The sequence below is a fragment of the Agromyces sp. NPDC058104 genome (genome assembly GCF_042884835.1).
GTDB lineage: Bacteria > Actinomycetota > Actinomycetes > Actinomycetales > Microbacteriaceae > Agromyces.
In genome coordinates, this window is the sequence record NZ_JBHVTD010000001.1 from 365,242 (window position 1) to 420,549 (window position 55,308).

Consider the following 55,308-nt stretch of genomic DNA (forward strand, 5'->3'; position numbering starts at 1 on the left):
ACCGTGGCGTAACCCGACAGCGCGCCCTTGACCGCGACCGTGATCGCCTTGCCCGCCTGCGCGCTCGTGAGCTTGAAGGTCGACGCCGTCGCCCCGGCGATCGCGGTGCCCGAGGCGTACCACTGGTAGGTGAACGCGGTGCCCGTCGTCCACGTGCCGGTCTTCGCCGTCAGGGTCGAGCCGACTGCCGCCGTGCCCGAGATCGTCGGCGTCCCGGTCGTCGCGACCTTCGCCGTCGCCGCCGACGTCTTCGACACCGTGGCGTAGCCCGACAGCGTGCCCTTCACCGCGACCGTGATCGCCTTGCCCGCCTGCGCGCTCGTGAGCTTGAAGGTCGACGCCGTCGCCCCCGTGATCGCCGCACCCGACGCGTACCACTGGTAGGTGAACGCAGTGCCCGTCGTCCAGGTGCCGGTGTTCGCGGTCAGGGTGGAGCCGACCGCCGCCGTGCCCGAGATCGTCGGCGTCCCGGTCGTCGCGACCTTCGCCGTCGCCGCCGACGACTTGACCGCACGGGTGTTGCCGCCGACCTTGCCCGTGACGAGCACGGTGACGGTCTTGCCCGCCTGCGCGCTCGTGAGCTTGAAGGTCGACGCGGTCGCCCCCGTGATCGCGGTGCCCGACGCGTACCACTGGTACGTGAACGCCGTACCGGTCGTCCACGTGCCGGGCTTCGCCGTCAGGGTCGAGCCCACCGCAGCCGTGCCCGAGATCGTCGGCGTCGCCGCCGCGTAGCCGTCGGTCTGCACGAGGATGCCGGCGCTGCGGGCCGAGCTCGGGTGGTAGCCGGGCAGCGTGGCCGTGACCAGGACGGCGACGAGCCGGCCCTGCTGCGCCGACGTCAGCGTGAGCGTCTTGCCGGTCGCGCCGGAGATGTTCCCCGACGAGTTGTACCACTGGTAGGCGAACTGCGTTCCCGGCGCCCATGCCCCGGGCGACGCCGTCAGCGTCGCGCCGACGACACCGGTGCCCGTGACCAGCGCGGTGCCCGGCGTGAGCGTTCCCTTGTCGACCGTGCCGATGACCGCGGTGTCCCACGTCGGCACGAAGCCGGCCTTGCGCCCCTCGACCCGCACGCTGAGCTGCTTGCCGAGCACGTCGGCCGTCGGCGTGTACGTCGCCGTGGTCGCACCGGCGATCGCCGTCTCGCCCGCGTACCACTGGTACGACACGGTGTCGGGCTGGGTCTGCCAGCTCGCCGTGACCTTGACCGGCGTGCCGACCACGCGGGGGTAGCTGACCGAGAGGTCGGGCATCCACAGCGCCGCCGACACGTCGGCGTCGAAGCCGCTCAGCGCGGCGCCCGCACCGAGTTCGACGGGCGTCGCCGTGTCGACCGTGCGCTGGAGCTTCCAGTACTGGTCGGGGTAGGTCCCGGTGTTGAACTGGAGCGCGTAGGTTCCGGCGGCGAGGCCCTCGAGGGCGTACGGGCCGTCGGCGTCGACGTGCACGTACGCGGCCGACGACCATGCGCCCGCCGCGTCCTGCTGCAGCGCGATGACGTTCGCTCCGCCGGCCGGAACGCCCGTGAGCGTCCCAGAGATCGTGGACTCCTCGACGAGCGTGTCCGCGCCGGCGGGTTGCGCCGAGAAGCCGATGGCGGAGAGCACGAGCGCGATCACCGCGCCGATGACGATCGCGGCGCGCGGACGCGCCGACACCTGAGCATTCAAGCGATGCCTCCCAGCATGCAGGCCGCGACCGGCCCGGCACGGTCGCGAAGCGGGCGGTCAGCTCAGCCGGGTCGGCCCATTCTCACACAAGCGGAGGAAGCCCTCCGCTCGTCGACCGGCGATCATGGCCGCTCGTCGACCACCGGCACGAGCAGCCCGCCGACCACGAGCTCGCGCAGCTGCGGTGCGAGCTCGCGCCACAGCTCGGCGGGATCGACCTCGAGGAGCTGCGCGATCGCATCCGAGATCACGCCGGCGGGCAGCTCGCCGTCGGCCGCCCCCGCGAACGCGGCGAGCGCGGTGCCCGCATCGACCGCCCGACCGAAGCCGCCGCCCTGGCGCAGCAGGATGACCGTGGGCTGCTCGGCGCCGGGCCAGTGGTGACGCTCCTCGGTGACGTCGGCGGCGACGGCGAGCATGAGCGCCCGCAGGGCCCCGTCGTCGAGGTGGGCCAGCAGGTCGTGGGCGGCGAGCGACTTCGCGAGATGGCCGCCGAGACCGGCCGGGTTCGACCCGATGGCCCCGTGCCGGCGCTCGACGCGGGCGAGCGGCGCCGACCCGGCCGTCGGGTTCGCCGACGAGGCGTCCCCGTCGTCCGGCCGGCGCAGCAGCACGTAGCCGAACCCGACGTGATCGACGCCGCGGGCCTCGAAATCGTCGAGCCAGGCGTCGTACAGACGGTCGAACTCGGGCGTGCCCTGACGGGTGCCGCCGTCGCGGATCCACGTCTCGGCGTACTCGGCGACGGCCTGGACCTCGCGCTCGACGAACCAGTGCTCGAGGCCGTCGGCCCATGCGGCGGCGCGCTCGAGCCCGTCGGCATCGCCGCGATACTCCCAGTTCGCGAGCAGCTGGGCGACGCCACCCGGTTCGAGGTGCTCGGCCGCACCGCGCACCACGGCCTCGACGAGCGCGTCGCCGACCATTCCCCCGTCGCGGTAGTCGTACTCGGGCACGCCCTCGGTGCGCGGCGTGATCACGAACGGCGGATTCGACACGATGCGGTCGAAGCGCTCCCCCGCGACGGGCTCGAAGAGGCTGCCGAGGCGCAGCTCGACGCCCTCGACGCCGTTCAGCCGGAGATTCAGCCCGGCGAGGACGAGGGCGCGCTCGGAGATGTCGGTCGCGACGACCTCGTCGGCGAACCGCGACGCGTGCATGGCCTGGATCCCGCAGCCGGTGCCGAGGTCGAGGACCCGTCGTGCGGGCGTCGGCAGCATGAGTCCCGAGAGCGTCGTCGAGGCGCCGCCGACGCCGAGCACGTGGTGCTCGCCGAGGGCGTGCCCGAGGGCGAGCTCGCCGAGGTCCGAGAGGATCCACCATTCGACCGCACCACGCTCGTCGACGAAGGCGTAGGGGCGCAGGTCGAGGGCGGCGGAGACGCGACCGTCCGACTCGCGCACGAGGCCGAGCTCGGCGGCGCCGTCGACGCCGAGCGTCGCGAGCGCCTCCGCGACCTCGGGGACGGGCACCGGGAGTCCGAGCACGAACAGCTCGGCGAGCGCGGCGAGCGGTGCGGATGCCCCGTGCTCGCCCCGGCGGGCGTCGAGCACCCGCCGGGCGGGCACGCGCTCGCCCCGATGCAGGGCCTCGGCCGCCTCCCCGCCCCAGAGCCGCTCGAGGGCGTCGACGGTGTACCCGGCCCGCCGGAGGTCGTCGGCGAGGCGGGCCAGGAGTTCGGTGCTGCGCGCGGGATCCACCCGACCATTCAAGCGCAGCCCGCCGGCGGGCGCGGTCAGCGGGCGGCGGGCGCCGCCTGGAGGAGCTCGAGGAGCAGCGGGAACGGCCCGAAGCCGTCGTCGATCGTGAGATGCCCGCCGCCCTCGACGACGATCCGGTCGAGCCCGAACCGGGCCGCCAGGCCTTCGGCCTCGACCGGCGAGTACTCGTCATCGTCGCCGGCCACCACCACGGGGGGCTCGAGGCTCGCCGCGGCGAGCGCGGCGCGCAGTCCGGGTTCGACCGCGGCTGCGGCGTCCGCCGTGCGGCCCTCGCCCGCGCCCGACACGGCCGGATTCGTGACGGCGAACGACGCGATCTCGGGGATCGTGGCGAGCACCGCATCCGACGGCGGTGCGACCAGCACCACGCGCCGCGCGGTGGGGACGTCCCGTCCGGCGGCGGCGCGCGCGGTCGCGTGCGCGACCCAGAGCAGGCAGCCGAGGCTGTGCGCGACGACCGTGAGCTGCTCGGGGTCGGTTCCGCGCAGTTCCGCCTCGAGCGCCGCGAGCCAGTCGGCCCTGAGCGGCGCGTCGGGTTCGGGCAGCTGCGGATACCGCACCTCGTGGCCGAGCCCGCGCAGCTCGGCGGCGAGCCAGCGCTGCCAATGCCCCTCGGGCCGGCGATTCTGCCAGCCGTGCAGGATGAGCACCTCGGCCATGGCATCCCTCCGTCCGCGGGCGCGACTCGCCCACGACGCCCATTCAAACCCGCGGCGACACCTGGGCGCACGGAGCGCGTCATACGCGCGTCATCTGCGCGACATCCCGGATTGCGCCCCGTAACCCGAGCGTCACACGGTGCGCGTAGCGTAGGCGTACGATCGTGGCAGCGAGGGGAGGGCGCACAATGGCAGAGTCACCGGCACCGGCACTCGAACGCCTGCGCCAGGACGCACGCGACGAGCTCGCCGCGCTCATCGAACTGCGCTGCCGGCTCGGCGAAGACCCGTGGGAGTTCCTGCCCGAGCTGCCCTCGGTCGACGAGCAGGTCGTGGCCACCCTCCGCGAGGACCGCCTGCGGTCGGAGGAGTGGGGTCCTGCCCGTTCGCGGGCCTACCACCCCGCCGCACGACAGGGCGAGGCCGCCCGCTTCGAGTTCGACCTCCTGCGCGGCATCGCGCTGGAGCATCCCGAATTGAGCACCGCCGTGTGGTCGGTGCTCGACCGCGTGCCCGCCGGCTGGTGAGCGCCCGGCCGGGCCGCGCCGTCGCTCAGGCCGGGTCGGCGAGCGATTGGGCGCGGCGCCGTTGCACGCGCATCCACGTGAAGAAGCCGAGCAGCGTGAACGCGCCGTAGAACACGTACATCAGCGCCGAGGCGTAGTACCCCGCCGAGACGAGCAACGGCACGCCGACGATGTCGACGGCCACCCAGATGAGCCAGAACTCCGTCCAGCCCTTCGCCATGCCCCAAGTCGCGAGGAGCGAGCCCATGAAGATCCAGGCGTCGGCCCACACCGGCTCGAACGAGCCGAGGGCGCGGAAGATCGGGGTCAGCACGAGCGTGCCGCCGACGAGGAGCCCGACGAGCAGCAGCCGCTCGCGCCCGCTCGCCCATCGCGGGTCGACCGCCGATGCCCCCACCGCGGCATTGCGGTGCCTGGACCACTGCACCCAGCCGTAGATCGAGACGCAGATGAACATCACCTGGCGCGCCGCCTGGCCCAGCAGGTTGACCGGATTGGGAGTGTCGAAGACCGCGCCGAGGAACACCGTGAAGAGCAGCGCGTTGCCGATGATGCCGACCGGCCACGCCCACACCTTGCGCCGCAGCCCGCCGAGCGCGCTCGCGAGGCCGAACAGGTTGCCGACGATCTCGCGCCAGAGGATCACCTGGTCGCCGATGACGAGCTGGGCGTCGAAGAGCCACTCGATCGGGTTCACGGCGCGGCCGACGTGCCGTTCGCCTCGGCCTCGGCGTCGGCCGCGGCCGCTCGTGCGCGACGGCGACGCGCGCGGAGTGCTTCGATCGCACGCCAGCCGAGGAGGAAGACCGCGAGCGTCACCGTCGCGACGACGATGAATGCCGGGTCGGTTCCCTGACCCGAGGCCGCGCGGAGGGCCATGCCGCCCGCGACGGTCACCACCCACACCACGACGCCGGTGGGCCAGAGCGCGAGCGGCCGGCGCCAGGCGAGCGAGACGAGCCAGCCGGCGGCGAGCGCGGCGAGGAACGGCCACCCCGTCTGCCAGACGCCGGAGAGGTCGACGCCCTCGGCGTGGCTGCGGCGCCCGATCACCACGAAGAGGAGGACGAGAACGGCGTCGACGAGGAACGCGGCGACGGCGCCCGATGCGGTCGGTCGGGCCGAGGCGGACGAGCCCGCGGCCTGCGGGGCGCTCTGGCGATTCACCCCTCAATCGTAGAGCCCGGTGGGGCCGGCGCGATCGCCTGCCCCACCGGACTCGTCCGAGTGCGCCCCGGGGTCAGAGCACCTTCGAGAGGAAGGCGCGGGTGCGCTGGTGCTGCGGGTTCGAGAGCACCTCGCGCGGGTCGCCCGACTCGACGACCACGCCGCCGTCCATGAAGACCAGCGTGTCGGCGACCTCGCGGGCGAAGCCCATCTCGTGCGTCACGACGATCATCGTCATGCCGCTCTTCGCGAGCTCCTTCATGACCTCGAGCACCTCGCCGACGAGCTCGGGGTCGAGTGCCGAGGTGGGCTCGTCGAAGAGCATCAGCTTGGGCTCCATCGCGAGCGCCCGGGCGATCGCGACGCGCTGCTGCTGGCCGCCCGACAACTGCGACGGGTAGTAGTCGCTGCGCTCGGCGAGGCCCACGCGAGCGAGCAGTTCGAGCGCGCGCGCCTTCAACTGCGCCTTCGGCAACTGCTTCTTCAGCAGCGTCGGCGCCAGCATCACGTTCTCGACCGCCGTCATGTGCGGGAAGAGGTTGAAGCGCTGGAACACCATGCCGATGTCGCGACGCTGCTTCGCGGCGTCCTTCGGGTGCAGCTCGTAGATCTTGTCGCCGTGCTGACGGTAGCCCACGAGCTGGCCGTCGACCGACAGGCGGCCGGCGCTCACGGTCTCGAGGTGGTTGATGCACCGGAGGAAGGTCGACTTGCCCGAGCCCGAGGGGCCGACGAGGCAGAGCACCTCGCCGCGCTTGACCTCGAGCGAGATCGAGCGCAGCACGGTGTTCGAGCCGTACGCCTTCGACACCGCCTCCGCCTTCACCATGGGGGTCTCCGCGGCGTTCATGCGCCACCTCCTGGACGGTTCGAGGGCGGGACGACGCCCGGCAGCTCGCCGGGTTCGACGGCGGTGACCGCGCTGGTCTCGACCGTCGGCTTCTGCGGGGCCGGGCGCTGGTCGACGCCCTTCGCGTAGTGCTTCTCGAGGTAGTACTGGCCGACCATGAGCACCGAGGTGATGGCGAGGTACCAGATCGAGGCGACGATGAGCATCGGCACGGGCTGGTAGGTCTTGGCCGCGATGTCCTGCGTGCGGGTGAACAGCTCGAGCGTGAACGGCACCGCGATGACGAGCGAGGTCGTCTTCAGCATCGAGATCACCTCGTTGCCCGTCGGCGGGATGATCACGCGCATCGCCTGCGGCAGGATGACGCGGCTCATCGTGTGCCACCAGCCCAGGCCGAGCGCGGTGGCGGCCTCCTCCTGGCCGCGGTCGACGGCGAGCAGGCCGGCGCGCACGATCTCCGCCATGTAGGCGGCCTCGTTGAGCGCGAGGCCGATGATCGCGAGCGCGAAGTAGCTCAGCAGGTCGCTCGTGACGATGGAGATCCACGGCTCGTTGCCGGGGATGCCGACGTCGATCGACTTGTAGATGACGCCGACGAGACCCCAGAACACGAGCTGGACGTACACCGGGGTGCCGCGGAACAGCCAGAGGTACACCCACGCCACCGACTTGACGACGGGGTTCGGCGAGAGCCGCATGACGGCCAGCACGATGCCCAGGATGATCGCGATGACCATCGAGTACACGGTGAGCTGGAGGGTGTACCCGGCGGCTTCGACGACGCGCGTGTCGAAGAGGTACTTGCCGACCTCGGGCCAGTTGTACACCGGCCGGTTGACGGCTGCGTCGACCACGAAGAGGACGACGAGCAGGACGAGCACGACGGCGAGCACGATGCGCCAGGGGTGGCGCAGCTTGATGGCCTTGATCGCCTCGGGCGGCGTGTCGCTTCCGGTGCCGGCCGGCGGGGTCTCGGACCCCGCCGGCCGGGACTGCATGTCGGACATGACTGCGGTCGATTCCCGGATCAGTTGGTGGCGCCGTTGACGACCGCCTCGTCGACGGCCCCCGACTCGATGCCCGCGGCCGTCAGGATCTCGAGGTAGGTGCCGTCGTCGATGAGCGACTGCAGCGCGGCCTGCACGGCCTTCGTCATCTCGCCGCCCTTCTGCGTGGCGAAGCCGTAGGGCGCGGCGTCGAACATCTCGCCGACGGCCTCGAGCTGGCCGTCGAGCTTCGCGACCGCGTCGCCGGTGACCGGCAGGTCTGCCGAGAAGGCGTCGGCCTTGCCGTTGACGACGGCGTTGGTCACCTCGGGCTGGCCCTCGAACGGCAGGATCTCGATGGCGGGCTTGCCCGCGTCGACGCACTCCTGGCTGCGGGCGGGCAGCTCGTCGGTGTGCTGGATGGTGCCCGACTGCACGGCGACGGTCTTGCCGCACGCGTCGTCGGGGGTGATGTCGCTGCCGGCAGGAGCGGCCCACAGGCTGCCCGCGTTCAGGAAGTCGACGAAGTCGACCGATGCCTGGCGCTCGACGGTGTCGGTGAACGACGACGAGCCCATGTCGAGCGCCCCCTCCTGGATGCGGGGGATGATGCTGTCGAAGCTCAGGATCTCCCACTCGGGCTCGAGGCCGAGCTTGGCCGAGACGGCCTCGGCGAGCGTGACGCCCCAGCCGGTCGGGTTGCCGGCGTCGTCCTTGTACTCGTTCGGCGGGTACTCGGCGTCGGTGCCGATGCGCAGCACGCCCGAGTCCTTGACTTCGGCGGGCAGCAGGGCGACCGCGGCGTCGTCGGCCGTGATGGTGGTCGCGGGGGCGTCGCCTCCGGTGGAGCCGCCCTCGCTCTCGGAGTTGTTGACGCAACCCGTGAAGAGCAGTGCCGCAGCGGATGCGACGGCGACCGGCAGGAGAAGTCGGCGGATGTTCATGTTGGTACCTCTGTCGTCACGCGATCATTTGGGACAGGACGGCTGAGCGCAATCGCAGGGCTCCGTCGCCGTACGGAGAGAGCCTAGACCAACGCGAGGCGCACGCATGCATCTCTGCGGATCACGATTCGGCGGCGATTGGAAACGCGCGTTCTGCGCTGGTGAGACGCAAGATTCCGTACTTTCAGCGCGCGCCGCCGCACGGTCGCACGCATCAGCGCAGCGCGGCGGACGATCGATAGGCTTGGCGCACCGTGGGAAGCTACTCCGAACTGCTGAAGACCTCGGGCGTCGCACGCATCATCGCCGCCCAGCTGACGGCGCGCTTCCCGTTCGGGATGCTGTCGCTCGCCTTCCTCCTCCACGTCGAGCAGCAGACGGGCTCGTACGGCGCGGCCGGCCTCGTGCTCGCCGCGACGTCGATCGGGCAGGCCATCGCCGGCCCCTTCACGAGCCGGCTGATGGGGCGCTTCGGCATGCGCCCCGTGCTCATCATCACCCTCGTGGTCTGCGTGGCGGGCGTGGTCGCGATCGGGGTGCTGCCGCTGACCGTGCCCCTCTACATGGCGGTCGGCTTCATCGCGGGGCTCGCGACGCCGCCGGTGCAGCCCGCCGTGCGCACGATCTACCCCAAGATGGTGAACTCGCGCCAGCTCACGCCCCTCTTCTCGCTCGACGCGTCCGCGCAGGAGATCATCTGGGTGGTCGGCCCGGTCGTGACGACCTTCGTCTCCACCCAGATCGGCACCGTCTGGGGCATCCTGCTCGCCGCCGTCATGATGGTCGTCGGGGGCGCCTGGTTCATCTCCTCGCCCGAGCTCGGGCGGGTCCGGATCCCACGCTCGAAGCGCCGCCTCGGCGTCGTGCTGACCCGGCCGCCGGTGCTCCTCGCGACGGTCGTCGGCTTCCTGCTCATCGGCGCCTGCGCCGCGATCGAGGCCGGGGTGGTCGCGGTGTTCGGGCACGGCGGCGCCGAGGCGGGCATCGTGCTCGCCATCTTCTCGATCGGCTCGCTCGCCGGCGGGCTCTTCCTGGGCCACGTGCCGATCGGCCCGTGGTCGACGGCCCGCCGCATGTTCATCGTGTTCGCGGGTACCGCCCTCGCCGCGTTCGTCATGGACTTCTGGTGGCTCTCGATCACCCTCTTCATCGCCGGGATCGGCATCGCCCCGGCGCTCGCGGTGCTCTTCGCCATCGTCTCGGCGAGCGTGAAGTTCTCCGACACGGCCGAGGCGTACGGCTGGGTCGGCACGGGCCAGCTCATCGGCGCGGCGCTCGGCTCGGCGCTCGCCGGATTCCTCATCGACGGCTACGGCGCCCAGGGCGCGTTCTGGGCGGCGACCGGGCTCGCCTTCCTGGGCTTCCTGGTGCCGGCCCTCGCGCGGCGATGGCATCCCGACCTCCGCGGCCGCGACGCGAGCCCGATCCCCGACACCGAACCGGTGCCGCTGCAACCGAGTTAGAGACGGCACGATGACACGGAACCTCGACCCCGCACCGCTGCTGCCCCTCGCCGACGGCGCGGTCATCCCCCAGCTCGGCTACGGCCTCTACAAGGTGCCGGCCGCCGACGCGACGAGGCTCAGCCTCGAGGCGATCGACGCCGGGTACCGCCACCTCGACACCGCCGCCTTCTACGGCAACGAGCGCGAGGTGGGCGAGGCGGTGCGCGCGGCGCCGGTGCCCCGCGACGAGCTCTTCGTCACGAGCAAGGTGTGGAAGGACGACAACGGCTACGACGAGGCGCTGCACGCGTTCGACGCGTCGATGTCCCGGCTGGGGCTCGAGCAGCTGGACCTCCTCCTCATCCACTGGCCGGTGCCGTCGACCGGCCGCTACGTCGACACGTGGCGCGCATTCGTGCGACTGCAGGAGGAGGGGCGGGTGCGCTCCATCGGCGTCGCGAACTTCCACGCCCACCACCTCGAGCGGATCATCGGCGAGACGGGCGTCGCCCCCGTCGTGAACCAGGTGGAGCTGCACCCGTGGCTGCCGCAGACCGGGCTGCGGGCGTTCGACCTCGCCCACGGCATCCTGACCGAGGCCTGGTCGCCGCTCGCACGCGGGCGGGTGCTCGACGACCCGGTGCTCGCCGAGCTCGCCGCTCGACACGGCCGCACGCCCGCGCAGATCGTGCTGCGCTGGCACGTGCAGCTCGGCAACGTCGTCATCCCGAAGGCGTCCTCGCCCGAGCGGATCCGCGAGAACCTCGACGTCTTCGACTTCGAGCTGCGGCTCGGCGACCTCGCCGAGATCGCCGCGCTCGAGAGCGGCGAGCGGACCGGGCGCGACCCCGACGACGACTGAACGCAGCCGGTCGGTCACGGCGCGGTCACGGGACGGTCACGGCCTGATCACGGCCGAAATCCGATCGTGACCCGACTCCCAGCGGGCATTCAGACATCGCCTCCGCGGCCGGTCGTAGCCTGACCGCATGAGACGACTCGCTCCCGTGGCCGCGGCATCCGCGCTCACCGTTCTGCTCCTCGCCGGGTGCTCGATGGGTTCGGGCAGCGAGGATTCCGCCGTCCCCGAACCCGCGATGCCGATGCCCGCGGAGGGCGGCGGAGCCGAACAGCCCGCCGAGGAGGCGAACCCCGACGGCGACGGCGCGACGGCGACCCAGAGCGTCGTCACGACCGGACGGATGTCGATCACCGTCGACGATCCCCTCGCCGCCGCGGAGGACGCCGCCGAGCTGACCGGCGATGCGGGCGGGCGCGTCGAGAGCCGCAGCGAGCAGCCGGGCTCGGGTTCGGTGTCGCCCCGGGCCGAGCTCGTGCTCCGGGTGCCGGCCGACGAGCTCGACGCGGTCGTCGACGAGCTCCGCGAGTTCGGCGACGTCAACGGGGTCACGATGAACGAGTCGGATGTCACCGCGGAGCGGAAGGACCTCGACGCGCGGATCGAGGCGCTCGGCGCCTCCGTCGACCGTCTCGAGCAGCTGCTCGCCGAGGCGGTGTCGATCAGCGACCTCATCGCGATCGAGTCGGAGCTGACCACCCGCCAGGCCGAGCTCGACAGCCTCACGCAGCAACGCGACTGGCTCGCCGACCAGGTCGACTACTCGACGCTGAAGGTCGAGCTGATCACCGTCGAGACGGCGCCCGACACCGCCCCCGACGACTTCTGGAGCGGGCTCGCCGCAGGCTGGACGGCGCTCGTCGGGTTCGCCTCGGCCCTCGGCGTCGCCATCGGCGTGCTGCTGCCGTGGATCGCCGTGCTGCTCGTGCTCGCGGCGATCGTCGTCCTCGTGGTCGTGCTCGCGACCCGCGGTCGCCGCCGGGCCGGGGCCGCGGTCGCGCCGACGCCCGCAGCGCCATCGGCGCAGGCCGCCCCGGCGACGCCGTCGGCCCCGGAGCCCGCCGCTCCGGCGTCCTCCCCCGATGGCGATCGCCGGGCGTAGTCTGGCGACGTGAGCGCGACGACCGAGAATACGACGCCCCGATCCACGACGACGTCCCCGACGCCCGAGACGCTGCTCGGCGACGAGCTCCTCGAACGGTTCAGGACGAGGGCCGCCGAGTCCGACCGCGACAACGCCTTCTTCGACGACGACCTCGCCGAGCTCCGCGCGGCCGGCTACCTGACGGCGCTCGTGCCGGCCGAGTTCGGCGGGCTCGGCTGGTCGACGCTCGACGTCGTGCGGTCCCAGCAGCGGCTCGCGGGCGCGGCGCCCGCGACGGCGCTCGCGGTGAACATGCACCTCGTGTGGACAGGCGTGGCGAAGGTGCTCCGCGACCGCGGCGACGACACGCTCGAGTTCGTGCTGCGCGAGGCGGGTGCGGGCGAGATCTTCGGCTTCGGCATCAGCGAGGCCGGCAACGACCTCATGCTCTTCGGCTCGCGCTCCTCGGCCGAGCCCCAGCCCGACGGCGGCTACCGCTATTCGGGACGCAAGATCTTCACTTCGCTCTCGCCGGCATGGACGCGGCTCGGCACGATGGGGCTCGACAGCACCTCCCCCGACGCCCCGAAGCTCGTCTACGGCTTCATCGACCGCGAGGATCCCGATGTCAGGGTCCTCGACGACTGGGACACGATGGGCATGCGCGCCAGCCAGAGCCGGACGACGGTGCTGGACGGCGCGTACGCCCCGGCCGACCGCATCGTCCGCCGGCTCGACCCCGGTCCGAACGCCGACCCGCTCGTCTTCGGCATCTTCGCGAACTTCGAGCTGCTGCTCGCCTCGGTCTACACCGGCATCGGCGCCCGCGCCCTCGAGCTCGCCGTCGCCGCCGCGCACCGGCGCACCTCGATGAAGCACGAAGGCCGGCCGCTCGCGCACGACCCCGACATCCGCTGGCGCATCGCCGACGCGGCGCTCGCGTACGACGCCGTGCCACCCCAGCTCGAGTCCGTCGCGCGCGACCTCGACGGGCTCGTCGACCACGGCGCCGCCTGGTTCCCGAAGCTCGTCGGGGTGAAGGTGCGCGCGACCGAGACCGCGAAGCACGTCGTCGACCAGGCGGTGAGGGTGGCGGGCGGGTCCAGCTACTTCACCGGATCCGAGCTCGGTCGGCTCTACCGCGACGTGCTCGCGGGCGTCTTCCACCCCTCCGACGACGAGTCCGCCCACGCGACGGTGGCCAACGCGTGGCTCGGGCCCCTGCCCGAGTGAGCGCGCACGGCACCGGGCGCTCGGGGCACTGCCGCCCGGCTGGCTAGACTGGGGCAGGCGGCGAACGTCGCCAGCGCACACTGGAGGTCGTTGTGAACGTCGTCGCCACCATCATCGCCCTGGGACTCTTCGTCTTCGGCATGTGGGTCATGAGCATCGCTCCCGAGGTGGCGGGCTTCCAGGCCGCGACCTTCTTCTCCGGCATCCTCGCCGTCTCGCTCGCCCTCGCGATCCCGTTCCATGTCCTCGGCCGCGCCGACGACTGAGCGCGCCGCGATGACGCTTCCGGCGCACGACACCCGCGTCACCTACCCCGCAGGCGCCCTCGTCGAGCGCGCGACGGTGCTCCACGTCGAGCCGGCCGGTGACGGACTGCTCGCCGTCGTCACCGACGTCACGGGCTTCCACCCGGTCGACGCAGCCTGGCCCGACCAGCCCGCCGACGCGGGCACCATCACCGTCCTCGCCGACGGTGCGCCCCTGCCCGTGCGCGACGCGGTCGTCGCCGCGAGCGACGGCGAGGCGCTGCACCTCGGCGCCGACATCCCGGTGCGCAAGGGCACCGAGGGCTGGGCCTTCCTCGTCGCGCACCTCGTCGACGCGGGCTCGGCGATCGCCGAGGGCGACGACGTCGAGATCGCGGCGGAGGCCACGGTGCGCCGCGCCCTCTCCGCCGGGCACACGGCCTGCCACGCGGCATCCCTCGCACTGAACCTCGCGCTCGAGGGCCGCTGGTCCAAGCCGGCGCGCACCGACGCGCTCGGCCGCCCCGACTTCGACGGCATCGCGATCGCCTCGAGCACGATCGAGCCGCACGGCTCGCTCGACCGGTACCGGCTGAACAAGTCGCTGCGCCGCGCCGGATTCGACGTCGCCGGCCTCGCCGACGAGCTCGACGCCCTCGGCGCGGCCGTCACGGCCACGGTCGGCGAATGGGTCGCGGCGGGCTCCCCCGTGCGCATCGACCGCGACGGCGAGGGGCTCACCGACCGCAGGCGCTGGGTCGCCGAGCTGCCCGGCGGCACGGCCACGATCGCCTGCGGCGGCACCCACGTGGGCTCGCTGGCCGAGCTCGGCTCCGTCTCGGTCGCACTCAGCCTCGTCGACGACGCCGGCACGCCGGTGCTCGAGATGCGCACGCGCACCGGCGCCTGACGCGCACCCGCCCGGGCATCCAGCGCACCGGCGCCGCGCGGCCGAAGCACCGCCGAACGGGGTTACGATTACCGACGTGGGTATTCGCATCGAGAAGGTCGATCTGCCCGGGATCGGCGTGCGTCACGACCTCGTGACCGAAGCCGGGCGCCGCATCAGCGTGGTCTCGCATCGCGACGGCGAGCGCGACCTCGGCGTCTTCGACATCGACGACCCCGACGCGTGCCGCGATTCCGTCGCGCTGAACGACGACGAAGCCGCCGCGCTCGCCGACGTGCTCGGCGCCTCGGTGATGCTGAGCCGGCTGACGAGCCTCTCCGACGAGACGGCGGGCCTCTACACCGAGCAGATCGCGCTGCCCACCGACTCCCCCTACCTCAACGCCACGCTGGGCGACACGAAGGCCCGCACCCGCACGCACGCGTCGATCGTGGCGATCGTGCGCGACGGCGGCGTGATCCCCTCTCCGACGCCCTCCGAGTCCCTGCGCGCGGGCGACGTCATCGTCGTCGTGGGCACCCGCGAGGGGCTCGACGGCGTCTCGCGCCTGCTCGCCAACGGACCCGACTGACGCCGGGCCCGGTATGCATGAGACGACGCTCCTCCTCATCGAAGTCGGCGCGCTGCTTCTCGGCATGAGCCTGCTGGGGCGCCTCGCGCTCCTGATCGGCCTGTCGCCGATCCCCTTCTACCTCCTACTCGGCCTCGCGTTCGGCGACGGCGGATTCATCCCGTTCGACGCGAGCATCGAGTTCCTGCAGACGGGCTCCGAGATCGGCGTCATCCTGCTGCTCGCGCTCCTCGGGCTCGAGTACACGGCGAGCGAGCTCTTCGACAGCCTGAAGTCGGCGCGCAAGCCGGGCATCGTCGACGGGCTGCTGAACGCGCTGCCCGGAGCCGCGCTCGCGCTGCTCCTCGGCTGGGGGCCGGTCGCCGCGGTGGCGCTCGCCGGCGTCACCTGGGTCTCGTCGTCGGGCGTGATCGCGAAGCTCCTCCGCGACCTCGGGCGCCTCTCGAACCGCGAGACCCCGGCGATCCTGGGCGTGCTCGTCATCGAAGACCTGGCGATGGCGTTCTACCTGCCGGTGCTCTCGGCGATCGTCGTCGGCGTGAGCCTCTGGCAGGGCGCGGTCGCGGTCGCGATCGCCGTCGCAGTCGTCACGGTGATCCTCTACATCGCGCTCCGGCACGGGCACCTCGTGTCACGGCTCTTCCCGGCCGACCACGCCGAGCCGCTGCTGCTCGGCGTGCTCGGGCTCACGATGCTCGTCGCGGGCCTCGCGCAGGAGGTCTCGGTGTCGGCCGCGGTCGGTGCGTTCCTCGTCGGCATCGCCCTCTCGGGCCGGGTCGCGGCGAACGCCAGCCAGGTGCTCACCCCGCTCCGCGACCTCTTCGCGGCGACCTTCTTCGTCTTCTTCGGGCTCACGACCGACTCGTCGGCGCTCCTGTCGATGCTGCTGCCCGCCCTCCTGCTCGCCGCGATCACCATCGTGACGAAGCTGCTGACGGGCGCCTACGCCGCGAGGCGCGCCGGGGTGGGCACGCTCGGCCAGTGGCGCGCGGGCTTCTCGCTCGCCCCGCGCGGCGAGTTCTCGATCGTGATCGCCGGGCTCGCGGTGAGCGCCGGCGTCGAGCCGGCCATCGCCCCGCTCGCGACGGCGTACGTGCTCATCACGATCATCGCCGGCACCTTCCTGGCCCGGCTCCCGGATGCCCCGTGGTTCCGCGCCGCCGTGCGCGCCCGTCAGCAGCGCGCACGGCTGTCGGCCTGACGGCCGACGACCCGGCTACTCCCCCGGCTCGGCGTTCGCCACGGCGTCGGCGCGGTCGGCGCGCGCGAGCGCGGCGGCGGCATCGAGCTCTGCGTCGGCCGCGTCGGCCTCGGCGAGCAACTCGCGCACGCGCGGCACGACCTCGCTGCCGTATCGCTCGATGCTGCCCATCATCGCCTCGTGCGGCAGCGTGCCGTTCGAGTACTTGAGGTCGAAGCGCACGGCGCCGATGGTGCGCATCGCGGCGGCGATCTTGCGGGCGACCGTCTCGGGCGAGCCCGCGTAGAGCGCGCCGTGCGACGACGCCTCGGCCTCGAAGTGCTCACGGGTCACGGCGCCCCAGCCGCGCTCGCGTCCGATGCGGTCGATGATCACCTGGTAGTGGGGCCACAGCGTGTCGAGCGCGGCCTCGTCGGTGTCGGCGATGAAGCCCGGCGAGTGGATGGCGACCGGCTGCGCCGGCTTGCCGAACTGCGCGAGCGCCTTGCGGTAGAGCTCGGCGAGCGGCGCGAAGCGGGCCGGGCTGCCGCCGATGATGGCGAGCACGAGGGGCAGCCCGTAGTGGGCGGCGCGCACGACCGACTCGGGGCTGCCGCCGACGCCGACCCAGGTCTTCAGGTGTCCGTGCTCGACGGGCGGGTAGACGAGCTGGTTCTCGAGGGGCGGGCGCAGCGCGCCGGTCCACGTCACCGGCTCCTGTTCGAGCAGTGCGGCGAAGAGATTCAGCTTCTCCTCGAACAGCTCCTGATACTGGCTCAGCTCGAAGCCGAAGAGCGGGAAGGACTCGATGAACGAGCCGCGCCCGAGGATGACCTCCGCGCGCCCTCCGGAGAGGCCGTCGAGCGTCGCGAAGCGCTGGAACACCCGTACGGGGTCGTCGGAGCTCAGCACCGTCACGGCGGAGCCGAGGTGGATGCGCTCCGTGCGGCCGGCGATCGCGCCGAGCACGACCTCGGGTGCCGAGACCGCGAACTCGTGCCGGTGATGCTCGCCGATGCCGAAGAAGTCGAGGCCGAGCCGGTCCGCGAGCACCGCCTCCTCGACGACGTTCCGCAGCACCTGGGCGTGCGGCAGCGCGGCGCCGTCGGGGCCCGCCGTGACATCCCCGAAGGTGTCGAGTCCGAATTCGTAGCGCTCGGTCATGCCGGCCCTTCTCTCCGCGTCTGCATGCGTATGCATGCTTCTTTGCGAAACCCGTGACGCCACGAGACTATTCCCCGCTCCCCCGGGCGGCCAGCGCCCGGGCGGGAATGCCGGCCGCGCGGAGTGCGTTGACTTCCATGTCGACGCATCCATCTCGTGATCGTGCGTCGGGAATGGGAGCATGGAACGGTGACGGAACGTCCGGTGATCGGCATCTTCGGAGCGGGCAAGGTGGGCACCGCGCTCGCGAGGCTGCTCGTCGACGCCGGCTACCGCGTGCTGATGTCGGGCTCGCCCCGGCAGACCGCGCTCGAGCTCCTCGTCGGCGTCGTCGCCCCCGGTGCCGAAGTGGTGGCGCCCGAGGTGCTCGCCGCCGAAGCGCGCATCATCATCGTCGCCGTGCCGTTCGGCAAGGCGGGCACTGTGCCGTGGCCCGCGTTCGACGGCCGCATCGTCGTCGACGCCATGAACTACTGGCCCCCGGTCGACGGCAACATCGCCGAGGTCGACGCCGACCCCCGCACGACGAGCGAGCAGAACGCCGCCCGCAACCCGAGCGCCCGCGTCGTGAAGTCCCTCAACCATCTCGGCTACCACGAGATGGAGGACGACAGCCTCCCCGCCGGCGATCCGCTCCGCCGCGCGCTCGCGGTCGTCGGCGACGACGACGAGGCGCGCGCCGAGGTCGCCGCGCTCATCGATGCCATCGGCTTCGACCCCGTCGACGGCGGTGCGCTCGCGCACGGCGTCGCCCTCGAGCCCGGCCACCCGGCCTTCGGCCGCGAGCTCTCCGCCGCCGAGCTCGCCGCGCTCCTCACGCCCGTCGCACACCTCGCCGCCTGACCGAACCCCTACGCTGGTCCCGACGGCTGCCGCGAAGGGGGCTCAGGGTGGATGCTGCGGGGTTGATCGCTCGACTCGAAGGGCTGGCGAGCGAGGACGAGCGGGTGAAGTACCGGCGCTACTTCCCCGATGACGCGTCCGCGCCGTTCATCGGCGTGCGCATGGGCGCCGTCTTCGACCTCGCGAAGTCGGCGATCGACCTCCCGGCCGACCAGCTCGAGACACTGCTCGAACAGCCGACGCACGAGGTGCGCGCCCTCGCCTGCAGCATCATGGGCAAGTCCGCTGCGCACCGCGCGAGCGACGAGGCCCGGCGCACCGAGCTGTACGAGCTCTACCTCCGCCGCCATGACCGCATCGACCAGTGGGACCTCGTCGACCTCGCCGCTCGCGACGTCATCGGCGTCCATCTCCTCGAACGCGACCGAGCGCCGCTCGACCGGCTCGCGGCATCCGGCTTCTGGCCCGAACGCCGCACCGCGCTCGTCGCGACCTTCGCCTTCCTGAGGCGCGGGCAGACCGACGACGCCTTCGCCCTCGCCGATCGCCTCGCCCTCGACGAGGCGCCGTTCGTCCAGAAGGCCGTCGGCTGGGTGCTGCGGACCGCCGGCGACCTCGACGAGGCGCGCCTCGTCACGCTCGTCGAGCGCCGGGCCGCGACGATGCCCCGTGTCGCCCTCCGGGCCGCGATCGAGCACCTGCCGAAGGAGGAGCGGGCGCGCGTGCTCGCGATCCGCTGAGCGCCGCGCGTGCTCGCGCTCAGCCGAGCGCGGTCAGTCGGCGGTGTCGGATCCCTCTCCGCCGATCGGGCGCCGCTCCCGCCGCCGCGCCCCGAGGTCGGCGACGCCGATCGCGAAGGCGATCGCGACGAACACCGCGACCGCGAGCATCCCGACCCCGTACGCGTCGTGGTAGACGACGAGATCGGGTTCGCCCTCGGACTCGCGGAAGATGGTCGAGTAGAAGAGGGAGAGCGTCACCGCCGTGCCGATCGCGGTGCCGATGCGCTGCCCGAGCTGGCCGACCGAGCCCGCGAGCCCGCCCTGCTTCACCGGGATGTCCATGAGCGTGAGCGTCTGGTTCGGCGAGACGACCAGTCCGCCGCCCGCGCCGCCGATCACCATCGCGCCGGCCATCGCCCACGGCGTGACCTCGGGCGGCGTCACGATCGCGAGGAGCACGAGCAGGCCGATGCCGACGAGCAGCAGCACGAGCCCCCAGACGACGAGCGGGCGGCCGATGCGGTTGACGAGGTTGCCGCCGACCCAGGAGCCCACTGCGCTCATGAGCGCGAAGCCGATGCCGACCATGCCCGCGAAGACCGCCGCGAGGCCGAGGCCGTGCTGCAGGTAGAGCGTCGTCAGGAGGAACATCGACGGCATGGCCGCGAAGTACACGGCGGCGAGCGCGGTGCCGTTGCGGAATGAGCTCACGGCGAAGAGGTTGAGCGGCACGAGCGGATGACGGCCGGAGGCCGCGTAGTGGCGCTCCCACGCGATGAACGCCGTCGCGGCGAACACGAACACGACGAGCACCCACCATCGCGCCGGATCGTCGTCGGGCGAGCCGGTCGTGAAGAGGAACGGCCACATCAGCGAGAGCACCGTGATCGCGAACAGGGTGAGGCCGACGGGGTCGAGCGAGAGCGGCTTGCCGGAGGGATGCCGCGTCTGCGGCAGCAGCCAGATCGCCAGCGCGATGGCGGCGAGCGCGAGCGGGACGTTGATCCAGAAGATGCCGCGCCAGCCGTCCTCGGGGCCGCCGATCGCGATCATGAGCCCGCCGAGGGTCGGCCCGAAGGCGGTCGCGAGCCCGATCGTCGCGCCGAACAGCCCGAAGGCCTTGCCGCGCTCCTTGCCGTGGAAGAGCTCCTGGATGATGCCGAGGACCTGGGGCATCTGGATGCCGGCGGCGACGCCCTGGAGGAGCCGCGCGACGAGCAGCACGGTCGCGTTCGGCGCGAGCGCCGCGACGAGGCTCGTGAGCGTGAAGAGGCTCAGGCCGATGACGAACAGCGTCTTGCGCGAGCGCTGGTCGCCGATGCGCCCCGCAGGCACGAGCGTGAGGCCGAACGTCAGGACGTACCCCGCGACGATGAGCTGCAGCTCGGTCGATCCCGCGTCGAAGGCGTCCTCGATGGCCGGCAGGCCGACGTTCACCTTCGAGAGGTCGAGGATCGTGAGCGCCGCGACCGCGACGCACACCCAGAACGCGCGCCAGCGGTGCTGCTCGGAGAGCGGGATCGAACGGGTGACGGGAGGCACAGACATCCGTTCCAGCCTATGCCCGGGCCGCCGCTCAGTCGTGCAGCGGGCCGCCGCGCTCCTGACGGCGAGCGATCATCGGCAGGATGATCATGGCGATCACGACGACGGTCTGCACGCTGAGGCAGATGCGCATCGCGGCGGCCGGCCCGTCGAGGTTCGCGAGGATCACCGCGAACTGGACGACGGGCGTGACAGCAGCCGCCACGACGACCCACACGAGCGCACGGGAGCTCAGCCGGCCGCGGCGCGACGGGGCGAGCGAGTCGGCTCGGCCGGCGGTCGCCCCGAGGACGATCGCGCCCGCGACGAGCAGGGCCGTCGCACTCCAGGCGCCGGGCACCGCGGGCAACGCGGTGAACAGGCTCGCCGCGGCCACGAGCGGCGCGACGATGACGAGCGCGAGGCCGAGGAACGCTCCGACGTCGACCCGCACGGGATCGCCCCGCTCGACCCGGGCATCGGCGGAGCGGCCTCCGCGCGCGCGCCAGTCCTGCGTACGCGCGATCTCCGAGAACGCGACGAGGCCGAGCACCATCATCCACTGCACGCCGTAGAACCATCCGACGTACTCGGAGGCGGCGCTCGGATTGGCGATCGCGGTCGCGAACACCAGCACGGGCGAGAGGGCTCCGAGGGCCGCGATCCAGCGCAGCGCGACCGGGCTCAGCCGCCCGATCCGCCGTGGTGCGTTCGGGAGGCCGCGCCCCGCGGTGACGGCGAGCACGAGCTCGCCGGCGAGCAGCAGGGCCGTCGACGCCGCGTCGCCGGCGAGACGGTCGAGTCCGAACAACGGGGCGACGACGACCGAGACGGGAGCGAGCGCGACGAGCGCGACCCCGACGACCGCCCCGGGGTCGGTCGGCCGATCCTCGACGATGCGGGTCGGCAGGGCCGTCGGACGCGCGCGCCCGCGCGGGCGCGACGCCGTCGCAGCGGACTCGCCCATGGGCGCCGCGGCGGCGGCCTCGGCGACCTGCGCCGTGAGCACGCCGCGACGGACGAGCACGTCGAGTGCGGTGCGCCGGTCTTCGGCGACGCCGGCCACCGTGCCCGCCGCCCGAGCACGCCCCCCGCGCCCGGCCGGCCCGGCGCCCTGCGCGGCGTCGCGCTGGATCGCGTCGAGCTCGACGAGGACGTCGTACGGGTCGCGCCCGCGCGGCGTCTGCTTCGCCCACTGCTGCAGGTCGATCACGGCGTTCGCCCGCCCGGTGCCCACGCGAAGGTGCTCACGATGGCGTCGCTCAGGACGAGGCACGACTCGAGCAACGCCTCATCGACGGGCTCGGTGCCGTCGCGCAGCACGGCGGTCGAGATGAGCACCGCATCGCGGCGCGAGGTGCCCGGAACCGGAACGAGGTAGTTGACCTGCTCGTTGACCGCGCCCTCGAGCCCCTCGAGCCTGGCGATCGTGCGGCGCCAGCGCACGATCGTGCGGTCGTCGCCGAGGAAGTCGGCCTCGTGGTTCCGGAACAGGTCGGTGACGCGGCCGTCGAGCGACGCACCGCTCGGCTCCGTGAAGCGCGTCGCCGTGATCGACATGGGCACGAGCGCGGTGCCCTCGGCGCCGGTCGGCAGGTAGATCGCGATGCCCGAGCGCTCGCGCAGCTCGCGGAACGCGGACTTGACGGTCATGGTGAGCTCGAACTCGAGGTCGGGTCGCGCGTACGCCCGCATCTTCGCCCGCATCTGGTCGAGGAGCTCGCGCTCGGACTCCGTCGACGGGTCGTGCCGCACCCAGCCGGGCGGGAAGAGCATGCGGAAGTCCGGGACGGCCGGTGTGACGGGGCTCATGCGCGCTCCAGGACGATCGAGTCGACGAGTGCCCACAGCTCGGGCGCCATCAGCCCGATCGATTCGGCGTCGCCGCTGCGCGCGATGATCGCCACGCGGGCCCCCGGCGGGGTGAAGACGTAGCCGAGCTCGGCGACCGTCGGGCCGCCCTCCTCGTCGCCGACGATGCGCGAGTACCCCACGCCGGCGCCGAGGCCGGCGGCGCGCACCTCGAGCGGGCGCACCGCGACGAAGCTCGGAAGCGCCGCGATCTCATCGGCGGGGCTCAGCAGGTCGTCATCGGCCCGCTCGGAGATGAACAGCTGAGCGACCCCGGCCGCCGGCAGACCGTACGGGCAGTACCACAGCGCCGCCGAACGACCCGGGTCGAGGCCGTAGACCTGCGCGGCGAGCAGCTCGGGCAACTGGGAGGTGAGGGGCGAGTCGATCCACGCCGCCGAGATGTTCGAGGAGGCCGCGGTGGCCCGCGCCCACTCATCGAGCTCCTGGCCCTCGGGCGTCGGGAACGCCGCCGGCACCGGCAGCCACCACTTGCTTTCGTAGTCGAGCGAGTAGTTCAGCACCGTTCCAGCATAGGGATGCCCCGCGCCCGTCACCGGGCGGACCGAGCCAGCTCGCCCGACCAGCGATCGACATCGGCGGCGTCGCCGGCGTCGCCGATCATGCCGTCGATGTCGTTGTAGGCGCCGTAACCCGGCTTGGGAACGCTGTCGATGACGTTGAGCGCGATGTCGAGCGCGCCGTTGCCGTGCTGCGCGCCGTCGAGCACCGTGCCCGCGAGCGCCCCGTTGATGCGGTTGGTGACCGCGGGCCCCGCGCCGGCGAAGACGTCGCTGAGGACGTTCGAGATCGGCGCGGCCGAGCCGCCGGTGATGCGCGACCAGCCGGCGAGGCCTCTGTACGAGATGCCGTCGACCGCGTTGCGCACGGTGGCGATCTGGTCGAGGATGCCACGGCTCTGCGTCAGGTTGCCCGCCGAGTTGGTGACCGGCCCGCGCAGGAAGCCCTGGAGCCCCCGCAGTGCGCGCAGCTCGCGGAACGCCGAGATGCCCACGAGGTCGCTGCCGAACCCCTTCGCGAAGGTGCCGAGGCGCGACGCGAACGTGCCCGCACCCTTGAAGAGGGTGCCGAGCTTGGCCAATCGACCGAACGGGAACACGCCGATCGCGGCGATCAGGATGTCCTGCCAGCCGCCGCGCCCGGCCGCGACCTTCCAGACGGTCAGGGCGAGTGCGGCGATGCCGACGAGCGCCGCCGCGAGCAGGATGAAGGGACCGCCGATCACGATCGCGGCGATCGCGAGGGCGACGCCCACGAAGGTGAGCACGGTGAGGATCACCTCGATCGCCGGGAGCGCGTTGTCCCAGAAGCTGTCGGAGACGCCGCGCTCGTTCGCGTCCTCCAGCCCGGTGAGGGCGTCGTCGTACGCCTTGTCCCAGGTCTCGTACGGGAGGTCGTACTTCGCCGCCTCGAGCTCCCACAGCTCGTACGCCGCATCGCGGTCGCCCCGCAGGTCGTCGAGCCCCTGCTCGCGCAGGGCGGCCTCGGCGGCGGTCTCGTCGGTCGGCGGGATCCGGCGACCCGCGTCGCCGTAGGCACCGCTCGCGGACTGGTACTTCGCCCAGAGCTCGACGCAGTTCTCGACGATCGTGTCGATCGTCGGCTGGACTTCCACGAGCGCCTCGCCGTACTCGCGGATGACCTTGCCGCTCGGCTCGTAGCGCTCGCCCGCCTTCGCGAGGTCGGAGTGCACCTCGCCCGCCGTCTCCTTCAGGCTGTCGATCGAGTAGCCCTTGCCCTTTGCCCCGTCGACGATGGACCTCAGCAGTGCCGCCGACTCGCGCATCTGCACGCCGAGCGACTGCATGTCGCCGCCGCGCGAGGCGATCGCCGCGCCGTCGCCGGAGATCTTGCGGATCTCGCGGCCCTTGGGCGAACCGTCCATGGTCAGGCCTCCTCGGGGTAGTTGCCGGTCTCGTGGTCGAGCGACAGCGACGCCGCAGCCTCGCTGTCCCAGTCCTTCCAGCCCTGGCCGACGTCTTCGACGTGCTTCTGGAGCTCGGCGATGTCCTGCTTGAGGGTCTCGCGCTTGTCGTTCCATGCGCCCTCGAACTTGTCGACCTGCGCGCGCAGCCCGCCGCGCCCGAGCGGGCGGCCGATGTCGGACTCGAGCGAGTTCGACCGCGAACCGGCGCGATCGAACTCGACGATGATCTGCTTCAACGAACCGTTGAGCTCGTTGAGCACCTCGTACGGGATCTCGACGTCGGCACTCATACCACTCCTTCTCGCAGGTCCACAGGCCCAACCCTCGGGCTCGCTTCAGACTAGAGGCGTCGGCGCACCGTCGGAATGGGGAGAACTCACCATGTCGCGGACGGCCGCCGATGACCGCCGGAGATGCACGAAGGGCTCCCGCAGTGCGGGAGCCCTTCGACTCGGTGGACCCAGGGGGATTCGAACCCCCGACCTTCTCATTGCGAACGAGACGCGCTACCAACTGCGCCATGGGCCCGAGCGAGAACGAGCCTATCACCCTTCCAGGGGTGACTCTGACCACCTGCGGGTCAGCCCGCTGCCCGGCGGCGGCGCAGCACCGCGTCGAGGTCGTCGAAGCCCGGTCGCGAGTCGTCGACGATGCCCATGCGCGCATACGGGTTCGCCGCGGGCGCGGGCTCGGCGGCCCGGCGCGTCTCCGCGGCCGGCGCGGGTGCCGCGGGGCTGATCGACGGCACGGGCGGCGCGAGCCGCTCGGCGCGGCGGGCGAGCGCGGCCTCGGACTCGGCGCGCTTGAGCTCCGCTGCGGCCTCGATCGACGCCATCGCCGTCGCGGCGATGGTGCCGCGCGAGAGGTGCAGCGGGCGCGGCAACGGCTGCGGCGTCCACCCTGCGGGTTCGACGGGCGTGTCGGGCAGTTCGATCGGCTCGAAGTCGACGGCGGTGCGCTCAGGGGCGGCGACGCTCGACGTCGGTCGCTGCGGGCGCACCCGTGCCAGCGCCATGAGGCCGCCGACGGCGGCGAGGAGCACGAGCCCCGCGACGCCGGCGATGAGCAGCGACGCGCCGAATGCGGCGGCCACGAGGCCGCCGATGACGGTGAGGAGCGCCGCGAACGCGGTGAGCGAGCAGAGGGCGCGCCTGCGGCGCAGCGCGAGGCGCGCGGAACGCCCCGTGGCCCCGGGCGGGCTCGTCGGCAGCGCGATCGGCTCGGTGACGGGAGCACGTGCGGCCAGCGCGGCCTCGGCGCGTGCGCGCGCGGCATCCGCGATCTCCTCGGCCTCGCGCCGCTCGGCGATCGCGATCTGCTCGGCCGCCTGGGCGGCGAGTCGAGCGGTCTCCTCGTGCTCGTGCAGGATCCGCTGCTGGGTGGCGACCTCGCGGGCCGTCGCCTCGACGACGACCGGCTCGGGCGTCTCGGCGGTCTCGGCGAGGATGCGGAGCGTCTGCTGGAGGCGGACCGCGTTGCGCTCCGTCGCGAGGTACTGCCGGCGGCGCAGCCAGTTCGGCAGCAGGTACGCGATCCACAGGGCGGCGGCCACCGCCACCAGGACCCCCCCGCCGATCACATCCATGGCGACAACATTAAGTCACCGGGCGTCCCTGCTCCGACTGGACTCGGGCGTGTTCAGCGATCTGTCAGGGGAAGAGGTCGTTCGCTCGCCGCCAGGTCGCCCGCGGAGACGCGTGCCGCATCTCGCGGCACCCGTCCTTCGCGCCACCTGCGGAGCACCCCGCGGGGCACCTCCTCGCTGACGAGGGCGAAGGAGAAGTGGTCGCACCAGTGCCCGTCGATGTGGATGAACCGGCGACGGAGCCCCTCGTAGCGGAAGCCGAGCTTCTCGACGACGCGCAGCGACGGACCGTTCTCGGGCCGGATGCAGATCTCCATGCGGTGCAGCCGCAGGACGCCGAAGCAGTAGTCGGTCGCGAGCGCGACCGCCGTGGGGGTGATGCCCCGGCCTGCGACCTCCTCGGAGACCCAGTACCCGATCGTCGCCGACGACAGCGAGCCGTAGCTGATCGAGGAGACGTTCAGCTGGCCGACGAGCTGCCCGTCGACCTCGATCACGAACGGCAGCCCGTGGCCGCTCCGCGCGTGCGCGAGGAGATTGCGGATCGACGCGCGCGCGTCGATGAACGAGCCGCCGCCCGGGTAGGTCGCCTCCCACTGGCGGAGCCAGCCGCGGTTGGCGAGGAGCACCCGTTCCAGCGCCTTCGCATCGCGGACGCGGATGGGCCGGAGCGTGACCTCGCCGTCACGGAGCGTGGGCAGGGCGACCGCGGCCATCGTCAGTCGGTTTCGAGGTGTGCGGTGTAGTCGACGAGCCAGCTCTTCAGCTCCGCACCGAGGTCGTCGCGATCGACCGCGAGCTGGATCACGGCCTTGATGTAGTCCAGCTTGTCGCCCGTGTCGTACCGGCGACCCCGGAACACGACCCCGTACACCCCGCCCGTGCCCGCCACGTCCTCCGCCATCGTCATCAACGCGTCGGTCAACTGGATCTCACCGCCCTTGCCCGGCGCCGTCTCCGCCAGCACGTCGAACACCTGCGGCTTCAGCACATACCGGCCGATCACCGCATAGTTCGACGGCGCGACCTCCTTCGCGGGCTTCTCCACCAGCCCCGTGATCCGCACCACATCCGGGTCCTCCGTCGCCTCGACCTGCGCCGCCCCGTACAGGTGGATCTGATCCGGATCCACCTCCAACAACGCCACGATCGACGCATCCCGCTTCTGCTGCTCGTCCAGCATCCGCGTCAGCAACTCGTCACGTGCGTCGATGATGTCATCACCCAGCAGCACCGCGAACGGCTCATCACCCACATGCATGTGCGCCCGATGCACCGCATGCCCGAGCCCCAACGGGTCGCCCTGCCGCACGTAATGCATATCGGCCAGCTCGGTCGACTCGTTCACCTTCTCGAGCTTGGCCGTATCGCCCTTCCGCTCCAGGGTCGCCTCCAACTCGGCCACCCGGTCGAAGTGATTCTCCAACGCGTTCTTGTTCCGACCCGTGATCATCAACACGTCCGTCAGGCCCGCATTCACCGCCTCCTCGACCACGTACTGGATCGCCGGCTTGTCGACCACCGGCAGCATCTCCTTCGGCATCGCCTTCGTCGCCGGCAGGAACCGCGTCCCCAACCCCGCCGCAGGAATGACCGCCTTCGTGATCCGTTGAGTCATGGGCTCCAGCGTAGCCGTTCGGCCCCCGCCGACCGGCCCCGGGCGGCCCGCTTCCCGGGGCCTCGGCCTAGGATGTGTGCCATGCCCGAGGATCCGGACGTCCAGAAGCGCATCCTGCGCGCCGAGCTCCGCGAACGCCGCCAGAACATGCCGGCGCACGAGCGCGAGCTCGCGACCGAGGGCTTCACCGCGCGGCTCGAGGAGCTCATCGGGTCGACGGAGGCGGAGTCGATCTCGTGCTACCTGTCCATGCCGTCCGAGCCCGACACGAGGCCCTTCGTGAACTGGGCCGAGGCACGGGGCATCCGCGTGCTCTTCCCGATCACCCGTGAGGACGGCCTGCTCGACTGGACCGTCGGCGAGGAGGCGAGCGAGACGGTCGGCCTCCACGGCACGCCCGAGGCCGTCGGCGAGCTCCTCGGGCCGATGGCGATCAACGACGTCGACCTCATCGTCATCCCCGCCGCGGCGATCGACGCGAGCGGCATGCGGCTCGGCTGGGGCAGGGGCTATTTCGACAAGACCCTCGGTTCGATGGGAAAATGTCCTCCGGTGTACGCCGTGGTCTTCGACAGCGAGTTCGTCGAGCACGTGCCGCGCGAGGTGCACGACCAGCCCGTGAACGGCGTCGTGACCCCCACCCGAATCATCGCCTTCTGACCGGATCGGCCGGTCTCCACGACCGGAGAGTTCCATGCCCACCTATTCCTACCGCTGCACCGAGTGCGACAACGCCTTCGACATCCACCAGGCGTTCACCGACGACACGCTGACGGTGTGCGAGGTCTGCGGAGGCAAGCTGCGCAAGCTCTTCAACACGATCGGCGTCACCTTCAACGGCTCGGGCTTCTACCGCACCGACTCGCGTGCGGGCGGCGGGTCGTCGACGGGCGGCTCGACCGGCTCGGGCTCGGGCTCCGGCTCGGGCTCGGCCTCCGGCTCGTCGACGTCCTCCTCCACGAGTGGCGGAAGCGCCGGGAGCGGCTCCACCGCCGCCTCCTGACGTTCGGCTAGCGTGGTGCCCGTCTCACAAGCGACCCGAGGGGGAAGAAGCGTGATCAAGGGCTTCAAGGAATTCATCATGCGCGGCAACGTCATCGACCTCGCCGTGGCCGTCGTCATCGGTGCGGCGTTCACCGCGGTGGTGAACTCGATCGTGGCGAACCTCATCAACCCGCTGATCGGGCTCCTGTTCAAAGCCGAGAGCCTCGACGAGGCGCTCGTCGTCACCATCGGCGACGCGGAGTTCCGGTTCGGCGCGATCATCGGCGCGGTCATCTCGTTCCTCGCCGTCGCGGCCGTGGTCTACTTCGTCTTCGTCATGCCGATGAACCACTTCAAGGAGCGCGCCGAGGCCAAGCGCAAGGCCGGCCAGCCCGACCCCGAGGAGCCCGAGACCGAGCTCGCCGTGCTCGCGCAGATCCGAGACCTGCTCGCCGAGCAGGGGCCGGCAGCCGGCGGCGCCTCGGCGGGGCGCCACACCGAACAGTAGCGATCCGCTCCGACAGGATGAGCCGGTCGGCCGTCGCCCGGAGGGCGGTGCCGGCCGGCTCATCCTGTTCCGGCGTCGGGTCGTGCGCTCGCGCTCAGTCGCGCTGCCAGTGCGGCGGACGATCGCGGGTCAGCCGTTCGTCGTCGGGCGACGGCGCGCGCGGCGCTCCGCCGGGCGCGGTGCCGGGATCGGCGCGCGGCGCCTCGCGCTCGACGGGAGCCTCGGGCGAGGGATCGGACCCGGGTGCAGGCGTGAGCCGCGCCCGTCGCGCCCGACCCGGCGCGCGTTCGACCCGCTGACGGGGCGGCTTCGGCGTCGTCGGCTCGGATTCGTCGCTCACGGTGCGCGCGGCGGCTCGTCGCCCTCGGCCGCGGGGTCGGGCTTCCCGAGGAGCGTGGCGACGCGCGCCGCGACGGCGTCGGGGTTGCCGAAGAGTTCGAAGCTGTGCACCCGCAGGTAGTGCCAGCCGAGGCGGCGCAGCACGTCGGGGCGGAGCCGCAGCGACTCGCGCAGGCTCTGGCCCGCGAAGGCGTCGTCGGTCTCGACGACCACGGCCTTGCCCGCGTGCGCCGCCGCGAGCGCGAGCCGCCCCCGGTGGCCGACGCTCACGCGGATGCCGCGCCGCTCGAGCCGCGCGCCGAGGTCGCGCAGCATCGGCCCGGGCGGGTTCGCCTCGCCGCGGTCGGCCGCGCGCTCCTCGGTCTGCGTGAGCACGTTGGCGAGGGCCAGCACACCGTGGCTCTGGCGCGACTCGTCGATGTCCTCGGGCCGGAATGCCGAGACGAGGTCCATCGACCGCCGTGCGCGGGTCATGCCGACGGCGAGCAGCCGGTCGCCGCCGGGCTCGCCGAGCGAGCCGAAGTTCGAGAGCAGCCGCCCATGCGGCGTGCGGCCGTAGCCGATGGAGAAGATCACGCGGTCGCGGCTCTGCGCGACGGCCTGCTCGAGCGTGAGCACGGTGAAGGGCTCGGCGCGGTCCTTGAGGATGAAGGCGCTGAGGTCGGTGCGCTTCGCGAACGCGGCGAGCACCGCCTGGTGCACCCGCGCGGCGTGGCGGGTGCTCGCCGTGATCACCATGAGCGACTCGCGCGGCCGCTTCACGGCGTGCTCCATGACGAGCTCGACGACCTTCGCGACCTCGGAGTCGATCGACTCCACCGTGCCGGTCACGGCGTCGGGAAGCCCGTTGCCCGAGACGTAGTGGAGGCCGAGGCTGCCGTGCCCGAGGAAGCTGCCGGCCCACGGCATGGACACGATCCGCCCCGCGTAGAAGCGGCGGTTGACGAGCTCGGCGAGGTCCTCGCCGCCCGCACGATAGCTGCGGGTGAGGGTGAGCGTCGGCAGGAGCTCGCCGAGACGCGCGAGCGCCGAGTCGGCGTGCAGGGCGTCGACGCCGTGGTCGGCCTCGGCCGGCTGGTCGCCGTCGTCGATGCCGGTCTCGAAGAGGGTCGGCGTCTGGGTCACCGGGTCGCCGAACGCGACGACCTGCCTGGCCCGGCGGATGGCTCCGAGGTTCTCGGCGATCGTCGTGGCACCGGCGTCGACGAGGAGCACCGTGTCGAACGGGATCCGGTCGTCGATGGCGGCGACCTCGTAGGGCGAGGCGAGCCAGACGGGCGCGAGCACGCGGAAGAGGTCGGGGACCTCGCTCTGCAGGGCGCTCACGCGGACCCGGTCGCCGCGGAGCATCCGCTTGAGCGTCCCGGCCTGCTCGGGGTGGTCGACGAGCGCGACCTTCCAGTTCTCGGCCAGCCGCCACGCCAGCAGCGGCCCCGCGGCCGAGGCATGCGCCTCGTCGACGAGCCGGAAGTCGCCCTCGAGGCGGTCGAGCACCGTCGTGTTCGCGCCGAGCAGCGCCTTCTCGCTCGCGAGCACCTGCTCGAGCACCGACTGCCACCACGCGAGCTCGAGTTCGCCCGCGACCGCGGGCTCGGGCACGTGGCGCCGGGCGAGGTCGAGGAGGAGCGGGTCGAGGCCGAGGTCGCGCAGGCGCCCGAGGATCGCGGTGCGCTCCTGCAGGTTCGCGAGCACCTCGGAGTCGGCGGCGAGCCCGGCGAGGGTCGCGACGAGCTCGCGGATGGGGCGCGCGGCGAGCTGGCGCGGGGTGCCGACGATGTCGAGCGGCGCGTCGAGGGTGGCGAGGTCGGTCGCGACGTGCTGGAACGCGACGTGCACGTCGTCGAGCCCGACCGGCACGCCGGGGATCGCACCGGCGTCCGAGTAGCGCTGCCACAGGGTGCGCTGCTGCTGGATGCCGCGGAGCGCCGCGTTGAGGTCGGTGACGTGCACCCCGGGGCGCACGTACTCGAGGGCGTGCCTGCGCAGCCGGCGCCGGTTGGCGCCCGACATGCCGGGCGACTCGCGCCGGGGCGCCGTCGCGGTGATCAGCTCGCCGAGCGGGCGGTCGTAGACCGACGGCTGGAACCGGTCGAGCGTCTCGCGCACATCGAGGAGGAGCCGCAGGAACACCCCGAGCTCGGCGATCGACTCGAACTCGCGGAGCCTGGTCTGGGCGATGAGCGCGCGACCGCGCTCGAGCAGCCGCGGCACCTCGACCGAGCTCAGGCGCTTCGCGAGCTCGTGGGCGTTCGTCGCCTCGGCCGAGCTGGCGAACGCGGCGCCGTACCAGGGCGAGTCGCCCGGGCCGTAGCGGAACTCGCCGAGCTCGGCGGCGCGGGCGAGCTCGCGTGCGACCTCGCCGCGACCGCTCGCGAGGGCGACGAGTGCGGCGTGGTCGAGCCTCGCCGTCGTCGAGGGCGGCGTGGGCAGGAGCGCGAGGCGGGCGAGCTCGCCGAGGGCGTCGAGCACCGAGACCTCGAGCTCGGGGTCGCGCCGCGTGAGCGCGGTGCGGTAGTCGAGCAGCACCTTGCGCAGTCGCACGAGCGCGTCGTCGACGTCGGCCACCCGCGGCCGCTCGGCCTTCTCGTTGCGCGAGATCGACTGGATGAGCTCGCGCCGCAGGCCGGCCGTGGTCACGGCGGCGCCGCCGAGGCCGATCTGGCCGAGCCGGTGCGCGATGCCGTCGAGGCTCGCCCGGCGCGAGCCGACGACGAGCACCCGCTTGTCCTTCGCGACGAGCGCGCCGATGGCGTTGACGACGGTCTGCGTGCCGCCGGTGCCGGGCAGTGTCTTCACCACGACCGAGGAGCCCGCCTCGATCTCGGCGATCACCTGCTCCTGCTCGGGATCGGCGTCGAGGAGCAGCGTGTCGGTCGACGGCGGCCGCTCGTCCTGCGAGACGGGGCGCACCGGCTCGTCGCGGGCGGCGGCGACCGCCGCCTTGGCCGCCGGGTTGCCCGCGAGGGCGTCGATCACGGGGTGCTCGAGCCGCGAGGCATCCGCCGCCATCTCGGGGCCGACCTCGGCGAAGGAGGAGACGACGAGCCGCGGAGCGACCTGGAACCACGGGAGGTGGCTGGTGAGGCCGCGCAGGCGGTCGATGACCGGCTGCGGCTTGAACGCCCCGTTCGTGATCGCGAGCGCGACGAACGCCTCGGCGTCGAGGGTGATCTGAAACTGCTCGCGGAGCTCACGGGCGAGCGCGGGGTTCAAGAACGGCTGGCCCTTGAGCTTGAGCTCGAAGTCGCGGCCGTAGCGGCGGATCGCGAGCGGACGCAGGAGCACGGGCGCGAGGAACTCCTCGCCCCCGTTGCGCCACGAGGCCAGGCCGATCGCGAGGTGGACCGACTCGATGCCGCGGACGCTCCGCAGCTCGATGCCCTTCTGGGTGATCTCCGCGGCGGCGAGCCTGGCGTTGCGGAGCGCGAGCTCGTCGCGGATGAGGCTCGAGAGCAGCGTCGACTTGCCGGTGATGAACTGGGGCAGCCCGCCGGGATGCGTGGTCGAGAGCTCGATACGGGTGCGCGGCGTGTCGACGAACCGCACGAGCGGCGAGCGGCCGCCGACCGAGGCGAGCTCGGCGCTCCAGCGGCGCCAGCTCGGCTCGGCGACGTTGCCGGCGATGAGTTCGGGGTCGCCCAGGCTGACGCCGTCGGGGCTCGTGATGTCCTGTTGCATGTCGTCCGGGGTGAGGTCGTCGGCTGCGGCATCGGCCTCCTCGCCGAGGATCTCGTCCTCGGCGTCGTCGTTCCGATCGAGCCGCTGCACACCGACACCCTAAGGCGAAACACGCGAATTCCTCGGAGCATCGCCGTATCGAGCGCTCATTCGATACCCCCAGGGTATTGTGCTAGCGTCATCGGATGCTCCCGAACAGCCCTGCCCCCCGTTCGCCGCGCGTCACCGTCGTCATCGGCGGGGTCGCCGGAGGCATGTCCGCGGCCACGCGCCTGCGCCGCCTCGACGAGGCGCGCGAGATCATCGTCGTCGAGCGCAGCTCCGCGGTCTCCTTCGCGAACTGCGGGCTCCCCTACCACGTGTCCGGGGTCATCGCCGAGCGCGACGCCCTCTCGCTGCAGACGCCCGAGCGCCTCGCCGAGCGGTTCCGGATCGACGTGCGGGTGCGTCACGAGGCGATCGCGATCGACCGCGCCGAACGGACCGTCGCCGTGCGGGACCTCACGAGCGGCCGGGTCGAGTCGCTGCGCTACGACGAGCTCGTGCTCGCACCGGGCGCGGCGCCGCGTCGCCCCGACGACGTCGCGGCCGGCGCGCCGCTGCACACGCTGCGCACGCTCGACGACCTCGACCGCATCATGGACCGCCTCGACGACACCCCCGCGGGGCACGCCGTCGTGATCGGCGGCGGCTACATCGGGCTCGAGATGGCCGACAACCTCGCCCGGCGCGGGCTCACGACCACGCTCGTCCAGCGCGGCGGGCAACTGCTCGGCGCCCTCGACGAGGAGATGGCGGCCCCGGTCGCCGACCACCTCGCCGCGCACGGCGTCGCCCTGCGACTCGGCCGCACCGTGCAGCACGTCGCCGCCGACCACGTGCGACTCGACGACGGCACCCGCCTCGCCGCCGACCTCGTCGTCGCGGCGATGGGCGTCGTGCCCGAGACGGGCCTCGCCCTCGAGGCCGGCCTCGCCGTCGGCCCGAGCGGCGGCATCGTCGTCGACCGGGCGCACCGCACGAGCGACCCCGCGATCTTCGCCGTCGGCGACGCCGTCGAGCAGCGGGACGCCGTCGACGGCGGCGCCCGACTCGTGCCGCTCGCGGGCCTCGCCAACCGCCACGGGCGGGCCGCGGCCGACGCGATCGCCGGGCGCCCGGTTGCCGCACGTCCCGCGCTCGGCACCGCGATCATCGACGTCGCCGGCCTCACGGTCGCGAACGTCGGCTGGACCGAGCGCACCGCTCGCGAACGCGGACGGGCCGTGCGGGTCGTGCACTCCCACCCGCTCTCCCACGCCGGCTACTACCCCGGCGCGTCGCCGATGTCGCTGAAGCTCGTCGTCGACGCCGCGAGCGACCTGATCCTCGGGGCCCAGGCCGTCGGCACCGACGGCGTCGACAAGCGCATCGACGTGCTCGCCACGGCGATGGGCGCCGGCATGACCGCCTCCTCGCTCGCCGAGCTCGAGCTCGCCTACGCCCCGCAGTTCGGCCAGGCGAAGGACCCGGTCAACCAGCTGGGCTACATCGCCGAGAACCTCGCCGCGGGCACGGACCGGGTGATCCAGTGGCACGAGCTCGACGCGGAGCTCGCGGCGGGCGCGGCGCTCCTCGACGTCCGCGCGGAGGCCCAGCTGGCCGAGGGGGCCATCCCCGGGGCCCGGTGGGTGCCCGTCGAGCGGCTGCGCGAGGCCCACGCCGACTACGCCGGGCGCCGCATCGTCGTGCACTGCCGGGTCGGCCAGGGCGCCCACACCGCGGCGCGCCTGCTCGCCGCGCTCGGGCACGACGTGGTCAACCTCGACGGCGGATTCCTGACCTGGCGCGACGGCATGCGCGCCCGCGAGCTCGCCTCCGCGGGGCCCGGCCGCCTCGAGGCGGCCGCCTGAGGCGCCGCATCCCACCGCTCCCGGCTCCCCGCCGATCTCCAGACACGACCACCTCCGAACGACCGGAAGAAGGAACGAGGCATCCGATGCAGTCACTCTCCCCCACCGAGGTCCACGCGACCGACGACGCGTACATCATCGACGTCCGAGAAGCCGAGGAGCTCGCCCAGGCGCGCGTCGACGGCGCCCACCACATCCCGTTGGGCGAGCTCGTCGCCCGGCTCGACGAGGTGCCGCGCGATCGCACCGTCTTCGTCATGTGCCACGTCGGCGGACGCAGCGCGCAGGCCGTGGCCTACCTCGAGCAGCAGGGCGTCGACGCGGTGAACATCGACGGCGGCATCCTGCAGTGGTACCGCGCCGGGCTCCCGGTCGAGATGGGCGGCGCGGGATGAGCGCGCCCGTCGAGGACCTCGTGATCGACGCGATCGGCGACGAGGGCGCCGATGCCGGCCGCCTGGCCGAGCAGCGGCGCATCGCCAACCGGCTGAAGCGCGCCCGCGGCCAGCTCGGCGCCGTCATCGAGGCGGTCGAGTCGGGCGCCGACTGCCGCACCGTGGTCACCCGGCTCGCTGCGGTCTCGAGCGCCCTCGACCGAGCCGGCTTCGCGATCATCTCCTCGGCGCTGCGCGAATGCCTCGCCGACGAGCAGGCGTCGACGGGCGGAGAGCCCGGCGCCGCGGCGAAGCCCGACGTCGAGGAACTCGAACGGCTCTTCCTCAGCCTCGCCTGAGCCGAGCCGAGCCGAGCCCGCCCGGTGCGGTCGCGAGCCCGTTCGCGACGCGCCGGTCCCGGCGCAGAATGACGGATGCCCCGCCCACGAGTCGTGGGCGGGGCATCCGGTCGTGCGGAGCAGCGGGAGCACGCCCCGCACGACGGTTCCGCACCCCTCGCGACCGCCTGTGCAGTGGCGGTCGATCGGCTGCGAGGGGTGACGTCTCGGCGGGGCGCGACGGGCGCGCCCCGCGTCGGGATCAGCGGGCCGTGTACTCCAGGCCGTGCGCGGCGGCGACGGGCTCGTAGGTCAGCTTGCCGGCCGTGGCGTTGAGGCCCTTCGCGAGCGCGGCGTCGCCGTCGAGCGCGGCCTCCCAGCCGAGGTCGGCGATCTTCAGCGCGTACGGGAGGGTCGCGTTGATGAGGGCGGGAGCCGAGGTCGCGGGAACCGCGCCGGGCATGTTCGCGACGCAGTAGTAGATCGCGTCGTGCACCTTGAAGGTCGGCTCGGCATGCGTCGTCGGGCGCGAGCCCTCGAAGCAGCCGCCCTGGTCGATGGCGATGTCGACGAGCACGGCGCCCGGCTTCATCGAGGCCACCATCTCGTCGGTGACGACCTTCGGCGCAGCGGCGCCGGGGATGAGGACGGCGCCGACGACGAGGTCGGCGGTCTTCAGCGCGCGGGCGATCTCGTACGAGGAGGACGCCATCGTCTTGATGCGGCCGTGGTAACGGCCGTCGATCTCGCGCAGCTTCGGCAGCGAGATGTCGAAGACGGTCACGTCGGCGCCGAGGCCGAGGGCGGTCGCCGCGGCCTGCTCGCCGGCGACGCCGCCGCCGATGACGACGACGTTGGCGGGTGCGGTGCCGGGGACGCCCGCGAGCAGCACGCCGCGGCCGCCCTTCGAGGCGTGGAGCTCAGCGGCGCCCACCTGCGGGGCGAGACGCCCGGCGACCTCGCTCATGGGGGTGAGCAGCGGCAGCGAGCGGTCGGCGAGCTGCACGGTCTCGTACGCGATCGCGGTGACGCTCGAGTCGAGGATGGCCTGCGTGAGCGGCAGGTCCGCCGCGAGGTGGAGGTACGTGAACAGCGTCAGGTCGTCGCGGAGGTAGCCGTACTCGCTCGCGATGGGCTCCTTGACCTTCAGCACGAGCTCGGCGGACCACGCCTCGGCGGCGGTGGCGACGATGCCGGCGCCCGCCTCGGCGTACTCGGCGTCGGTGTAGCCGGCGCCGAGGCCGGCGCCCGCCTCGATGACGACCGAGTGGCCGCGCTGCGTGAGCGCGTGCACGCCGGCCGGGTTCATCGCGACGCGGAATTCGTTGTTCTTGATCTCAGCGGGCACGCCGATACGCATGATTGCTCCGAATAGCTCTCGGTCGACCGCACGGGTCGACCGAATGGAATGTGGATGGATGCGAACATCATCGCCGCTTGTTCGCCGTTCTGAAAGAACAACCGTGGAAGATTCGGTAGAATCATCCGATCTGATTCATTCATGCGAAAGCGAGGGTTCCGATGGCGGATGCACCGCAGATCAGCGCTCCGGGCGTCGAGCCGGCGCCCGTGGTGCTCGACGCGATCGACCGGCAGATCATCGCCCTCCTGCACGAGAACGCGCGCATCCCCAACGTCGATCTCGCGCGCGCCGTCGGCGTCTCGCCGTCGACGTGCCTCGCCCGCGTCCGCTCCCTCCGCGAACGCGGCGTCATCGTGCGCTACACCGCCGAGATCTCACCGGCCGCGCTCGGCTACCACCTGCAGGCGCTCGTGAGCGTGCGCATCCGCCCCGGCGCCCGTCACCTGATGGAGCAGATCTCCGACGAGCTCCGCACGCAGCCCGAGGTCGCGCAGCTCTTCTTCCTCGGCGGCTCCGAGGACTTCCTCATCCACGTCCGCGTGCGCGACAGCGACCACGTCCGCCAGTTCGTGCTCAAGAACCTCTCCGCGAACCCCGCGGTCGCGCTCACCGAGACGAACCTCGTGTTCGAGCACCACACGGCGATGCCGGCGGGGCTCCGAACCGTGCTCTGACGCCGCCTCAGCCGCGCAGCGGCAGGATCTCGGCGAGGTCGAGCCCGTCTGGCGCCTCGAGCTGCGCGTAGGTGCAGCTCTCGGGCGTCCGATCGGGGCGGAACCGCCGGAACTGCGCGGTGTGGCGGAACCGGTCGCCCTCCATGTGGTCGTACGCGACCTCGACGACGAGCTCGGGGCGGAGGGGGACGAACGAGAGGTTCTTGCCGGCGTTCCATCGGCTCACGGCCCCGGGCATGCGGCCGCCCTGCTGCGCCGACTCCTCGGCCCAGCCGCCCCACGGGTGCTCGGCGAGGTCCGCGGCGACGAGCGGCTCGAGCTCGGCGACGAGGCTCGCCCGCCTGGCCATCGGGAACGCGGCCACGACGCCGACGTGCTGCAGCCGGCCGTCGTCGGCGTAGAGGCCGAGCAGCAGCGAGCCGACGACGTCGCCCGACTTGTGCCACCGGTAGCCGGCGACGACGCAGTCGGCCGTGCGCTCGTGCTTGATCTTGAACATGGCGCGCTTGTCGGGCAGGTAGGCCCCGTCGAGCGGCTTCGCGACGACGCCGTCGAGCCCCGCTCCCTCGAACCGGGTGAACCAGTCGCGCGCGACGGCCGGGTCGCCCGTCGCGGGGGTCGTGAAGATCGGGTCGGATGCCCCGGCGAGCGCGTCGACGAGACGCGCGCGCCGCTCGGCGAACGGCCGCGGCATGAGGTCGTCTGAGCCCTCGGCGAGCAGGTCGAAGCCGACGAACGAGGCCGGCGTGTGCTCGGCGAGCATCCGCACCCGGCTCTCGGCGGGGTGGATCCGCTGCTGCAGCGCCTCGAAGTCGAGCCGTCCGTCGGTCGCGATGACGATCTCGCCGTCGACGACGCACCGCGGCGGGAGGTTCTCGCGAAGCGCATCGACGAGCTCGGGGAAGTAGCGGGTCATGGGCCGCTCGTTGCGGCTGCCGAGCTCGATCTCGTCGCCGTCCTTGAACACGATCGTGCGGAACCCGTCCCACTTGGGCTCGACGTGTCCGGTGTCGGGGATCTCCTTCACCGACTTGGCGAGCATGGGCGGCACTGGCGGCATCACCGGGAGGTCCATCCGACCATCCTGCACCTCCGTGCGCCGCGGCGGTAGCACCGGGTCGAAGGCCGGTCAATCCCCTCCCCTCGGTACAGGGCCGCGCGTACCGTCGAAGTCGATGGAGCCGGACGACGCAGCCGGCGGCGGCGCGAGGAGCATCGATGAGCGACGTACGATCCGACGACCCCGGCGCGCAGGACGAGCAGGACGAAGCGCTCCGGGCCTCCGAACAGCACCAGCAGGCCGAGGAGGACGCCGACGCCGACGAGCGCGTCGTCGTCCGCGATCCCGAGACCGGCCGCACCTCCGAGGAGGACGCGCAATGAGCTCGACCATCGATCGTCCGCCGCCCGCCCGCCACGACAGACCGGCCCTGCCCCCCATCGGCGTCTGGTGGCCCATGCTCGAGGGGCCGCTCCGGCGCGAGATCCTCGAGAACCTCGAGGCGCCGCTCCGCACCGTCGTGGTTCGGCGCATCCTCGAGCTCTGCGAGGCCGACATGGGGGTGCCGCGCACGCCCGTCCGCCTCGACGAGAACGAGCGCGCGTACATCGCCGGCTGGATGCACGCCGTCGACTGGAGCTGAGCGCCGGGGCCGCGCACACGGCTCGGAGGCGCCCGGCCCGCGGCGACGACGAGGCGCGCGGGGGCTCCTGCGGATGCGACGATAGAGGGATGCCCTCCGACTCATTCCCGCCCGTCGAGGAACTCGCCATCGCCCGCCTCGTGGGCCCGCTGAGTCTCAGCCGCGGACGCACCGTCGAACGCTCCGGCGCCGTCGAGGAGCTCGTCTGGGAGCCGGCGGGCTTCCGGCTCGGCGCCGTCGTCCGGGGCAGCTCGGCCGAGTCGTACCGGGTGAACGTCCGGCTCGACCTGGGCATCCCCGGCCGCACCACGATCCTGTCGGGCACCTGCAGCTGCCCGGTGGGGCGCAACTGCAAGCACGTCGCAGCGGTCCTGCTCGCGTCGGCGGAGCGGCACCGGCAGCAGGCCGCCGCGCCGGCCGACGAGATCGAGGACGCCGCCGGTCGCGGCTGGCGCGCGGAGCTCGAGGCGCTGACCGGGACGATCGGGCGCGACGCCGGGGAGGCGCCGCCGCGTCAGCCGCTGGCCCTGCAGTTCGAACTGCGCGAGCGCATCGCGCGACGCGGGGGCGGCCCGCGGCAGACGGCGCGCGACGAGCCGGCGACGACCGAGGCCTCGGTCGACCGCCTCGCGGTCCGCCCGGTGACGCGCGGCGCCCGGGGCGGCTGGATCAAGGCCAACCTGACCTGGCAGAACGTCGGATTCCAGGGCGGCGCCGGCGGCTTCGACCCCCGTCAGGCGCGCTGGTTCGGCGAGTTCTCGATGCTGAAGGGCGCACGCCACTCGGCGTTCGCCGAGTACGGCTCGGCATGGATCTCGCTCGACGAGTACGAGAGCGCCACGCTCTGGGCGCTCCTCGAACAGGCCGCCTCGCTCGGCATCGCCCTCGTCGGGTCGACCGCGCAGACCGAGATCGTGATCGGCGACGCCGCGGAGATCAGCCTCGAGGCGCGTGCGACCGAGGTCGACGCCGTCGCCGACCCCGCCTCCGGGCCCGAGGCCGCCGCTCCCCCGGCCCCGGCGGGCCTCGAACTCGTGCCGACCGTCGCGATCGACGGAGAGCGGCACGCGAGCACGAGCGCGCGCCTCATCGGCGACCACGGGGTCTACGCCTTCGACTTCGCCGCAGGCCGCATCGGTCTCGCACCGCTCGCGGCCCCGCTGACCCCGGCGGCGCGAGCCGTCGTGCGGCGCACCGAGCCCATCGTCGTGCCCGCAGCCGAGATCGGCGACTTCGCCCGCGAGGAGTACCCGCGGCTCGCGCGCGCGGTGCGCATCACGAACGACGACCCCGCGGTCGAGCTGCCGGCCCTCCCGCCCGCGACCCTCGTCGCCACGGTGACCCACGAGCCGGGCCACCTGCTGCGCCTCGGGTGGGAGTGGGAGACGGACGGCGGGCGCCGCCTCCCGCTCGACGCCGCGGACGCCGAGTTCCACGACCCCGCCCGCGAGCGGCGCCCGGCCGAGCTCGTCGTCGAGCAGATCGCCGGCGACCCGACCTCCGGAGCGCTCCTCCGCTCGCCCCGGGCGCTCGGCGGCCTCGACCGTCGCGGGCGCGGCACAGGGACATCCGCGAGCCTCAGACCCGTCGTCGTGCTGCGCGGCATCGATGCAGCCGAGTTCTCGACCCGCGTGCAGCCGCGCCTCGAGGAACTCGAACGGGTGCGGGTCGACGTCGTCGGCGAGGCGCCCGAGTACCGCGAGCTCACCGAGGCCCCGAAGCTCACCGTGACGACGGTCGAGAGCGAGCGAACCGACTGGTTCGACCTCGGCGTGGTCGTCACCGTCGAGGGAAAGAAGGTGCCGTTCGGCCCGCTGTTCAGCGCGCTGTCGCACGGGCGGAAGAAACTCCTCCTCATCGACGGCAGCTACCTCTCGCTCGACCAGCCCGTGTTCGCGCCGCTCCGCGAGCTCCTCGAGGAGGCGGGCACGCTCGACGAGTGGGAGGGCGGCGAACTGCCGATCCACCGCACGCAGACGAGCCTCTGGGCCGAGTTCGAGGACCTCGCCGACGAGTCGGAGGCCGCCGTCTCCTGGCGCGAGACCGTCGCGGGCCTCAACGCCCCAGAGGGCATAGAGCCGATCCCGCAGCCCGAGGGCTTCGCGGTCGAGCTGCGGCCCTACCAGCTGGAGGGCTTCCGCTGGCTCGCATTCCTCCACCAGCATGGCCTCGGCGGCATCCTCGCCGACGACATGGGCCTCGGCAAGACGGCGCAGACGCTCGCGCTCGTCGCCCATGCGCGAGCGCAGGCGGATGCCACGGCGCCGCCCTTCCTCGTCGTGGCACCCACCTCGGTCGTGTCGAACTGGGCGCGCGAGGCCGAGCGCTTCGCCCCCGGCCTGCGCGTCGCGACGGTCACGGCCACCCAGGCGGCGAGCCGCCGGCGCCTCGAGGACGCGATCGCCGGGGCCGATCTCGTCGTCACGAGCTACGCGATCCTGCGGCTCGACGCCGAGGCCTTCGCCGAACTCGACTGGTCGGGGCTCGTGCTCGACGAGGCCCAGTTCGTGAAGAACGGCAACTCGAAGGCGAACCAGGCCGCCCGTGACATCCGCGCGCCGTTCAGGCTCGCCGTGACCGGCACCCCCGTCGAGAACAACCTCATGGAGCTGTGGGCACTGCTCCGCATCGTCGCGCCCGGGCTCTTCCCGTCGGGCCGCGCCTTCGCCGAGCGCTACCGCCGCCCCATCGAGATCGACCACAACGGCGAGCGCCTCGCGGCGCTCCGACGTCGCATCCGCCCGCTGGTGCTCCGCCGCACGAAGGAGCTCGTCGCTCCCGAGCTGCCCGAGAAGCAGGAGCAGGTGCTCCAGGTCGCGCTCGATCCGGCGCACCGCCGCATCTACGACACCTTCCTGCAGCGCGAACGCCAGAAGCTCCTCGGGCTCATCGACGACCTCGACCGCAACCGCTTCACGGTGTTCCGCTCGCTGACGCTCCTGCGGATGCTGAGCCTGCACGCGGCGCTGATCGATTCGGAGCAGTATGCGGACGTGCCCTCGGCCAAGCTCGACGCCTTGTTCGACCAGCTCGACGAGGTGATCGCCGAAGGGCACCGCGCACTCGTGTTCAGCCAGTTCACCTCGTTCCTCGAGCTGGCGGCCGCCCGGCTCGACGCGGCGGGCGTGCCGTACGCCTACCTCGACGGGGCGACCCGGCGCCGCAGCGAGGTCATCGACCGCTTCCGCACCGGCGACGCCCCCGTGTTCCTGATCAGCCTCAAGGCGGGCGGGTTCGGCCTCAACCTCACCGAGGCCGACTACGTCTTCCTCCTCGACCCGTGGTGGAACCCCGCGAGCGAGGCGCAGGCGGTCGACCGGGCGCACCGCATCGGCCAGTCGAAGACCGTCATGGTCTACCGCATGGTCGCGGAGGGCACGATCGAGGAGAAGGTGATGGCGCTCAAGGCCAAGAAGGCGGCGCTCGTGTCGTCGCTCATGGACGACGACGAGCTGTTCAGCGAATCGCTCACGGCCGACGACCTGCGCGGGCTGATCGGCGGATAGCCGCGTCGGTGCGAACGCACGGAGACGGTCGGGACCGCCGGGCCGGCGAGGGGGAATCGCCGGCCCGGCCATCACCGGACCACGCGGGTAGGTCGCGAACCCGACGATGGCGCACGCCCGATGGCACACGCGTCGCAAGGCGAGGAAGGGGTTGTTGCCCCCCGGATCCCTTCCCCGTCGCTCTCCGCTGCCACGGTAAGGAGGAGGCGATGTACCCGAAACATCGTCGCCGCCGTCGCTGCGAAGTCCTTCGAGCGTAGCACCGGAAATCCCCCCGTTCGGGGGAGACACGCGCCGAACGTCCCGAATCGCTCGGATTCGGACGACGCGGGCGCGTGCACCTCGACGGTGCCCCTGGAGGGACTCGAACCCCCAACCTGCTCCTTAGGACGGAGTCGCTCTTCCATTGAGCTACAGAGGCCGGTCGTACGAGTCTATCGGCTCTCGGGTAGCGTGATCGGCGGCGCACGGTGCGCGTGGACGCGCGGCCCGGCCGCGAGGACGGAGTCGGCATGATCGAGACGGGCACGACGAGATTCTGGGTCGGTGCGTCGACGCTCGGCGCGCTGGGCTCGCCCGCCCGCGGCATCCGCTCGCTCGATCTCGACGCCGACGGCCTCGCGAGGCTCGGCGAGCCGATCGACGTCGGACCGAACCCCATGTTCCTGGCGGTCTCCTCGGCGGCCGGCGTGCTCGGCGTCGTGCACGAGCTCGCCGACGGCCGGATCTCGAGCTGGACCTTCGAGGGCGACGGGCTCGCCCCGTTCAGCCGCGTCGGCGTCACGAGCGGCGACCCGTGCCACCTGGCGTTCACCGAGTCGGGCGAGATCGCCTTCGCCGCGAACTACTCGGGGCATCGGCTCACCGTGCACCCGCTCGCGCCCGATGCCTCGGCCGACGTCGTGCTCGAGGCCGAGTTCTCGGGCTCGGGCCCGAACCTCGAGCGACAGGCCGGGTCGCACCCGCACCAGGCGGTGCTCGACCACGATCGCGATCGGCTGCTCGTGCCCGACCTCGGCGCCGACCGCGTGCGCGTCATCGGCCTCGGCCGCCTGCCCGAGTCGCTCCAGACCGACGACGGCGCCCACATCGTGATCCACCCGGGTGCCGGCCCGCGCCACCTCGTCGTCTCGGGCGACCTCGCGGTCACGGCCAACGAGCTCGACCGGACCGTGAGCCTGATCGACCTCGTCGAGGGCCGCGAACTCGCCTGGTTCCCGATCGGACCCGACACCGAGCCGCGCGGCCTCGGCTGCTCGGCCATCCGGCTCACCCGCGGCGGAATCGTGCTCGTCGGCGACCGCGATGCCGACGCCCTGCGCGGCCTGCGCCTCGATGTCGAGGCGCGCACGCTCGAACTCGTCGCCACCGTGCCGACCGGCGGGCGGCACCCGCGCGACCTCGAGCTGAGCCACGACGAGCGCTTCGCGCTCGTCGCCGATCAGGCCTCCGACTCGATCGCGATCATCGCGCTCGACGAGACGGGAGTGCCGCTGGAGGTCGTCGACACGGTCGCGACGCCCGCGCCGGCGTGCCTCGCCCGAGTGCCCTAGGGGTCGCGGAGCCGTCGGCTCACCCGGAGCCCGGCGGCTCGACGGAGCCGCCGGGCACGCCCGGCGCTCGAGGCCGACGGATCAGGCCGGCGGGTACAGGTACAGCGCGTCGCCCGCGGGGATCGTGCGCTGGTGGTACGAGTGGTCGGAGTTCTGGTTGTACTCTTCGATGTTCACGGAGCCGTCGCTGTTGATCGACTGCACGTAGGCCACGTGGTTGTACGGGAACCACGCCACCGCACCGACGACCGGGGTGCTCGAGGTGGGCCAGCCGTGGTTCACCCACTCGTCGGCCCACGCGTAGGCACTGCCCGACGCGAGGTTCGACCAGTCCCACTTCCACGGGGCGCTGGTCACGCCGGCGTCGCGGTTGAGCCGCCAGGCGACGAAGTCGACGCACTCGCGGTAGTAGTAGCGGAGCGGCGAGAGCCCGCCGCCGTAGTCATCGGGCAGCTGGTCCCACCAGGGGTAGTCGTCGCCCTCGGCGCGGACGGTGTACAGGGCGTAGCTGCCGCCGCCGCGGGAGGCGAGCTCGGAGGCCCACTGCGCCCGCTCGGCCTCTTCGGCCGCGAGTCGCGCCTCTTCGATCGACGCCTTGGTCGTCACCGCGTACCCGTCGGAGACGATCGGCGCGCCGCTCGCGAGCGCGCCGACCGAGACGTCCTGCGCCTCGGCGACGCTCAGGCTGAAGTCGCCGGATGCCCCGAACTCGCTGCCGCCCGGGATGATGGCGTAGGCCGGGAGGGCGACGGTGCCGACGATCGCGGGGACCACGAGGACGGTCGAGAGCACTCGCATCGGGCCGTTGCGTCGCGGTGCGCGCGAGGTCGAAGCTACCGGCTCTGGGCGTCGACGACGACCATGCTCAGGATCTCGGGGGGCGGTCCGCACCCGACCTACCCTAGGGCACGCCCGCCTCGTTTGTCACGACGACGCTCCCGGCGCCGGCGCGGTCGGCGCGCGTCGGCGGCGACGACCGGCCGAACGGGCTCGGAGCGGCACTCAGGCGGCGGTCGCGAGGTACTCGCTCCACTGCGGCAGCGGCCGCTCGACGCCGCGGACGGCCCAGCTGCGGCCGTTCGGCATCTTCGGCGTGAAGCGCAGCTCCCAGCCCATCTCGGCCGGCGTGCGGTCGCTCTTCGTGTTGTTGCACCTGAGGCAGCACGCGACGAGGTTCTCCCAGGTGTCGCGCCCGCCGCGAGAGCGCGGCAGCACGTGGTCGATCGTGGCAGCCGATCGCCCGCAGTACGCGCAGCGGTGGTCGTCGCGGCGCAGCACGCCCCGGCGGCTCACCGGCACCTGGTGCGATCGGGGCGCTCGCACGTACCGGGTCAGGAGGATGACGCTGGGCCTGTCCCAGTTGCCGCTCGCCGCGCACACCGGATTGCCCTCCTCGCGGAGGATGACGGTCGCCTTCTGGTTCATCACGAGCAGGAGCGCCCGTTTGAAGGAGACGACGGCGAGCGGTTCATATCCGGCGTTGAGCACGAGTGTGCGCATGGGGGGCCTTCCGATCGGGGCTGGATGGCTTCCAGCCGCGTGCAGGATCCGACGGCCCGACGGCGCCCCGGGCGGGGGCCGGACTGCGGGAGGAGGCGGCGCCGGACGCACCCGGAGAACGAAAAACGGGCACCGTCGTGAAGACAGTGCCCGTCGGCGCGTTCGCGCGGATGGTACTCGGCTGACTGCTGCGCCGTTGGCGGAATTGCGCGCGCGCACCCGTGGAATGGATGCTGTGCGCCTTCACCATCGGCTTCACCTGCCCGGTATCTCGGATCGTCAGGGTTTCAGGCTAAAGCACGAACGGCGCCCCGGGAACTCCCGGCGCGCCGTTCGTCGCGTGCAGGACACGCGGTGTTCACGTTCAGATGCCGATGCGCACGATCGAGTAGTCGCTCGTCCAGATGGGCTGGACGCGCACCGACGCCCCCTCGTAGGGAGCGTGCAGGATCATGCCGTCGCCGGCGTAGAAGCCGTCGTGGCCGTCCATGATGACGAGGTCGCCCGGCTGCGCGTCGGCCTCGGAGATGACGGTGCCCATGGCGCCCTGCCCGGCGGAGGAGTGGGGCATGCTGACGCCGAACTGCGCGTAGACGTACATGACGAAGCCCGAGCAGTCGAAGCCGGCCGGCGTCGCGCCGCCGTAGACGTAGGGCGTGCCGATGTACTGCGTGGCGACGCTGTAGACGCTCGCGAGGTCGAAGCTCGGGTACGGCGGGTTCGCGAGGAAGTCGCCGACCGACGGGCCGTCGTACGACGCCGCGTACGAGGTCATCGCGTTCTCCGCGGCGACGCGGGCCGCCTCGGCGGCTGCGGCGGCCTCGGCCGCGGCACGGATCTCCTCGCCGGAGACGGCCGCATAGCCGTCGTCGGCCACGGGCGCCGCGATCACGTCGTCGGTGACCTCGACCGTCTGCGCCTGCGCCTTCGACAGCCGGGTCGCGTCGGTCTCGCCGAACTGGGGGCCGACGCTGCCCGGAGCGATGGCGTAGGCCGGGATCGCGAGCGTGCCGACGATGCCGGCCGCGGCGGTCATCACGAGGATGTTGGCGAGCCCGCCTCGGCGGAGGCGCCTCGTCGACGGCAGCGGCGTCGCGGCGACGGCCTTCGCGAGATCCTGGGATTGGGGGGTGGTGGGGGAACCGGGGGCCTTCGAGGCGATGATCGCCTTCGTCGCGGCCCCGCGAGCGCGGGTCCTGGTGGGACGGCGCCGGGAGAGTCGAGCCAAGATGTAACCTCCGTCGCCCCACGCCATCTGCATGTCGTCTCACCTGATGCGCGCAGGGCGCCTCACGGGTACCGGGTCGAGCGGTGAGCGCTGGGAGCGTCTCGACCCCGGGCCCTCCGGCTGGCTTCGTGCCGGTGGACTCGTACGAGGGTACGCGAGGAGGGCCCGAATGTCACATTTCGATCACGGCGCGGCGGAGATCGGCGGAATCGCGCGACGACGGCGCTCGACTCAGACGCTGATGAAGAGGTGGCCCGCGACCTCGGTCGGCAGTTCGATGCCGCCCTCGGCCCCGTCGACCTCCACGAGCACGTAGCCGCCCGCGCGGCTGAAGCTCGCGAGCGCGCCCGGCATCACGCCGGCCTGCTTGAGCTGGCCGAGCAGCTCGGGGTCGAACTGCACGGGCTCGCCGAGCCGGCGCACGGTGCCGCGCACGGGCTCGTCGCGGTCGGCGACCGCGTCGACGACGTTCACCACGCCGGACATGAAGGGGTCGGCGGGCGGCAGCCCGAGCTCTTCGAGACCCGGAATGGGGTTGCCGTACGGCGACTCCTTCGGGCCGCCGAGGATCTCGATGAGGCGGCGCTCGACCTGCTCGCTCATGACGTGCTCCCAGCGGCAGGCCTCGTCGTGGACGTACTCCCACTCGAGGCCGATGACATCGGCGAGCAGACGCTCGGCGAGGCGGTGCTTGCGCATGACGTGCACGGCCTTGCTGCGGCCCTCGGGCGTGAGTTCGAGGTGGCGGTCGCCCGAGACGACGACGAGCCCATCGCGCTCCATGCGGGCGACGGTCTGGGAGACGGTCGGGCCGGAGTGACCGAGACGCTCGGAGATGCGCGCGCGCAGCGGCACGATGTTCTCCTCTTCGAGGTCGAGGATCGTGCGCAGGTACATCTCGGTCGTATCGATCAGATCGGTCACGCGGTATCCTCCCGTTTCGTCGCAGCCCGTCATCAAGCCTAGCGGCCACCACCGTCTCGCTAGACTCGTCGCATGCCGAGCCTCGTGATCCCCGCTGACCTGCTGCCCGCCGACGGACGCTTCGGATGCGGGCCGTCGAAGGTGCGCCCCGAGCAGCTCGCCCACCTGGCGGAGCTCGGCCCGGCCCTGCTCGGCACCTCGCACCGCCAGGCACCCGTGAAGAATCTCGTCGGCCGGGTCCGCACCGGGCTGGCCGAGCTGTTCTCGCTCCCCGACGGCTACGAGGTGGTGCTCGGCAACGGCGGCTCGACCGCCTTCTGGGACTCGGCCGCCGTCTCCCTCATCGAGCGTCGTGCGCAGCTCGCCTCGTTCGGCGAGTTCGGCGCGAAGTTCGCCAAGGCGGCCGGCGCCCCCTGGCTCGAGTCGCCCGAGGTGCGCACGGCAGCGCCCGGCACGAGCGCGCGCGTCGAGCCCGCGACCGGCTTCGACGTCTACGCGTGGCCGCAGAACGAGACCTCGACCGGCGTGCAGGCCCCCGTCGAGCGCGTCGCGGGCGACCCCGGCGCACTCACCGTGATCGACGCGACGAGCGCCGCGGGCGGCGCCGCCGTCGACGCCGGCGAGTTCGACGTCTACTACTTCGCGCCGCAGAAGAACTTCGCGGCCGACGGCGGCCTGTGGTTCGCCCTCATGTCGCCCGCCGCGATCGAGCGGGTCGAGCGCGTCGCCGCATCGGACCGGTACATCCCCGAGTTCCTCTCGCTGAAGAACGCGGTCGACAACTCGCGCCTCGACCAGACGCTCAACACGCCGGCGCTCGCGACCCTGCTCCTGATGGAGAACCAGATCGACTGGATCAACGCCTCGGGTGGCCTGGCGTGGGCGGATGCGCGCACCCGCGAGTCCTCCGGCCTGTTGTACGACTGGGCCGAGGCCTCGAGCGTCGCGACCCCGTTCGTCGCAGATGCCGCCGACCGTTCGCAGGTCGTCGTGACGATCGACTTCGACGAGTCGGTCGACGCCTCGGCGATCTCGAAGGTGCTGCGAGAGAACGGCGTCGTCGACACCGAGCCGTACCGCAAGCTCGGCCGCAACCAGCTGCGCATCGCGACCTTCACCGCCATCGAGCCCGACGACGTCCGCAAGCTCATCGCCTCGATCGACCACGTCCTCGAGCGGATCGGCTGACCGGGTGCGCCTCTGGCTCAGCGAGGAGGAGCGCCGCCCCGATCCGGCGCCCGCGCGGGCCGACGCGCGCAAGGCCCTCGTCGCCGGCACGATCGGATGGCTCGTGGTCGCCGCCGTCTGCCTGCTGTTCCGCGCACCGCTCGCGGCCGCGGGGCTCGGGTGGTTCCTCGCGGCCGCGATCGTCGGGGTCGCACTCGGGGTCGTCGGGATCGTCGTGGTGCAGGTGATCCGTCGCCGCGCCCGTCAGCCGCGCGACGACGGATCCGGCCTCTCGGCCTGAGCCCGGGTCACGCCGTCGGCGTCGCCTCGTCGTCGTCCGAGTCGTCCGAGTCGTCGTCCTCGCCCTCGTCCTCGGAGTCGTCGTCGTCCGAGTCGTCCTCGTCGTCGGAGTCGTCCTCGTCGTCGTCCTCGTCCTCGTCCTCGGAGTCGTCGTCGGAGTCATCCTCGTCGTCGGAGTCATCCTCGTCGTCCGAGTCATCCTCGTCGTCCGAGTCATCCTCGTCGTCGGAGTCGCCCTCGACCTGCGTCTCGTCGACGTCGAGCGCGTCGATGTCGATCCCGTCGAAGACGTCGTCGTGCGAGATCCCGTCGTCGTCGGAGTCGTCGTCCGAGTCGTCCTCGTCGGAGTCATCCTCGTCGGCGTCCTCCTCGTCGGAGTCGTCGTGCTCGTCCTCGAACTCGTCGCCCTCGGCCGAGGCGGCGGCGAGCTCGGCGGCCGCCTGCTGGGCCGCGCGGTACTCGGCGAGCCGCTCCGACCACGGCACCCACTCGGGCGCGAGCAGCGCCTGCTCGCCGGGCATCAGCTCGGTCTCGAGCACGGTCGGCTCCGCGTCGTCGACGCGCGCGATCGTCACGCTCCACCGCCAGCCGGGGTAGCCCGCGAGGTCCGAGGCGAAGAGCAGGCTGAGCACGTGCTCGCCCTCGACCGTGTGGCCGATGACCGAGCCGACCGTCTCGGGCGCCGTCACCTCGAGCAGCGCTCGCCGGGCGAGGTCGACCGAGGCGAGCAGCACCTCGTCGGCGACCGGAGGCGCCGTCTCGACCGCGTCCGCCGCCTCGACGACCGCGTCCGCCGTGCCGTCGGCCGCGTCATGCTCGTGCGACGGTTCGGCCGTCCCCGCCGCTCGGGCGGCGGCGGCGTCCGCCGACTCGTCGGCGGCCGGGTGCTGGATGTCGGGCGTCTCAGGCATCCAGATCGTCAGCCACCTTCCGCAGCACCGCGGCGACGGTGCGCGCCTTCGACTTCTCGGGGTAGCGGCCACGGCGAAGGTCTGCGCCGATGCCGTCGAGCACCTTCACGACGTCCTCGACGATGATCGCCATGTCGTCGGCCGGCTTGCGGTGGATCTTGGTGAGGCTCACCGGCGTGTCGATCACGCGCACCGAGAGCGCCTGCGCGCCGCGCTTGCCCTCGGCCACGCCGAACTCGAGCCTGCTGCCCGCACGCACGGTCGCGCCGGCGGGGAGGGCTGATGCATGGAGGAAGACCTCCTGGCCGTCATCGCCGCTGATGAAGCCGAAACCCTTGTCCTCGTCGTAGAACTTGACCTTGCCGGTGGGCATCGTGGAAACCTCGCTTATACGTCTCACGGCGCGCCGAAATCAACGCGCCGTTCTCCCTCCAGTCTAGAGTCACGTCCCCCGTAGCGAGGCCTCCGTGCCCTATTCTTGACGGGTGAGCGATTCCGGCCCTATCTCCGAGCATCGCGCTGAGCGCATCCTCGCGGTGATGTTCGCGTCGATCGTCGGGCTCTCGATCGTCTGCTTCTTCGCCGTCATGATCGGCACCTTCTCGGGAGTGTCCCGTCAGGAGATGGGTTCGGGCATCTGGCCCGTCGTCACGATCCTCCCGCTGTTCGGCCTGCCGATCGCGTTCGTGCTCCTCATCGTGCTGCTCATCATCAACAGCGTGCGCCGATCCCGCGAGTCCCGAGCCGGATCGAGCTAACGGAGACGATGCTCGAACTCGCCGCACGACTCCGCGAGCTGACGCGAGACGATCTCGCCGCAGCACTGCGGACGCGCGAGTTCGAGACCACCGGCGTGCACGACCTCTTCGATCTCGCCGAGGCGCTCCTCGCGCCCGACTCGCTCGACCAAGCCATCGGCCGGCTCGACCGCCGCCACCTCGCGGTGCTCGCGGTCGCGGCCGCGCTCGCCGACGGCACGGGCGGCAGCACCGTCGAGGCCGTGCGGGGCGAGCTCACGGGGCTGGGCGCGACGAGCACCCGGGTCGATGCGACCCGGGAGCTGCTCGACGACCTGTCCCGCTCCCTCCTCGTCGTGGCCGGCGACTCGCGGGTCCACGTGCCCGGCGCCGTCGCCGCCCGGCTCGTACCGCGGCTCGGCGTCGACCTGCCGACCGCCGGCGATCTCGCCGCCCCCGCTCCCCCGGTGCTCGTGCCGAGCGACTCCGTCGACCGGAGCCTGCTCGAACGGCGTTCCTCCGAGGCCGCGTACGCGACCGTGACGGCGACGGCCGAGCTGCTCGCCGCGCTGGGGGCGCAACCGGCCCGCGAGCTCGCGAAGGGCGGTCTCGCCCTGCCCGACTCGAAGCGGCTCGCCGAGGCGAGCGGCACCGAGCTCGACGCGCTCCCCCGTCTCTTCCACCGCGCCGACGAGGCCGGGCTGGTCGTCCGCGACGGCGCCTTCTGGCTCGAGTCCGACCTGGGTGCGGCGTGGTCGCTCGAGTCCGCGCGCGGCCGGTGGCTGCGACTCGCCGAGTGCTGGCGCGACCGCATCCCCGAGACGCTCCATCGCCTCGTCGCCCGCCGCAACGATCCGTTGACGGCGACCGCGCTGCGCGACGACGTGCGGTGGCTGTACCCGGCGGGCGGCGCCTGGCTCGACGACGGCCTCGAGCGGCTCTTCGGCGAGGCGGAGGCCCTCGGCCTCGCGGTATCGGGCGAGCCGGTCGAGGCGGGGCGGCTCGTGCTCGGCGGCGAGCTCGAGCGCGCGGCCGACCTCGTCGCCGCCCACTTCCCGGCCCAGGTCGACCGCGTCTACCTCCAGCACGATCTCTCGATCGTCGCGCCCGGTCCGCTCGAGCCCGCGCTCGACGGGCGGCTCCGCGGCGTCGCCGACGTCGAGGGCCGCGACCTCGCCTCGACCTATCGCGTGAGCGCGGCATCCGTGAATCGCGGTCTCGCCGCCGGCGAGACCGCCGACTCCATCCTCGAGTTCCTCGGCGGGATCTCGCTCACCGGCATCCCGCAGCCGCTCGCCTATCTCGTCGCCGAGGCCGCCGAGCGCTTCGGCGCCGTGCGCGTGTCGACCGCGGCCGAGTCCGACGCGCCGGCGCGGGCGTCGATCCGCTCCGACGACGAGCAGCTCATCCGCACGCTCGCGGTCGACCAGTCGCTCTCCTCGCTCGCCCTGCGCCAGACCGGCACGCACCGGCTGCTCTCGCGGTTCGCACCCGACGTCGTCTTCTGGGCCCTCTCCGACGCCAAGTACCCGGTCGCCGCCGAGGACGCGGCAGGCGAGATCGTCCGCCTCCAACGGCACCGGCTCGCGCCCGCCCCGGTCCCGGCGCCGGCGAGCGACCCGATCGCGGCGATGCTCGCGCGCATGGCGCAGGAGCAGACCGGCGACGACGCCGAACGGGCCTGGCTCGCCCGTCAGCTCGAAGCCGCCGCCCGCTCGAAGGAGACGCTGACGGTGACCGTGCGGATGCCGGGCGGCGACACCGCCGACTACCTCCTCGCGCCGGCGAGCGTCGCGAACGGCCGGCTCCGCGCGCGCGACCGCAAGGCCGACATCGAGCGCACCCTGCCGCTGTCGGCGATCGCGGCGGTCGCCCCCGCGCCCGCCGACGTCTGACCGGCGTCCGTCGAGGGCCGACCCGCCGCCGACGCGCCCGGGGCCCCGCCCGGCGACCCTCCCACCGAGCGGGCGTAGACTCGACGGTTATGTCAGACGGCCCCCTCATCGTGCAGAGCGACCGCACCGTGCTGCTCGAGGTCGCGCACCCGCTCGCCGAAGACGCCAGGCACGACCTCGCGGTGTTCGCCGAGCTCGAGCGCGCCCCCGAACACGTGCACACGTACCGGATCACCCGGCTCGGCCTCTGGAACGCCCGTGCGGCGGGCCACGACGCCGAGGACATGCTGGGCACCCTCGAGCGCTACGCGAAGTTCCCGGTACCGCAGACGGTCGCCGTCGACATGCGCGAGACCGTCGGCCGCTATGGCCGACTCGTGATCGACCGCACCGAGGGGGGCGAGCTCCGGCTGCACGGCGACGACGTGGCCGTGCTGACCGAGGTCGTGGGCGCCCGCAAGATCGCGCCGCTCATCGGCGAGCGCGTGGGCGACACGAGCTTCCTCGTCGAGCCGTGGGCCCGAGGTCAGCTCAAGCAGGAGCTCGTGAAGCTCGGCTGGCCCGCCGAGGATCTCGCGGGCTACACCCCCGGCACGCCGCACGAGATCGAGCTCGACGAGTCGGGCTGGCACCTGCGCGACTACCAGCAGAAGGCGGTCGACAACTTCTTCGAGGGCGGCTCGGGCGTCGTCGTGCTGCCCTGCGGCGCGGGCAAGACCCTCGTCGGCGCGGGCGCGATGGCGACCGCGAAGACGACGACCCTCATCCTCGTCACCAACACCGTGAGCGCCAGGCAGTGGCGCGACGAGCTGCTGAAGCGCACGAGCCTCACTCCCGACGAGATCGGCGAGTACTCGGGGCAGGTGAAGGAGGTCAAGCCGGTCACGATCGCGACGTACCAGATCCTCACCGCGAAGCGGAAGGGCGAGTACGCCCACCTCGCCCTGCTCGACGCCCTCGACTGGGGCCTCGTGGTCTACGACGAGGTGCACCTGCTGCCCGCGCCCGTGTTCAAGCTCACCGCCGAGCTGCAGGCGCGCCGGCGCCTCGGACTCACGGCGACCCTCGTGCGCGAGGACGGCCGGGAGGGCGACGTGTTCTCGCTCATCGGCCCCAAGCGATTCGACGCCCCGTGGAAGGAGATCGAGGCGCAGGGCTTCATCTCCCCCGCCGCCTGCTTCGAGGTGCGCATCGACCTGCCGCAGTCCGAGCGGCTCGCGTACGCGGCATCCGCCGACGACGAGCGCTACCGGCTCGCGGCGACGGCGCCGGCGAAGCTCGGCGTCGTGAAGGAGCTCGTCGCCCGCCATGCGGGCGAGCGCATCCTCGTGATCGGCCAGTACCTCGACCAGATCGACGAGCTCGCCGAGGAGCTCGGCGCCCCGCAGCTCACCGGCTCGACGCCGGTCGACGAACGGGAGCGGCTCTTCCAGGAGTTCCGCGACGGCACGACACCGGTGCTGGTGGTGTCGAAGGTCGCGAACTTCTCGGTCGACCTGCCCGAGGCGACCGTGGCGATCCAGGTCTCGGGCTCGTTCGGCTCGCGGCAGGAGGAGGCGCAGCGACTCGGCCGGCTGCTGCGGCCCAAGGAGTCGGGGCTCAGCGCCAACTTCTACACGCTCGTCTCGCGCGACACCGTCGATCAGGACTTCGCGCAGAACCGGCAGCGGTTCCTCGCCGAGCAGGGCTACTCGTACACGATCCTCGACGCGCACACCCTCGACCCGGCGGCCTGAGCCGGCCTCGGGTGCGCGGCGCGTTCAGCGCTCGCGCGCGTAGCGGAGGAGCAGCAGGTCGCCGGCGGGGATCGCGTGCACGAGCCGCATCCGACGCGCGTGCTCGTGCCCGCCGGCCGTGATGCGCCCGGCGTCGCCCGAGACGAGCAGCGGGCTGAGGCTGAGGCACAGCTCGTCGACGGCGTCGGCCTCGACGAGCGAGGCGAACAGGTGGGGGCCGCCCTCGCAGAGGACCTGCGGGAGGCCTGCCGCCGCGAGCGCGTCGCGCATCGGGAGCACGTCGACGGCGGTCGCGCCGCAGACGAGGACGTCGGCGACCTCGGCGAGCGCGGCCCGGCGCCCCGGGTCGGATGCCGCGTGGGTGACGACGATCGGGCGCAGGACCGTCTCGGCGAAGAACGGGTGCCCGGGGTCGAGCTCGAGCGCGGAGGAGACGACGGCGATGCGGGGCTGGTCGGCCAGCCCGTGCTCGCGCCGCCACGCGACGTCGGCCTCGCCGAGGCCGAGCCCGCCGTAGCCCTCGGCGCGAACCGTGCCGGCTCCGACCAGCACGACGTCGGCGAGGGTGCGCAGCACGCCCATCGCGAGCCGGTCGGCGTCGTCGCCGAGCCCGCCGCTGCGGCCGTCGAGCGTGACCGCGCCGTCGACGCTCATCACGAAGTTCATGCGGACGCGCGGGGTCGCCCGGTCGGGCAGGGCGTAGGCGGCGAGCAGGCGCGCACCGTCGACCTCGCCGGCCGGCTCGCCGT

At 72.6% G+C, this 55,308-nt stretch carries 55 protein-coding genes, 2 tRNA genes and 1 pseudogene (1 of these 58 only partly in view); 27 read left to right on the forward strand and 31 right to left on the reverse strand.

The genetic code is table 11. The features are described 5' to 3' along the window. The 3 genes and pseudogenes from ACFVTH_RS01725 to ACFVTH_RS01735 all read right to left on the reverse strand — a co-directional run. Positions 1 to 1,661: pseudogene (locus tag ACFVTH_RS01725) on the reverse strand (hypothetical protein); the annotation flags it as partial. A 134-nt stretch (positions 1,662 to 1,795) separates the two neighbouring features. Then, complete coding sequence (locus ACFVTH_RS01730; RefSeq protein ID WP_387086126.1) at positions 1,796 to 3,373, reverse strand: methyltransferase; 1,578 nt, start codon at positions 3,371 to 3,373, stop codon at positions 1,796 to 1,798. A 35-nt stretch (positions 3,374 to 3,408) separates the two neighbouring features. Beyond that, positions 3,409 to 4,053, reverse strand: coding sequence for an RBBP9/YdeN family alpha/beta hydrolase (locus ACFVTH_RS01735; protein ID WP_387086129.1), 645 nt, complete (start codon positions 4,051 to 4,053; stop codon positions 3,409 to 3,411). A gap of 188 nt (positions 4,054 to 4,241) precedes the next feature. Between ACFVTH_RS01735 and ACFVTH_RS01740 the strand changes: the two genes are divergently transcribed. Next, complete coding sequence (locus ACFVTH_RS01740; protein ID WP_386940047.1) at positions 4,242 to 4,580, forward strand: hypothetical protein; 339 nt, start codon at positions 4,242 to 4,244, stop codon at positions 4,578 to 4,580. A 25-nt stretch (positions 4,581 to 4,605) separates the two neighbouring features. On the opposite strand, the gene pnuC is transcribed toward ACFVTH_RS01740, so the two are convergent. The 5 genes from pnuC to ACFVTH_RS01765 form a co-directional block, all read right to left on the reverse strand. Then, positions 4,606 to 5,277: a nicotinamide riboside transporter PnuC gene (gene pnuC, locus ACFVTH_RS01745; RefSeq protein WP_387086132.1), complete on the reverse strand. Its 672-nt coding sequence runs from the start codon at positions 5,275 to 5,277 to the stop codon at positions 4,606 to 4,608. Continuing rightward, on the reverse strand, positions 5,274 to 5,747 hold the full coding sequence (locus tag ACFVTH_RS01750; protein WP_387086135.1) for a DUF3054 domain-containing protein: 474 nt from the start codon (positions 5,745 to 5,747) through the stop codon (positions 5,274 to 5,276). Before ACFVTH_RS01750 ends, pnuC begins: the two co-directional genes overlap by 4 nt. Positions 5,748 to 5,820: 73 nt before the next feature. Next, a complete protein-coding gene (locus ACFVTH_RS01755) occupies positions 5,821 to 6,597 on the reverse strand; it encodes an amino acid ABC transporter ATP-binding protein (RefSeq protein ID WP_387086138.1) in 777 nt (258 codons plus the stop codon). Continuing rightward, complete coding sequence (locus tag ACFVTH_RS01760; protein ID WP_387086141.1) at positions 6,594 to 7,604, reverse strand: amino acid ABC transporter permease; 1,011 nt, start codon at positions 7,602 to 7,604, stop codon at positions 6,594 to 6,596. The genes ACFVTH_RS01755 and ACFVTH_RS01760 overlap by 4 nt, the downstream gene beginning before the upstream one ends. A gap of 20 nt (positions 7,605 to 7,624) precedes the next feature. After that, on the reverse strand, positions 7,625 to 8,527 hold the full coding sequence (locus tag ACFVTH_RS01765; RefSeq protein WP_387086144.1) for an ABC transporter substrate-binding protein: 903 nt from the start codon (positions 8,525 to 8,527) through the stop codon (positions 7,625 to 7,627). Between the two features lie 254 nt (positions 8,528 to 8,781). Between ACFVTH_RS01765 and ACFVTH_RS01770 the strand changes: the two genes are divergently transcribed. The 8 genes from ACFVTH_RS01770 (at position 8,782) to ACFVTH_RS01805 (ending at position 16,075) form a co-directional block, all read left to right on the forward strand. Next, the gene (locus ACFVTH_RS01770) at positions 8,782 to 9,990 is read left to right on the forward strand and encodes an MFS transporter (protein WP_387086147.1); all 1,209 of its coding nucleotides are present in this window, start codon (positions 8,782 to 8,784) and stop codon (positions 9,988 to 9,990) included. A gap of 10 nt (positions 9,991 to 10,000) precedes the next feature. Next, a complete protein-coding gene (locus ACFVTH_RS01775) occupies positions 10,001 to 10,834 on the forward strand; it encodes an aldo/keto reductase (protein WP_387086150.1) in 834 nt (277 codons plus the stop codon). 127 nt (positions 10,835 to 10,961) lie between these two features. Then, positions 10,962 to 11,933: a DUF4349 domain-containing protein gene (locus ACFVTH_RS01780; RefSeq protein WP_387086153.1), complete on the forward strand. Its 972-nt coding sequence runs from the start codon at positions 10,962 to 10,964 to the stop codon at positions 11,931 to 11,933. Between the two features lie 9 nt (positions 11,934 to 11,942). After that, positions 11,943 to 13,148 carry an acyl-CoA dehydrogenase family protein gene (locus tag ACFVTH_RS01785; protein ID WP_387086156.1) on the forward strand — a complete coding sequence of 402 codons (1,206 nt, stop codon included), beginning with the start codon at positions 11,943 to 11,945 and terminating at the stop codon, positions 13,146 to 13,148. A 92-nt stretch (positions 13,149 to 13,240) separates the two neighbouring features. Continuing rightward, positions 13,241 to 13,414: a hypothetical protein gene (locus tag ACFVTH_RS01790; RefSeq protein WP_386940034.1), complete on the forward strand. Its 174-nt coding sequence runs from the start codon at positions 13,241 to 13,243 to the stop codon at positions 13,412 to 13,414. 10 nt (positions 13,415 to 13,424) lie between these two features. Further along, a complete protein-coding gene (locus ACFVTH_RS01795; RefSeq protein ID WP_387086159.1) occupies positions 13,425 to 14,303 on the forward strand; it encodes a metal-dependent hydrolase in 879 nt (292 codons plus the stop codon). Between the two features lie 76 nt (positions 14,304 to 14,379). After that, positions 14,380 to 14,874 carry a cation:proton antiporter regulatory subunit gene (locus tag ACFVTH_RS01800; protein WP_386940031.1) on the forward strand — a complete coding sequence of 165 codons (495 nt, stop codon included), beginning with the start codon at positions 14,380 to 14,382 and terminating at the stop codon, positions 14,872 to 14,874. A gap of 13 nt (positions 14,875 to 14,887) precedes the next feature. Next, on the forward strand, positions 14,888 to 16,075 hold the full coding sequence (locus ACFVTH_RS01805; RefSeq protein WP_387086161.1) for a cation:proton antiporter: 1,188 nt from the start codon (positions 14,888 to 14,890) through the stop codon (positions 16,073 to 16,075). Positions 16,076 to 16,090: 15 nt separating this feature from the next. Here the strand turns inward: ACFVTH_RS01805 and ACFVTH_RS01810 are convergent, their stop codons facing one another. Next, positions 16,091 to 17,218: an LLM class flavin-dependent oxidoreductase gene (locus tag ACFVTH_RS01810; protein WP_387086164.1), complete on the reverse strand. Its 1,128-nt coding sequence runs from the start codon at positions 17,216 to 17,218 to the stop codon at positions 16,091 to 16,093. Between the two features lie 189 nt (positions 17,219 to 17,407). Here ACFVTH_RS01810 and ACFVTH_RS01815 point away from each other — a divergent pair, with 189 nt between their 5' ends. Together ACFVTH_RS01815 and ACFVTH_RS01820 are read left to right on the forward strand one after the other, a co-directional pair. Continuing rightward, on the forward strand, positions 17,408 to 18,061 hold the full coding sequence (locus ACFVTH_RS01815; RefSeq protein ID WP_387086167.1) for an NADPH-dependent F420 reductase: 654 nt from the start codon (positions 17,408 to 17,410) through the stop codon (positions 18,059 to 18,061). A gap of 62 nt (positions 18,062 to 18,123) precedes the next feature. Then, entirely contained in the window at positions 18,124 to 18,801 is a 678-nt protein-coding gene (locus tag ACFVTH_RS01820; RefSeq protein WP_387086170.1) for a DNA alkylation repair protein, read from the forward strand. A 33-nt stretch (positions 18,802 to 18,834) separates the two neighbouring features. On the opposite strand, the gene ACFVTH_RS01825 is transcribed toward ACFVTH_RS01820, so the two are convergent. The 10 genes from ACFVTH_RS01825 to galU all read right to left on the reverse strand — a co-directional run bounded on the left by ACFVTH_RS01825 (position 18,835) and on the right by galU (position 27,309). Beyond that, complete coding sequence (locus ACFVTH_RS01825; protein ID WP_387086173.1) at positions 18,835 to 20,331, reverse strand: MFS transporter; 1,497 nt, start codon at positions 20,329 to 20,331, stop codon at positions 18,835 to 18,837. A 28-nt stretch (positions 20,332 to 20,359) separates the two neighbouring features. After that, a complete protein-coding gene (locus tag ACFVTH_RS01830) occupies positions 20,360 to 21,544 on the reverse strand; it encodes a hypothetical protein (protein WP_387086176.1) in 1,185 nt (394 codons plus the stop codon). Continuing rightward, positions 21,517 to 22,119 (reverse strand): hypothetical protein, encoded by a 603-nt coding sequence (locus ACFVTH_RS01835; protein ID WP_387086179.1) that lies wholly within the window; start codon positions 22,117 to 22,119, stop codon positions 21,517 to 21,519. The genes ACFVTH_RS01830 and ACFVTH_RS01835 overlap by 28 nt, the downstream gene beginning before the upstream one ends. Then, positions 22,116 to 22,682 carry a hypothetical protein gene (locus tag ACFVTH_RS01840; RefSeq protein WP_387086182.1) on the reverse strand — a complete coding sequence of 189 codons (567 nt, stop codon included), beginning with the start codon at positions 22,680 to 22,682 and terminating at the stop codon, positions 22,116 to 22,118. Before ACFVTH_RS01840 ends, ACFVTH_RS01835 begins: the two co-directional genes overlap by 4 nt. Before the next feature lie 29 nt (positions 22,683 to 22,711). Beyond that, positions 22,712 to 24,064 (reverse strand): hypothetical protein, encoded by a 1,353-nt coding sequence (locus ACFVTH_RS01845; RefSeq protein WP_387086185.1) that lies wholly within the window; start codon positions 24,062 to 24,064, stop codon positions 22,712 to 22,714. A 2-nt stretch (positions 24,065 to 24,066) separates the two neighbouring features. Next, positions 24,067 to 24,396: a hypothetical protein gene (locus tag ACFVTH_RS01850; protein WP_387086188.1), complete on the reverse strand. Its 330-nt coding sequence runs from the start codon at positions 24,394 to 24,396 to the stop codon at positions 24,067 to 24,069. 165 nt (positions 24,397 to 24,561) lie between these two features. After that, positions 24,562 to 24,634 (reverse strand) — tRNA-Ala (locus tag ACFVTH_RS01855). A 52-nt stretch (positions 24,635 to 24,686) separates the two neighbouring features. Then, complete coding sequence (locus ACFVTH_RS01860) at positions 24,687 to 25,691, reverse strand: hypothetical protein (RefSeq protein WP_387086191.1); 1,005 nt, start codon at positions 25,689 to 25,691, stop codon at positions 24,687 to 24,689. 53 nt (positions 25,692 to 25,744) lie between these two features. Continuing rightward, positions 25,745 to 26,407, reverse strand: a complete 663-nt coding sequence (locus ACFVTH_RS01865) for a GNAT family N-acetyltransferase (RefSeq protein WP_387086194.1) — start codon at positions 26,405 to 26,407, stop codon at positions 25,745 to 25,747. Between the two features lie 2 nt (positions 26,408 to 26,409). Further along, positions 26,410 to 27,309 (reverse strand): UTP--glucose-1-phosphate uridylyltransferase GalU, encoded by a 900-nt coding sequence (galU, locus tag ACFVTH_RS01870; protein WP_387086197.1) that lies wholly within the window; start codon positions 27,307 to 27,309, stop codon positions 26,410 to 26,412. 81 nt (positions 27,310 to 27,390) lie between these two features. Here galU and ACFVTH_RS01875 point away from each other — a divergent pair, with 81 nt between their 5' ends. From ACFVTH_RS01875 to mscL, 3 genes are read left to right on the forward strand one after another with little or no spacing between them, the layout of a single operon-like run. Beyond that, positions 27,391 to 27,969: a 5-formyltetrahydrofolate cyclo-ligase gene (locus tag ACFVTH_RS01875; protein ID WP_386940003.1), complete on the forward strand. Its 579-nt coding sequence runs from the start codon at positions 27,391 to 27,393 to the stop codon at positions 27,967 to 27,969. 34 nt (positions 27,970 to 28,003) lie between these two features. After that, positions 28,004 to 28,312, forward strand: a complete 309-nt coding sequence (locus ACFVTH_RS01880) for an FmdB family zinc ribbon protein (protein ID WP_387086200.1) — start codon at positions 28,004 to 28,006, stop codon at positions 28,310 to 28,312. A gap of 51 nt (positions 28,313 to 28,363) precedes the next feature. Further along, complete coding sequence (mscL, locus tag ACFVTH_RS01885) at positions 28,364 to 28,801, forward strand: large conductance mechanosensitive channel protein MscL (protein ID WP_387086203.1); 438 nt, start codon at positions 28,364 to 28,366, stop codon at positions 28,799 to 28,801. Between the two features lie 94 nt (positions 28,802 to 28,895). Here the strand turns inward: mscL and ACFVTH_RS01890 are convergent, their stop codons facing one another. Together ACFVTH_RS01890 and ACFVTH_RS01895 are read right to left on the reverse strand one after the other, a co-directional pair. Further along, positions 28,896 to 29,141 (reverse strand): hypothetical protein, encoded by a 246-nt coding sequence (locus ACFVTH_RS01890; protein ID WP_387086206.1) that lies wholly within the window; start codon positions 29,139 to 29,141, stop codon positions 28,896 to 28,898. Continuing rightward, positions 29,138 to 32,908 carry an AAA family ATPase gene (locus ACFVTH_RS01895; RefSeq protein WP_387086209.1) on the reverse strand — a complete coding sequence of 1,257 codons (3,771 nt, stop codon included), beginning with the start codon at positions 32,906 to 32,908 and terminating at the stop codon, positions 29,138 to 29,140. The genes ACFVTH_RS01890 and ACFVTH_RS01895 overlap by 4 nt, the downstream gene beginning before the upstream one ends. Before the next feature lie 95 nt (positions 32,909 to 33,003). Between ACFVTH_RS01895 and ACFVTH_RS01900 the strand changes: the two genes are divergently transcribed. The 3 genes from ACFVTH_RS01900 to ACFVTH_RS01910 all read left to right on the forward strand — a co-directional run bounded on the left by ACFVTH_RS01900 (position 33,004) and on the right by ACFVTH_RS01910 (position 35,443). Next, entirely contained in the window at positions 33,004 to 34,710 is a 1,707-nt protein-coding gene (locus tag ACFVTH_RS01900) for an FAD-dependent oxidoreductase (RefSeq protein WP_387086212.1), read from the forward strand. Between the two features lie 86 nt (positions 34,711 to 34,796). Further along, complete coding sequence (locus tag ACFVTH_RS01905) at positions 34,797 to 35,105, forward strand: rhodanese-like domain-containing protein (protein WP_387086215.1); 309 nt, start codon at positions 34,797 to 34,799, stop codon at positions 35,103 to 35,105. After that, positions 35,102 to 35,443 carry a metal-sensitive transcriptional regulator gene (locus ACFVTH_RS01910; RefSeq protein ID WP_387086218.1) on the forward strand — a complete coding sequence of 114 codons (342 nt, stop codon included), beginning with the start codon at positions 35,102 to 35,104 and terminating at the stop codon, positions 35,441 to 35,443. The genes ACFVTH_RS01905 and ACFVTH_RS01910 overlap by 4 nt, the downstream gene beginning before the upstream one ends. 241 nt (positions 35,444 to 35,684) lie before the next feature. Here ACFVTH_RS01910 and ald read toward each other — a convergent pair whose 3' ends face one another. Next, positions 35,685 to 36,782, reverse strand: coding sequence for an alanine dehydrogenase (gene ald / locus ACFVTH_RS01915; RefSeq protein WP_387086221.1), 1,098 nt, complete (start codon positions 36,780 to 36,782; stop codon positions 35,685 to 35,687). Positions 36,783 to 36,943: 161 nt separating this feature from the next. Here ald and ACFVTH_RS01920 point away from each other — a divergent pair, with 161 nt between their 5' ends. Beyond that, positions 36,944 to 37,459, forward strand: a complete 516-nt coding sequence (locus tag ACFVTH_RS01920) for an Lrp/AsnC family transcriptional regulator (protein WP_386939987.1) — start codon at positions 36,944 to 36,946, stop codon at positions 37,457 to 37,459. Positions 37,460 to 37,466: 7 nt separating this feature from the next. Here the strand turns inward: ACFVTH_RS01920 and ACFVTH_RS01925 are convergent, their stop codons facing one another. Beyond that, positions 37,467 to 38,534: an ATP-dependent DNA ligase gene (locus tag ACFVTH_RS01925; protein ID WP_387086224.1), complete on the reverse strand. Its 1,068-nt coding sequence runs from the start codon at positions 38,532 to 38,534 to the stop codon at positions 37,467 to 37,469. Between the two features lie 143 nt (positions 38,535 to 38,677). Between ACFVTH_RS01925 and ACFVTH_RS01930 the strand changes: the two genes are divergently transcribed. From ACFVTH_RS01930 to ACFVTH_RS01940, 3 genes are all read left to right on the forward strand, one after another. Continuing rightward, positions 38,678 to 38,842, forward strand: coding sequence for a hypothetical protein (locus tag ACFVTH_RS01930; RefSeq protein WP_387086227.1), 165 nt, complete (start codon positions 38,678 to 38,680; stop codon positions 38,840 to 38,842). Continuing rightward, the gene (locus ACFVTH_RS01935) at positions 38,839 to 39,102 is read left to right on the forward strand and encodes a hypothetical protein (RefSeq protein ID WP_387086230.1); all 264 of its coding nucleotides are present in this window, start codon (positions 38,839 to 38,841) and stop codon (positions 39,100 to 39,102) included. Before ACFVTH_RS01930 ends, ACFVTH_RS01935 begins: the two co-directional genes overlap by 4 nt. An 89-nt stretch (positions 39,103 to 39,191) precedes the next feature. Then, positions 39,192 to 42,608, forward strand: coding sequence for an SNF2-related protein (locus ACFVTH_RS01940; protein ID WP_387086233.1), 3,417 nt, complete (start codon positions 39,192 to 39,194; stop codon positions 42,606 to 42,608). Positions 42,609 to 42,957: 349 nt separating this feature from the next. Here the strand turns inward: ACFVTH_RS01940 and ACFVTH_RS01945 are convergent. Continuing rightward, a tRNA-Arg gene (locus tag ACFVTH_RS01945) sits at positions 42,958 to 43,029 on the reverse strand. A 91-nt stretch (positions 43,030 to 43,120) separates the two neighbouring features. Here ACFVTH_RS01945 and ACFVTH_RS01950 point away from each other — a divergent pair. Next, entirely contained in the window at positions 43,121 to 44,161 is a 1,041-nt protein-coding gene (locus ACFVTH_RS01950; protein WP_387086236.1) for a lactonase family protein, read from the forward strand. Between the two features lie 81 nt (positions 44,162 to 44,242). Here ACFVTH_RS01950 and ACFVTH_RS01955 read toward each other — a convergent pair whose 3' ends face one another. From ACFVTH_RS01955 to ACFVTH_RS01970, 4 genes are all read right to left on the reverse strand, one after another. Continuing rightward, positions 44,243 to 44,959, reverse strand: a complete 717-nt coding sequence (locus tag ACFVTH_RS01955; RefSeq protein WP_386939976.1) for a CHAP domain-containing protein — start codon at positions 44,957 to 44,959, stop codon at positions 44,243 to 44,245. Positions 44,960 to 45,163: 204 nt separating this feature from the next. After that, a complete protein-coding gene (locus ACFVTH_RS01960) occupies positions 45,164 to 45,661 on the reverse strand; it encodes an HNH endonuclease (RefSeq protein ID WP_387086239.1) in 498 nt (165 codons plus the stop codon). Between the two features lie 364 nt (positions 45,662 to 46,025). Next, the gene (locus tag ACFVTH_RS01965) at positions 46,026 to 46,889 is read right to left on the reverse strand and encodes a C40 family peptidase (protein ID WP_387086242.1); all 864 of its coding nucleotides are present in this window, start codon (positions 46,887 to 46,889) and stop codon (positions 46,026 to 46,028) included. A 231-nt stretch (positions 46,890 to 47,120) separates the two neighbouring features. Continuing rightward, the gene (locus ACFVTH_RS01970; protein ID WP_387086245.1) at positions 47,121 to 47,813 is read right to left on the reverse strand and encodes an iron dependent repressor, metal binding and dimerization domain protein; all 693 of its coding nucleotides are present in this window, start codon (positions 47,811 to 47,813) and stop codon (positions 47,121 to 47,123) included. A gap of 72 nt (positions 47,814 to 47,885) precedes the next feature. Between ACFVTH_RS01970 and serC the strand changes: the two genes are divergently transcribed. Together serC and ACFVTH_RS01980 are read left to right on the forward strand one after the other, a co-directional pair. Further along, complete coding sequence (serC, locus tag ACFVTH_RS01975) at positions 47,886 to 49,001, forward strand: phosphoserine transaminase (RefSeq protein WP_387086248.1); 1,116 nt, start codon at positions 47,886 to 47,888, stop codon at positions 48,999 to 49,001. A 4-nt stretch (positions 49,002 to 49,005) separates the two neighbouring features. Further along, positions 49,006 to 49,281 (forward strand): DUF2530 domain-containing protein, encoded by a 276-nt coding sequence (locus ACFVTH_RS01980; RefSeq protein WP_387086251.1) that lies wholly within the window; start codon positions 49,006 to 49,008, stop codon positions 49,279 to 49,281. 7 nt (positions 49,282 to 49,288) lie between these two features. On the opposite strand, the gene ACFVTH_RS01985 is transcribed toward ACFVTH_RS01980, so the two are convergent. After that, positions 49,289 to 50,191: a DUF3027 domain-containing protein gene (locus ACFVTH_RS01985; protein WP_387086254.1), complete on the reverse strand. Its 903-nt coding sequence runs from the start codon at positions 50,189 to 50,191 to the stop codon at positions 49,289 to 49,291. Further along, the gene (locus tag ACFVTH_RS01990; protein WP_386939962.1) at positions 50,184 to 50,564 is read right to left on the reverse strand and encodes a cold-shock protein; all 381 of its coding nucleotides are present in this window, start codon (positions 50,562 to 50,564) and stop codon (positions 50,184 to 50,186) included. Before ACFVTH_RS01990 ends, ACFVTH_RS01985 begins: the two co-directional genes overlap by 8 nt. A 112-nt stretch (positions 50,565 to 50,676) precedes the next feature. Between ACFVTH_RS01990 and ACFVTH_RS01995 the strand changes: the two genes are divergently transcribed. From ACFVTH_RS01995 to ACFVTH_RS02005, 3 genes are all read left to right on the forward strand, one after another. Further along, positions 50,677 to 50,949, forward strand: a complete 273-nt coding sequence (locus ACFVTH_RS01995; protein ID WP_386939960.1) for a multidrug ABC transporter ATPase — start codon at positions 50,677 to 50,679, stop codon at positions 50,947 to 50,949. Positions 50,950 to 50,957: 8 nt separating this feature from the next. Further along, positions 50,958 to 52,823, forward strand: coding sequence for a helicase-associated domain-containing protein (locus ACFVTH_RS02000; protein ID WP_387086257.1), 1,866 nt, complete (start codon positions 50,958 to 50,960; stop codon positions 52,821 to 52,823). Positions 52,824 to 52,912: 89 nt separating this feature from the next. Continuing rightward, positions 52,913 to 54,559, forward strand: coding sequence for a DNA repair helicase XPB (locus tag ACFVTH_RS02005; protein ID WP_387086260.1), 1,647 nt, complete (start codon positions 52,913 to 52,915; stop codon positions 54,557 to 54,559). A gap of 24 nt (positions 54,560 to 54,583) precedes the next feature. Here the strand turns inward: ACFVTH_RS02005 and ACFVTH_RS02010 are convergent, their stop codons facing one another. Next, positions 54,584 to 55,308 carry the 3' portion of a pyrimidine reductase family protein gene (locus tag ACFVTH_RS02010; RefSeq protein WP_387086263.1) on the reverse strand. Its footprint extends 34 nt past the window's final position, so the window shows 725 of its 759 coding nt (coding positions 35–759); the start codon falls outside the window, past its right edge; its stop codon occupies positions 54,584 to 54,586.

Coding starts and splice junctions, on each gene's coding strand:
- ACFVTH_RS01735 (WP_387086129.1), bottom strand. CDS start 4,053: ATGGCCGAGGTGCTCATCCTGCACGGCTGGCAGAATCGCCGGCCCGAG.
- ACFVTH_RS01740 (WP_386940047.1), top strand. CDS start 4,242: ATGGCAGAGTCACCGGCACCGGCACTCGAACGCCTGCGCCAGGACGCA.
- ACFVTH_RS01755 (WP_387086138.1), bottom strand. CDS start 6,597: ATGAACGCCGCGGAGACCCCCATGGTGAAGGCGGAGGCGGTGTCGAAG.
- ACFVTH_RS01760 (WP_387086141.1), bottom strand. CDS start 7,604: ATGTCCGACATGCAGTCCCGGCCGGCGGGGTCCGAGACCCCGCCGGCC.
- ACFVTH_RS01765 (WP_387086144.1), bottom strand. CDS start 8,527: ATGAACATCCGCCGACTTCTCCTGCCGGTCGCCGTCGCATCCGCTGCG.
- ACFVTH_RS01775 (WP_387086150.1), top strand. CDS start 10,001: ATGACACGGAACCTCGACCCCGCACCGCTGCTGCCCCTCGCCGACGGC.
- ACFVTH_RS01780 (WP_387086153.1), top strand. CDS start 10,962: ATGAGACGACTCGCTCCCGTGGCCGCGGCATCCGCGCTCACCGTTCTG.
- ACFVTH_RS01795 (WP_387086159.1), top strand. CDS start 13,425: ATGACGCTTCCGGCGCACGACACCCGCGTCACCTACCCCGCAGGCGCC.
- ACFVTH_RS01805 (WP_387086161.1), top strand. CDS start 14,888: ATGCATGAGACGACGCTCCTCCTCATCGAAGTCGGCGCGCTGCTTCTC.
- ACFVTH_RS01810 (WP_387086164.1), bottom strand. CDS start 17,218: ATGACCGAGCGCTACGAATTCGGACTCGACACCTTCGGGGATGTCACG.
- ACFVTH_RS01825 (WP_387086173.1), bottom strand. CDS start 20,331: ATGTCTGTGCCTCCCGTCACCCGTTCGATCCCGCTCTCCGAGCAGCAC.
- ACFVTH_RS01835 (WP_387086179.1), bottom strand. CDS start 22,119: ATGAGCCCCGTCACACCGGCCGTCCCGGACTTCCGCATGCTCTTCCCG.
- ACFVTH_RS01845 (WP_387086185.1), bottom strand. CDS start 24,064: ATGGACGGTTCGCCCAAGGGCCGCGAGATCCGCAAGATCTCCGGCGAC.
- ACFVTH_RS01850 (WP_387086188.1), bottom strand. CDS start 24,396: ATGAGTGCCGACGTCGAGATCCCGTACGAGGTGCTCAACGAGCTCAAC.
- ACFVTH_RS01860 (WP_387086191.1), bottom strand. CDS start 25,691: ATGGATGTGATCGGCGGGGGGGTCCTGGTGGCGGTGGCCGCCGCCCTG.
- ACFVTH_RS01865 (WP_387086194.1), bottom strand. CDS start 26,407: ATGGCCGCGGTCGCCCTGCCCACGCTCCGTGACGGCGAGGTCACGCTC.
- galU (WP_387086197.1), bottom strand. CDS start 27,309: ATGACTCAACGGATCACGAAGGCGGTCATTCCTGCGGCGGGGTTGGGG.
- ACFVTH_RS01875 (WP_386940003.1), top strand. CDS start 27,391: ATGCCCGAGGATCCGGACGTCCAGAAGCGCATCCTGCGCGCCGAGCTC.
- ACFVTH_RS01880 (WP_387086200.1), top strand. CDS start 28,004: ATGCCCACCTATTCCTACCGCTGCACCGAGTGCGACAACGCCTTCGAC.
- ACFVTH_RS01900 (WP_387086212.1), top strand. CDS start 33,004: ATGCTCCCGAACAGCCCTGCCCCCCGTTCGCCGCGCGTCACCGTCGTC.
- ACFVTH_RS01905 (WP_387086215.1), top strand. CDS start 34,797: ATGCAGTCACTCTCCCCCACCGAGGTCCACGCGACCGACGACGCGTAC.
- ACFVTH_RS01910 (WP_387086218.1), top strand. CDS start 35,102: ATGAGCGCGCCCGTCGAGGACCTCGTGATCGACGCGATCGGCGACGAG.
- ald (WP_387086221.1), bottom strand. CDS start 36,782: ATGCGTATCGGCGTGCCCGCTGAGATCAAGAACAACGAATTCCGCGTC.
- ACFVTH_RS01920 (WP_386939987.1), top strand. CDS start 36,944: ATGGCGGATGCACCGCAGATCAGCGCTCCGGGCGTCGAGCCGGCGCCC.
- ACFVTH_RS01925 (WP_387086224.1), bottom strand. CDS start 38,534: ATGGACCTCCCGGTGATGCCGCCAGTGCCGCCCATGCTCGCCAAGTCG.
- ACFVTH_RS01930 (WP_387086227.1), top strand. CDS start 38,678: ATGAGCGACGTACGATCCGACGACCCCGGCGCGCAGGACGAGCAGGAC.
- ACFVTH_RS01935 (WP_387086230.1), top strand. CDS start 38,839: ATGAGCTCGACCATCGATCGTCCGCCGCCCGCCCGCCACGACAGACCG.
- ACFVTH_RS01940 (WP_387086233.1), top strand. CDS start 39,192: ATGCCCTCCGACTCATTCCCGCCCGTCGAGGAACTCGCCATCGCCCGC.
- ACFVTH_RS01950 (WP_387086236.1), top strand. CDS start 43,121: ATGATCGAGACGGGCACGACGAGATTCTGGGTCGGTGCGTCGACGCTC.
- ACFVTH_RS01955 (WP_386939976.1), bottom strand. CDS start 44,959: ATGCGAGTGCTCTCGACCGTCCTCGTGGTCCCCGCGATCGTCGGCACC.
- ACFVTH_RS01960 (WP_387086239.1), bottom strand. CDS start 45,661: ATGCGCACACTCGTGCTCAACGCCGGATATGAACCGCTCGCCGTCGTC.
- serC (WP_387086248.1), top strand. CDS start 47,886: ATGCCGAGCCTCGTGATCCCCGCTGACCTGCTGCCCGCCGACGGACGC.
- ACFVTH_RS01985 (WP_387086254.1), bottom strand. CDS start 50,191: ATGCCTGAGACGCCCGACATCCAGCACCCGGCCGCCGACGAGTCGGCG.
- ACFVTH_RS01990 (WP_386939962.1), bottom strand. CDS start 50,564: ATGCCCACCGGCAAGGTCAAGTTCTACGACGAGGACAAGGGTTTCGGC.
- ACFVTH_RS02000 (WP_387086257.1), top strand. CDS start 50,958: ATGCTCGAACTCGCCGCACGACTCCGCGAGCTGACGCGAGACGATCTC.
- ACFVTH_RS02005 (WP_387086260.1), top strand. CDS start 52,913: ATGTCAGACGGCCCCCTCATCGTGCAGAGCGACCGCACCGTGCTGCTC.